This is a genomic window from Pseudomonas sp. v388, from assembly GCF_003935425.1.
Taxonomy (GTDB): domain Bacteria; phylum Pseudomonadota; class Gammaproteobacteria; order Pseudomonadales; family Pseudomonadaceae; genus Aquipseudomonas.
The window spans coordinates 1-57,671 of the sequence record NZ_RHQN01000013.1; the positions used below are offsets into that span (position 1 = coordinate 1).

The 57,671-nt window shown below is 61.3% G+C and carries 44 protein-coding genes and 8 pseudogenes (1 of these 52 running past the window's edge); 31 read left to right on the top strand and 21 right to left on the bottom strand.

Annotation, left to right across the window (positions count from 1 at the left end; genetic code table 11):
• From EGJ27_RS24090 to EGJ27_RS25420, 3 genes and pseudogenes are all read right to left on the bottom strand, one after another.
• Positions 1–323, bottom strand: a 323-nt coding sequence (locus EGJ27_RS24090) for a hypothetical protein (RefSeq protein WP_125833249.1), incomplete at its 3' end; no start/stop codon positions are given.
• A gap of 169 nt (positions 324–492) precedes the next feature.
• Positions 493–1,356, bottom strand: a complete 864-nt coding sequence (locus tag EGJ27_RS25415) for a methyl-accepting chemotaxis protein (protein WP_371920884.1) — start codon at positions 1,354–1,356, stop codon at positions 493–495.
• A 39-nt stretch (positions 1,357–1,395) separates the two neighbouring features.
• Positions 1,396–2,277: pseudogene (locus tag EGJ27_RS25420) on the bottom strand (methyl-accepting chemotaxis protein); the annotation flags it as partial.
• A gap of 509 nt (positions 2,278–2,786) precedes the next feature.
• Here EGJ27_RS25420 and EGJ27_RS25425 point away from each other — a divergent pair.
• From EGJ27_RS25425 to EGJ27_RS24110, 4 genes and pseudogenes are all read left to right on the top strand, one after another.
• Positions 2,787–3,761: pseudogene (locus EGJ27_RS25425) on the top strand (cache domain-containing protein); the annotation flags it as partial.
• 90 nt (positions 3,762–3,851) lie between these two features.
• Positions 3,852–4,667: a methyl-accepting chemotaxis protein gene (locus EGJ27_RS25430; protein WP_371920885.1), complete on the top strand. Its 816-nt coding sequence runs from the start codon at positions 3,852–3,854 to the stop codon at positions 4,665–4,667.
• 112 nt (positions 4,668–4,779) lie between these two features.
• Positions 4,780–5,841: an SDR family oxidoreductase gene (locus EGJ27_RS24105; protein WP_125833252.1), complete on the top strand. Its 1,062-nt coding sequence runs from the start codon at positions 4,780–4,782 to the stop codon at positions 5,839–5,841.
• A gap of 127 nt (positions 5,842–5,968) precedes the next feature.
• A complete protein-coding gene (locus tag EGJ27_RS24110) occupies positions 5,969–6,427 on the top strand; it encodes a metallophosphoesterase family protein (RefSeq protein WP_125833253.1) in 459 nt (152 codons plus the stop codon).
• Positions 6,428–6,463: 36 nt separating this feature from the next.
• On the opposite strand, the gene idi is transcribed toward EGJ27_RS24110, so the two are convergent.
• Genes idi through EGJ27_RS24125 form a run of 3 tightly spaced genes read right to left on the bottom strand, consistent with a single transcriptional unit; the run spans position 6,464 to position 10,073 of the window.
• Positions 6,464–6,994 (bottom strand): isopentenyl-diphosphate Delta-isomerase, encoded by a 531-nt coding sequence (idi, locus tag EGJ27_RS24115; RefSeq protein WP_125833254.1) that lies wholly within the window; start codon positions 6,992–6,994, stop codon positions 6,464–6,466.
• A complete protein-coding gene (locus EGJ27_RS24120; protein ID WP_125833255.1) occupies positions 6,991–7,851 on the bottom strand; it encodes a trans-aconitate 2-methyltransferase in 861 nt (286 codons plus the stop codon). The genes idi and EGJ27_RS24120 overlap by 4 nt, the downstream gene beginning before the upstream one ends.
• Positions 7,848–10,073: a cytochrome P450 gene (locus EGJ27_RS24125; protein ID WP_125833256.1), complete on the bottom strand. Its 2,226-nt coding sequence runs from the start codon at positions 10,071–10,073 to the stop codon at positions 7,848–7,850. Before EGJ27_RS24125 ends, EGJ27_RS24120 begins: the two co-directional genes overlap by 4 nt.
• A gap of 516 nt (positions 10,074–10,589) precedes the next feature.
• On the opposite strand from EGJ27_RS24125, the gene EGJ27_RS24130 reads away from it, so the two are divergent.
• The 7 genes and pseudogenes from EGJ27_RS24130 (at position 10,590) to EGJ27_RS24160 (ending at position 18,427) form a co-directional block, all read left to right on the top strand.
• A complete protein-coding gene (locus EGJ27_RS24130) occupies positions 10,590–11,327 on the top strand; it encodes a FadR/GntR family transcriptional regulator (protein ID WP_125833257.1) in 738 nt (245 codons plus the stop codon).
• Entirely contained in the window at positions 11,324–12,328 is a 1,005-nt protein-coding gene (locus EGJ27_RS24135) for an ABC transporter ATP-binding protein (RefSeq protein ID WP_125833258.1), read from the top strand. The genes EGJ27_RS24130 and EGJ27_RS24135 overlap by 4 nt, the downstream gene beginning before the upstream one ends.
• Before the next feature lie 128 nt (positions 12,329–12,456).
• A pseudogene (locus tag EGJ27_RS24140) lies at positions 12,457–13,449 on the top strand (ABC transporter ATP-binding protein); the annotation flags it as partial.
• A complete protein-coding gene (locus EGJ27_RS24145) occupies positions 13,446–14,945 on the top strand; it encodes an ABC transporter substrate-binding protein (protein WP_125833260.1) in 1,500 nt (499 codons plus the stop codon). The pseudogene EGJ27_RS24140 and the gene EGJ27_RS24145, both read left to right, overlap by 4 nt.
• Positions 14,946–14,979: 34 nt before the next feature.
• Positions 14,980–15,924 (top strand): ABC transporter permease, encoded by a 945-nt coding sequence (locus EGJ27_RS24150; protein ID WP_125833261.1) that lies wholly within the window; start codon positions 14,980–14,982, stop codon positions 15,922–15,924.
• Positions 15,924–16,808, top strand: coding sequence for an ABC transporter permease (locus tag EGJ27_RS24155; protein WP_125833262.1), 885 nt, complete (start codon positions 15,924–15,926; stop codon positions 16,806–16,808). Before EGJ27_RS24150 ends, EGJ27_RS24155 begins: the two co-directional genes overlap by 1 nt.
• Before the next feature lie 23 nt (positions 16,809–16,831).
• The gene (locus EGJ27_RS24160; RefSeq protein ID WP_125833263.1) at positions 16,832–18,427 is read left to right on the top strand and encodes a gamma-glutamyltransferase family protein; all 1,596 of its coding nucleotides are present in this window, start codon (positions 16,832–16,834) and stop codon (positions 18,425–18,427) included.
• 49 nt (positions 18,428–18,476) lie between these two features.
• Here the strand turns inward: EGJ27_RS24160 and EGJ27_RS24165 are convergent, their stop codons facing one another.
• On the bottom strand, positions 18,477–18,992 hold the full coding sequence (locus EGJ27_RS24165; RefSeq protein ID WP_256672911.1) for a hypothetical protein: 516 nt from the start codon (positions 18,990–18,992) through the stop codon (positions 18,477–18,479).
• 209 nt (positions 18,993–19,201) lie between these two features.
• On the opposite strand from EGJ27_RS24165, the gene uvsE reads away from it, so the two are divergent.
• Both uvsE and EGJ27_RS24175 read left to right on the top strand, forming a co-directional pair.
• Positions 19,202–20,242 (top strand): UV DNA damage repair endonuclease UvsE, encoded by a 1,041-nt coding sequence (gene uvsE, locus EGJ27_RS24170; protein WP_125833264.1) that lies wholly within the window; start codon positions 19,202–19,204, stop codon positions 20,240–20,242.
• Between the two features lie 269 nt (positions 20,243–20,511).
• Positions 20,512–21,717, top strand: a complete 1,206-nt coding sequence (locus EGJ27_RS24175; RefSeq protein WP_125833265.1) for a site-specific integrase — start codon at positions 20,512–20,514, stop codon at positions 21,715–21,717.
• Here EGJ27_RS24175 and EGJ27_RS24180 read toward each other — a convergent pair.
• The 3 genes from EGJ27_RS24180 to EGJ27_RS24190 all read right to left on the bottom strand — a co-directional run bounded on the left by EGJ27_RS24180 (position 21,683) and on the right by EGJ27_RS24190 (position 23,919).
• Positions 21,683–22,747, bottom strand: a complete 1,065-nt coding sequence (locus tag EGJ27_RS24180; protein WP_256672912.1) for a DNA replication terminus site-binding protein — start codon at positions 22,745–22,747, stop codon at positions 21,683–21,685. The genes EGJ27_RS24175 and EGJ27_RS24180 overlap by 35 nt on opposite strands.
• A 225-nt stretch (positions 22,748–22,972) precedes the next feature.
• A complete protein-coding gene (locus EGJ27_RS24185) occupies positions 22,973–23,284 on the bottom strand; it encodes a hypothetical protein (RefSeq protein ID WP_218568065.1) in 312 nt (103 codons plus the stop codon).
• Positions 23,281–23,919 carry an AAA family ATPase gene (locus EGJ27_RS24190; protein ID WP_125833266.1) on the bottom strand — a complete coding sequence of 213 codons (639 nt, stop codon included), beginning with the start codon at positions 23,917–23,919 and terminating at the stop codon, positions 23,281–23,283. Before EGJ27_RS24190 ends, EGJ27_RS24185 begins: the two co-directional genes overlap by 4 nt.
• A 1,192-nt stretch (positions 23,920–25,111) precedes the next feature.
• On the opposite strand from EGJ27_RS24190, the gene EGJ27_RS24195 reads away from it, so the two are divergent.
• Both EGJ27_RS24195 and EGJ27_RS25435 read left to right on the top strand, forming a co-directional pair.
• Positions 25,112–25,858, top strand: a complete 747-nt coding sequence (locus EGJ27_RS24195; protein WP_125833267.1) for a replication initiation protein — start codon at positions 25,112–25,114, stop codon at positions 25,856–25,858.
• A gap of 367 nt (positions 25,859–26,225) precedes the next feature.
• Positions 26,226–26,357 (top strand): annotated as a pseudogene (locus EGJ27_RS25435) (2Fe-2S iron-sulfur cluster-binding protein); the annotation flags it as partial.
• Here the strand turns inward: EGJ27_RS25435 and EGJ27_RS24200 are convergent.
• Together EGJ27_RS24200 and gmd are read right to left on the bottom strand one after the other, a co-directional pair.
• A pseudogene (locus EGJ27_RS24200) lies at positions 26,348–27,169 on the bottom strand (GDP-mannose 4,6-dehydratase); the annotation flags it as partial. The pseudogenes EGJ27_RS25435 and EGJ27_RS24200 sit on opposite strands and share 10 nt — an antisense overlap.
• Positions 27,169–28,200 (bottom strand): GDP-mannose 4,6-dehydratase, encoded by a 1,032-nt coding sequence (gene gmd / locus EGJ27_RS24205; RefSeq protein WP_125833269.1) that lies wholly within the window; start codon positions 28,198–28,200, stop codon positions 27,169–27,171. The gene gmd and the pseudogene EGJ27_RS24200, both read right to left, overlap by 1 nt.
• 522 nt (positions 28,201–28,722) lie before the next feature.
• Between gmd and EGJ27_RS25440 the strand changes: the two are divergent.
• From EGJ27_RS25440 to EGJ27_RS24245, 9 genes and pseudogenes are all read left to right on the top strand, one after another.
• A pseudogene (locus EGJ27_RS25440) lies at positions 28,723–29,298 on the top strand (PAS domain-containing protein); the annotation flags it as partial.
• A gap of 150 nt (positions 29,299–29,448) precedes the next feature.
• Positions 29,449–29,883: pseudogene (locus EGJ27_RS25445) on the top strand (methyl-accepting chemotaxis protein); the annotation flags it as partial.
• Positions 29,884–30,174: 291 nt separating this feature from the next.
• Positions 30,175–31,422: a hypothetical protein gene (locus EGJ27_RS24215; RefSeq protein ID WP_256672913.1), complete on the top strand. Its 1,248-nt coding sequence runs from the start codon at positions 30,175–30,177 to the stop codon at positions 31,420–31,422.
• Between the two features lie 26 nt (positions 31,423–31,448).
• Positions 31,449–32,306, top strand: a complete 858-nt coding sequence (locus EGJ27_RS24220; RefSeq protein WP_125833272.1) for an SH3 domain-containing protein — start codon at positions 31,449–31,451, stop codon at positions 32,304–32,306.
• Between the two features lie 8 nt (positions 32,307–32,314).
• Positions 32,315–34,159 carry a hypothetical protein gene (locus EGJ27_RS24225; protein WP_125833273.1) on the top strand — a complete coding sequence of 615 codons (1,845 nt, stop codon included), beginning with the start codon at positions 32,315–32,317 and terminating at the stop codon, positions 34,157–34,159.
• 9 nt (positions 34,160–34,168) lie between these two features.
• Positions 34,169–35,383 carry a hypothetical protein gene (locus EGJ27_RS24230; RefSeq protein ID WP_125833274.1) on the top strand — a complete coding sequence of 405 codons (1,215 nt, stop codon included), beginning with the start codon at positions 34,169–34,171 and terminating at the stop codon, positions 35,381–35,383.
• 168 nt (positions 35,384–35,551) lie between these two features.
• On the top strand, positions 35,552–36,325 hold the full coding sequence (locus tag EGJ27_RS24235) for an ABC transporter substrate-binding protein (protein ID WP_125833275.1): 774 nt from the start codon (positions 35,552–35,554) through the stop codon (positions 36,323–36,325).
• A 1-nt stretch (position 36,326) separates the two neighbouring features.
• Positions 36,327–37,658: a GGDEF domain-containing protein gene (locus EGJ27_RS24240; RefSeq protein WP_256672915.1), complete on the top strand. Its 1,332-nt coding sequence runs from the start codon at positions 36,327–36,329 to the stop codon at positions 37,656–37,658.
• 24 nt (positions 37,659–37,682) lie between these two features.
• Entirely contained in the window at positions 37,683–38,417 is a 735-nt protein-coding gene (locus tag EGJ27_RS24245; RefSeq protein WP_125833277.1) for an ABC transporter substrate-binding protein, read from the top strand.
• Between the two features lie 9 nt (positions 38,418–38,426).
• Here EGJ27_RS24245 and EGJ27_RS24250 read toward each other — a convergent pair whose 3' ends face one another.
• Entirely contained in the window at positions 38,427–38,798 is a 372-nt protein-coding gene (locus EGJ27_RS24250; RefSeq protein WP_125833278.1) for a low affinity iron permease family protein, read from the bottom strand.
• Between the two features lie 226 nt (positions 38,799–39,024).
• Here EGJ27_RS24250 and EGJ27_RS24255 point away from each other — a divergent pair, with 226 nt between their 5' ends.
• The 3 genes and pseudogenes from EGJ27_RS24255 (at position 39,025) to EGJ27_RS24260 (ending at position 40,295) form a co-directional block, all read left to right on the top strand.
• Positions 39,025–39,303, top strand: a complete 279-nt coding sequence (locus tag EGJ27_RS24255; RefSeq protein WP_125833279.1) for a DUF1652 domain-containing protein — start codon at positions 39,025–39,027, stop codon at positions 39,301–39,303.
• Between the two features lie 349 nt (positions 39,304–39,652).
• A pseudogene (locus tag EGJ27_RS25145) lies at positions 39,653–39,763 on the top strand (epoxide hydrolase N-terminal domain-containing protein); the annotation flags it as partial.
• 49 nt (positions 39,764–39,812) lie between these two features.
• Positions 39,813–40,295 (top strand): alpha/beta fold hydrolase, encoded by a 483-nt coding sequence (locus EGJ27_RS24260; RefSeq protein ID WP_256672921.1) that lies wholly within the window; start codon positions 39,813–39,815, stop codon positions 40,293–40,295.
• A gap of 65 nt (positions 40,296–40,360) precedes the next feature.
• On the opposite strand, the gene ycaC is transcribed toward EGJ27_RS24260, so the two are convergent.
• From ycaC to wecB, 8 genes are all read right to left on the bottom strand, one after another.
• Positions 40,361–40,987, bottom strand: a complete 627-nt coding sequence (gene ycaC, locus EGJ27_RS24265; RefSeq protein ID WP_125833280.1) for an isochorismate family cysteine hydrolase YcaC — start codon at positions 40,985–40,987, stop codon at positions 40,361–40,363.
• Between the two features lie 144 nt (positions 40,988–41,131).
• Entirely contained in the window at positions 41,132–41,914 is a 783-nt protein-coding gene (locus EGJ27_RS24270) for a hypothetical protein (protein WP_371920886.1), read from the bottom strand.
• A gap of 80 nt (positions 41,915–41,994) precedes the next feature.
• Positions 41,995–42,960, bottom strand: a complete 966-nt coding sequence (locus EGJ27_RS24275) for a twin-arginine translocation pathway signal (RefSeq protein ID WP_125833282.1) — start codon at positions 42,958–42,960, stop codon at positions 41,995–41,997.
• The gene (locus tag EGJ27_RS24280) at positions 42,957–43,610 is read right to left on the bottom strand and encodes an alginate O-acetyltransferase AlgF (protein ID WP_125833283.1); all 654 of its coding nucleotides are present in this window, start codon (positions 43,608–43,610) and stop codon (positions 42,957–42,959) included. Before EGJ27_RS24280 ends, EGJ27_RS24275 begins: the two co-directional genes overlap by 4 nt.
• Positions 43,611–43,619: 9 nt before the next feature.
• A complete protein-coding gene (locus EGJ27_RS24285; RefSeq protein ID WP_125833284.1) occupies positions 43,620–46,190 on the bottom strand; it encodes a bacteriophage N4 adsorption protein A in 2,571 nt (856 codons plus the stop codon).
• A complete protein-coding gene (locus tag EGJ27_RS24290) occupies positions 46,187–48,307 on the bottom strand; it encodes a glycosyl transferase family protein (RefSeq protein WP_125833285.1) in 2,121 nt (706 codons plus the stop codon). The genes EGJ27_RS24285 and EGJ27_RS24290 overlap by 4 nt, the downstream gene beginning before the upstream one ends.
• A 12-nt stretch (positions 48,308–48,319) precedes the next feature.
• Entirely contained in the window at positions 48,320–50,533 is a 2,214-nt protein-coding gene (locus EGJ27_RS24295; RefSeq protein WP_125833286.1) for a cellulose biosynthesis cyclic di-GMP-binding regulatory protein BcsB, read from the bottom strand.
• A gap of 77 nt (positions 50,534–50,610) precedes the next feature.
• Positions 50,611–51,819, bottom strand: a complete 1,209-nt coding sequence (gene wecB / locus EGJ27_RS24300; protein ID WP_125833287.1) for a non-hydrolyzing UDP-N-acetylglucosamine 2-epimerase — start codon at positions 51,817–51,819, stop codon at positions 50,611–50,613.
• A gap of 782 nt (positions 51,820–52,601) precedes the next feature.
• On the opposite strand from wecB, the gene EGJ27_RS24305 reads away from it, so the two are divergent.
• The 4 genes from EGJ27_RS24305 to bcsB all read left to right on the top strand — a co-directional run.
• Positions 52,602–53,789 carry a murein transglycosylase A gene (locus EGJ27_RS24305; RefSeq protein WP_125833288.1) on the top strand — a complete coding sequence of 396 codons (1,188 nt, stop codon included), beginning with the start codon at positions 52,602–52,604 and terminating at the stop codon, positions 53,787–53,789.
• Positions 53,790–54,060: 271 nt separating this feature from the next.
• On the top strand, positions 54,061–55,164 hold the full coding sequence (gene bcsQ, locus EGJ27_RS24310) for a cellulose biosynthesis protein BcsQ (RefSeq protein WP_125833289.1): 1,104 nt from the start codon (positions 54,061–54,063) through the stop codon (positions 55,162–55,164).
• On the top strand, positions 55,161–57,380 hold the full coding sequence (gene bcsA, locus EGJ27_RS24315; RefSeq protein WP_125833290.1) for a UDP-forming cellulose synthase catalytic subunit: 2,220 nt from the start codon (positions 55,161–55,163) through the stop codon (positions 57,378–57,380). The genes bcsQ and bcsA overlap by 4 nt, the downstream gene beginning before the upstream one ends.
• 13 nt (positions 57,381–57,393) lie before the next feature.
• Positions 57,394–57,671, top strand: partial view of a cellulose biosynthesis cyclic di-GMP-binding regulatory protein BcsB gene (gene bcsB / locus EGJ27_RS24320; protein WP_125833291.1) — the 5' portion only. It continues 1,978 nt past the right edge of the window; only the first 278 of its 2,256 coding nucleotides appear in the window; the start codon lies at positions 57,394–57,396; its stop codon lies beyond the right edge, outside the window.

The following is a 57,671-nucleotide window of genomic DNA, read 5'->3' on the forward strand; positions in this document are numbered from 1 at the left end:
CGATCAGCACCGTCGGCCGCTACACGGTTGGCACCGACGCGATCAGCACCGTCGGCCGCTACACGGTTGGCACCGACACGGTCAGCACCGTCGGCCGCTACACGGTTGGCACCGACACGATCAGCACCGTCGGCCGCTACACGGTTGGCACCGACACGGTCAGCGCCGTCGGCCGCTACACGGTTGGCACCGACGCGATCAGCACCGTCGGCCGCGATAACGGGATGGCTCAGGGTTTGGGAGTCACTCACGACCGGCAGGGCGAACGCGCTGGAAGTCAATACAGAGAAGGCCAGGCCGAAGATCAGGTTCGAAGTTTTCATGGTCATTGCTCCAGATCGGGCGAGTCGTGGGTGACTCGGTATGGAGGCAATGCTACGCCGCTGGCGATTTTTCAGAAGTCAATGCGGTTGGTACCGATCATTGCTCAAATTGATAGTTGTTACCGGTGGGAAAGACCCTGAAGCCGGGCGGCCTCAGGGTCGGTCAGGGTCAGACGCGGAAGTGGCTGACCATGGTTTGCAGCTGGCCACCCAGGCGCGCCAGCTCGACACTGGACGCAGCGGTTTCTTCGCTGGCCGAAGCCGTCTGCTCGGAAACGTCGCGCACATTGACGATGCTGCGGCTGATTTCTTCGGCCACGGCGCTCTGCTCTTCGGCTGCGGCCGCGATCTGCTGATTCATGGCCTGGATGTTGGACACGGTCTGCGTGATGCTGCTCAGCGAAGTGCCGGCCTTGCGGCTCAGTTGCACGCTGTTGGCGGTCAGCTCGCGGCTGCTGAGCATGATGCTCGACACCTGGCGGGTGCCGTTCTGCAGCCCGGCGACCAGGCTTTCGATCTCTTCGGTCGACTGCTGGGTGCGTTGGGCCAGGCCGCGCACTTCGTCCGCCACCACCGCGAAACCACGCCCGGCTTCGCCCGCACGCGCAGCCTCGATGGCGGCGTTGAGGGCCAGCAGATTGGTCTGCTCGGCCACGGCCTTGATCACGTCCATGACCTTGCCGATCTTGTCGCTTTCCTGCTCCAGCTGGGTCATGGCATCGGCCGAACGACCTACTTCAGTGGCCAGACGCTCGATCTGGGCGATGGCTTCACCCACCACCCGATCACCGTCGCGGGCTTCTTTATCGGCATCGGAGGCCGCTCGCGAAGCCTGCTCGGCGTTGCGCGCCACTTCCTGAACGGTGGCCGACATTTCGTGCATGGCTGTGGCCACCTGGTCGGTTTCCACTTTCTGGCTGTTGACCCCGGCGCTGGTCTGCTCGGTCACGGCCGACAGTTCTTCGGCAGCGCTGGCGATCTGGGTCACGCCATCGCGGATGCCGGTGATCAGGTCGCGCAAGGTGGTGCCCATGCGCTGGATGCCTTGTTGCAGAACACCCAGTTCGTCGCGACGCGTCACGGCTGGGGTGTAGGTCAGGTCGCCCGAAGCAATGCGGTCGACCACTGCCAGGGTTTCCTGCAACGGGCGAGTGATCTGGCGAGTGATCAGCACCGCAGCCAGGATGCCCAGGATCAGGGCCAGCAGGGTGCAAGTGATCTGCAGGGTACGCGCCTGGGCGCTTTCCTGGTCGCGGCGATCCAGCTGGAACTGATAGAGGTCATCGCTGAGTTTGACGATCTCCTGACCCTGAACGGTCATTTCCTTGCGCGCCTTGGCAATCGATGCGTTCGCGCTCTTCATGGCTTCCAGGGTGGAGCGGTAGCTGATCAACGCGCTTTCCAGCTGGGTGATGCGGCTTGCCTGGGTATCGCTGAAAGCGGTCTTGAGCGTGTCCATGCCCTGGATGGCATCGGTCAGCTGTGCGGTGGCTTTCTGTTCGCTTTCCGGGGTGCCGTCGGCCAGGTAGCCACGCACTTCGTAGCGCACTTTCATCAGGTCTTCACGAGCGTCGACGATGGTTTCGTACTGCTCGAAACGCCCCAGGTCCATGGCATTGGTCTTGACGTCCGCCAGGATCTGCTCGATCAGCGCTTCGCCTTTGGCGGCGTGGGTGGTCATCTCTTGACGTGCGGCATTGCTGGTCTTGTAGCCGTTGCGCATGTCGTTGAGGGATTTCTGGTAGTCGGCGATGACCACGCCCAACTGCTCCAGCATCCTTTTGTTGTCAGGTGCTGTGAAGCTGGCCAGCAGCTTCTGCTGATAGCCTTTGAAGCCGTCGAGGGAGGTCTGCACGGTTTCGGCAATCTTGTCGTCACCGTTGGCGACCATGTACTGCAGGCGGGTCACGCGCAGTTTGGTCAGCTGTGAATTGAGCGAGGTGATATCGCTCATCCAGTTGCTGCGGTCGATAAGGCTACCCAGGCTGTTCCAGCCGGTCAGCGCGAGAATGGCAGTAAAAACAAGTACCAGGCCAAAACCCAGGCCAAGTTTCTTATTAACGCTGATGTTTGCGAACCAGCTGTTCATTGACGTTCTCCAGGAATGTCTAGTTTAAGTAATGGCCTCTGGAGCGTTTATTGTTATGGCCACCGGCAAGGCTTCGAGTACAGACACTATCGGCCGCGGATCGCCGATCTGTAACAAAAAAGCAGTGAAAAAATGAAAATCTTTCGCCGGTGCGCCTGGTGCTTTCATTCCCTGCAACCCCCGGTTATAAAGGCCTCCCGTCAAGCCCAAACGGCTGGATACCGCTGCCGTCGAACAGCCGCTGGAAGGCCTTTGGCGCTCAGGTATCGTGCAAACCTGCCGTTAAGTGTGGGTCACTGCCTGTAAAGAGAACGGAACACTCTTCAAGCAAGTTACCCAGACCAGACCCTTATCCTTTGTCGAGATGTGCCGTAATGAATTTGAAGTTCCGCCATAAAATCCTGCTGGCCGCATCGGGTGTCGTTGTATTGGCATTCGCGTTATTCACGTTGTACAACGATTACCTGCAGCGCACGACCATTCGCCAGAACCTGGAAGCTTCGGTCAAACAAGCAGGTGAGCTGACCGCCAGCAGCGTTCAGAACTGGCTGGGCGGGCGCATTCTGGTTCTGGAAAACCTTGCCCAGGACGTCTCCTTCCAGGGCGTGACCAATGACCTGACCGGCCTGGTGTCGCAACCGTCGCTGGTGTCCACCTTTCAATTCACCTACGTCGGCGACAGCAACGGCACCTTCACCCAGCGGCCCAACGCCGAAATGCCGGCCGGCTACGACCCGCGCCAGCGCCCCTGGTACAAATCCACGGTCGACGCCGGCCAGACCATCCTCAGCGCGCCTTACCAGGCTTCGGTGGGTGGCCTGGTGGTAACGGTCGCCAGCCCGATCAAGACCAACGGCAAGATCTCCGGCGTGGCCGGTGGCGACCTGAGCCTCGATACGCTGGTCAAGATCATCAACTCGGTGGACTTCGGCGGCATCGGTTACGCATTCCTGGTCAGCGGCGATGGGCAGGTTATCGTCAGCCCGCAGAAAGACCGGGTCATGAAAAACCTCAAGGACATCTACCCTGGGCAAACCCTGACCCTGGACAAGCAGTTGCGCGAAGTCACCCTCGACGGTGAAGAGCGCATCCTGTCTTTCACGCCGATCACCGGCCTGCCATCGGCGAACTGGTACATCGGTTTGTCGATCGACAAGAACAAAGCCTACGCGCCGCTGAGCCAGTTCCGCAGTTCGGCGATGGTCGCAGTGTTGATCGCCGTGGGCATGATCGCCTTGCTGCTGAGCCTGCTCATCAGCGCCTTGATGAAGCCGCTGACCACCATGGGTCGCGCCATGCAGGACATCGCTCAGGGTGAAGGCGACCTGACGCGCCGCCTGAGCATTCAGGGCAAGGACGAGTTCGCCGAACTGGGCAGCTCGTTCAACCAGTTCGTCGAACGCGTGCATGCTTCGATCGTCGAAGTGTCGTCGGCGACCATGCAGGTGCATGACCTGTCGCAACGGGTGGTGGAGTCTTCCAACTCCTCGATCATCGGTTTCGATGAACAGAGCGCCCGCACCAACAGCGTGGCAGCGGCCATCAACGAACTGGGCGCCGCCACCCAGGAAATCGCCCGCAATGCCTCGGATGCTTCCACCCAGGCCAGTGAAGCCCGGGCGCAGGCTCAGGACGGCCAGGTGGTGGTCGAGAAGACGATCCAGTCCATGAGCGAGCTGTCGACCAAGATCAGCGCTTCCTGCACCCAGATCGAGCAACTCAATGCCAGCACCGACAACATCGGGCAGATTCTGGACGTCATCAAAGGCATCTCGCAGCAGACCAACCTGCTGGCGCTCAACGCCGCCATCGAAGCGGCGCGCGCTGGCGAAGCGGGCCGCGGGTTTGCCGTGGTGGCCGATGAAGTGCGCAACTTGGCGCATCGTACCCAGCAGTCGGCCGACGAGATCCACAACATGATTGGCGAGTTGCAGACCGGCTCCCAGGATGCCGTGCTGAACATGAACCAGAGCCAGGTGTCCAGCCAGGACAGCGTCGAGGTGGCCAACCAGGCCGGCAGTCGCTTGCGTGACGTCACGCGCCGGATCAGCGACATCGACGGCATGAACCAGTCGGTGGCCGCTGCGACCGAAGAGCAGACCGCCGTGGTGGAAACCCTGAACGTGGACATCAGCCAGATCAACACCCTCAACCAGCAAGGCGTCGCCAACCTGAACGAGACCCTCAAGGACTGCGCGGCGCTGTCGCAACAGGCCGGGCGCCTCAAGCAACTGGTGGCCAGCTTCAAGATCTGATCGAAACCCGACCGGGCCTGCAAAGGGCTCGGTCAGGCAATCGGGTTGAACGGTGTGGGTCTATGCGGTTCTGACAGTACATGTCGATTCATTTACTGCTCAGGAAAATCCCATGACCCAGACCGCCTTGGTCGTCGGTGCCAGCGGCATCGTCGGCAGCGCCATCACCCAACTCTTGCTCGACAACGGCTGGCAGGTCGCAGCTCTGTCCCGTCACCCTTCGACCTTGCCCGGCGTGATTGCGGTGGCCGCGGATCTTCAAGACCCGGTGTCATTGCGTAACGCCCTGGCAGACCTCAAACCCAGCCATGTCTTCCTGACCACCTGGTCGCGCCAGGCCACCGAGGCAGAGAACATTCGCGTCAATGCCGCCATGGTGCGCAACGTGCTGGACGCGGTTCGTCCGGCCGCCAGTGTCCAACATGTGGCGCTGGTCACCGGCCTCAAGCATTACCTGGGCCCATTCGAGGCCTACGGCAAAGGCACGCTGCCCAAGACGCCGTTTCGCGAGAGCCAAGGGCGTCTGGACGTCGAGAATTTCTACTACGCCCAGGAAGATGAAGTGTTCGCGGCCGCCAAGAAAGACGGTTTCAGCTGGAGCGTGCATCGCCCGCACACGGTCACCGGCGTGGCGGTGGGGAATGCGATGAACATGGCGACCACCTTGGCCGTCTACGCCACCATCTGCAAAGCAACCGGGCGGCCGTTCGTGTTCCCCGGCTCGCGGGTACAGTGGGACAGCCTCACCGACATGACCGACTCCCACCAACTGGCTCGCCAGCTGTTGTGGGCGGCCACCACGCCTGAAGCGGCCAACCAGGCTTTCAATATCACCAATGGCGATGTTTTCCGCTGGAGCTGGATGTGGGGCCAGATCGCCGGGTACTTCGGCCTGGAACCGGCTGACTTCCCGCAAACCCCTGCGCCGCTGGAAAAGCAGATGGCCGACGACCAGCCAGCCTGGAGCGAGATCGCCCGCGAGCATCAGCTCAAGGAAAGTGACATCAACCGTTTGATCTCGCCATGGCACACCGACGCTGATCTGGGACGGCCGATAGAGGTGGTGACCGACATGTCCAAGAGCCGCAAACTGGGCTTCACGGCGTTCGAGGCCAGCGATGAGGCGTTCTTCAAGGTGTTTGATCGCTTGCGTAGTGAGCGGCTGATTCCTTGAGCACTGCTTGAGGTTGCTGACGTCTTCGCCAGCCCGGTAGCTCCTGCAGGATCGCAGCGCTCCCTGGATCTGCAGGAGCCGGCTTGCTGGCGAAAATCATCCTACAAAAATCAATCAGGACCTCCCTTTGAAAGTCGGCATCATTTCCGATACCCACGGGCTGCTTCGCCCGCAAGCCGTAACGGCCTTGCAGGGTTGTGAGCTGATCATCCATGCCGGCGATATCGGCAGCCCGGACATCCTCGACCAGCTGGCGGCCATCGCGCCGTTGCAGGTGGTAAGGGGCAATAACGACGTGGGCCTGCCTTGGGCGGAGCCCATTGCCGATCACGTGCGGTTCGACCTGGATGGCTGGCCGGTCCTGCTGGTCCACGACATGGCCGATGTTCCGGCGTTGCTCGATGACAGCATAAAGCTGGTGATTACCGGGCATTCCCATAAACCGCTGATCGAGTGGCGCGCCGAGCGGCTGTACCTCAACCCCGGCAGCGCCGGCCGGCGACGTTTCAAGTTGCCGGTGACGCTGGCGGTGCTGGAGACCGGTACGGCGTTGATCGAGCCGCAGCTGGTTACGCTTGTGACTTGAGACTTCGCCGGCAAGCTGTGCGCCCTATCACTCTCGCTATGCCGGTGTATCGAACGTCGGGTGTTGGGCCAGCAGGTGCTGCCACTCCAGGCAAAACCACGGAGTGAACTGCGCTTGCGATTCTGCCAGTCGGGCTGAAATTTCGGCGCGGGTCCACCACTGGATCTCGCTGACTTCGTCCCTGTTCGGGATGGCCACCGCGTCGGATCGAGCCACCAACACATGACACAGTTCGTGCTCCGCACCCACCGAACCGAAGCGGGCATGGTATTCGAAGCTGTAGAGAAAACGGCAGGCCGCCGAAATCCCCAATTCCTCGCACAGGCGACGCGAAGCGGCATCCACGATGGTCTCGCCGGGTGCCGGATGACTGCAGCAGGCATTGGACCAGAAACCTGGCCACAGCAGTTTGCCCTCGGCACGGCGTTGCAGCAGATGACGCCCGGCGCTGTCGATCAGATGCACCGAAAACGCCCGATGAAGCCTGCCTTCTCCCAGGTGTGCGGTGAGCTTGTCACACACACCGATCTCCACATCCTGGGCATCGACTAATACGACGTTGGTCATTGCGTAGGTCCGTCACTGCAGCTGTCCGGCTCAGACTCCGGCTCCGGCTCCGGCTCCGGCTCCGGAATCTGGCCCCAGGTGCTGACCAGCGTCAGGGCCGGGGCGTTGAAAGCCGGATCGGCACGCAGCTCGGCCATGGCCTCCAGGTCGTGCTGGGTCAGTAGCCCGTGTTTCAGCAGCGCCGGTCCGGCCTGTGCGGTGGTGGCGGCCCAGAAGGCATCGGCCGGGCTGTTGTCGCCGATCCGGCCTTCCAGGGTTCGACAGCCAATGTTGAGCAGGCCCCGTTCACGCAACCGGCTGGGCAGCGCATCGGCCCAGAGCATGTCGGAACCGATGGTTTGCTCCAGGAGCGTGATGCCGGCCTGGGCTACCTTGCGGAACAACGGGTTTTGCGTGTTCAAGCCCGGTTGCAGGCTCACGTCTTCGATCACCAGCCAGCCGCCGGGACGCACCCAGGTGGCGGCGCGGGTCAGTATGTCTTCGCGTTCGCTGAGGTGACACAGCAGCGCCCGGGTGTGCACCACGTCGAAGTAGCTGAGAGGAAAATTCTCGGTCCTTGCGTCGTGGATCATCACCTCAATGCCGGGTATCCCCTTGAGGAACCGGGTGTCGATGTCGCTGGCCAGGACCGTCGCGTCGGGATATCGCCTGGCCAGCCAGCCAGCCAGCGATCCGCCACCGGCGCCCAGATCCAGGATGGTGGCGTCGCCCGGAATATCCAGCTGCTCGAAGACCGCCTGGCTCAAAGGGTCAAAGGCATATTCCAGGGTACGCAGGCGTTCCAGCTGGCCGCTGTGCTGGTCGCCCAGATAGCTGTTGGTGTAGCCGGGTTCGTCGGCCAGGTCAGTGCGGTTCATAGTGCGACCTCCAGATGGTCAGGGCAGCGGTTGAGAAAACCGCGTTCGGTGGGCTGGAATCCTGGTGCCCAGCGCAGGTTGGGGAAGGCTTGCAGCAGCATGCGCGCGCCAATCGTGATTTCCATCCGCGCGAGCATGGAGCCCAGGCAGAAGTGGCGGCCCGCGCCGAAGGCGAAATGACTGGTCGCCTGATCGGCGCGGGACAGATTGAAGGTGTCCGGATCGCTGAACTGGTCCGGATCACGGTTGGCCGAACCGATCAGGCAGGCCAGGGTCGCGCCGGCAGGAATGGTTCCCGACGGCAGCTCCAGCGCGACGCGGGCCTCGCGCAAAACCAGTTGCAGCGGGGAGTTGCGGCGCAGGGTTTCGGCGAGGGCAGGGTCCATCAAGCCTGGATCAGCCAACACCGCCTCCTTGAGGCCCGGCTCGCTCAACAGGTTGACGATCAGGTTGGCCAGGGCGCCGTGGCTGGTTTCGCTGCCGGCAGTCATCAGGATTGCGCAGTAGGACCGCACGAACGACTCGGACAAGGGTTGATCGTCGATGCGTGCCGCCAGCAGCTGCGAGATCAGATCGTCTCTGGGTTCGGCCCGGCGGGCGTCGATGTGCGGCTGGATGAAGTCGTAGAAGCTGTCCCGGTTGGATAACCCGCCGGTCAGCAGGGCCGGGTCTTGTCGATAGTTGCCCATGTAGGCGAAGCCGATGGCGCACCAGTTCTTCAGCCGTTCCACCTCCTCGCGGGTTTCAGCCGGCAAGCCCAGTGCACGAGCCATCACCCGCACCGGCAGCGCTGCGGTGAAATCGGCGATCAGGTCCACCTGCGGTCGGCCGCGCATCTGCGCCAGCAGGTCGCCGGTGACCGAAATCACGGACGCTTCCAGCACCGTGAGCGCCTTGCTGCGAAACGCTGGCGTGAGCAACGCCCGGTGCTGGGCGTGCTCGCAGCCGTCCATGGACACGATGGTGTGCCCCAGCAACGGCCCGATCTGCCAGGTGTAGTTGCTGTTGCTCGCCCCGGGATGGGTCAAGGCGGCTTTGACATCCACATGCCGGCTGACCAGCCACACGTCCGTGGGCTCGTCGTAGACGATCGGCAAGGTCGTGCGCAAACGCTCATACAAGGGATAGGGATCGATTTCGAATTGCCGGGATTTCAAGGTCGGCGGGGTGAGGTTCAGGTCCACTTGCCGGTTGGCCTGCTCCGTGGAATCGGCGGTGTGCAAGTGGTAGCGAGAAACCGTCCGATGCCAGTCGCCTGCGGCCCGGACTACCTGACGCAGCCGATCCGGATCGGTGGCAGCGCACGACGGCTGATCAGCCTGCCCAGCGGCGACGGTGATGAACGCTGCCACTGCCGTATTGACCCTCCGGTGGGCCGCTTCGAGCGCGGCAGGCCAATCGCTGCCGGTGGTTTGCGCGAGTATCGACACCAGGTTGAAGCGCTCGCCGCACACCACGTCTTTGGCGATCGAATGGATATCGTTGGTCCAGGCGATGATATCGGCCCCGTGTTCACGCAGGGCGTCCCAGCCTTCGATAGCGGCGGGATGCTGATACGGGTCGAGGGATTCGGCACCGTCGATCAGATCAAAGAAAAACAGTGCGCCGAACGAGTCCCGGCGCAGCGGCAGATACTCGGCCAGTGTGAGCGTCGCGTCGGTTTCCCGCAGGCGTACCAGCGTCGCCTGGGCACGCAAATGGCGGATCAAATGCCGCACGACGCTGCGCCACCAACGCTCGCCACCCCAGTTCCGGGTGCGTGGCCACAGGTCATCGGCCAGGGCAACCAGCATGGGGTCATCGAATCGGCTGGTTTGAGCCGACGGATCGGCGCCGTCGTCTTCAGTGATCGCCTGCACTGCGGTGATGAAACGCTCCAGGGCACCGTTTTCCGCCCAAGGCCCGTCATCGATGCGGTCATCGAGCGTCAGTGCCCACACGTACCAGCACACCAGGATTTCGGCTCGCTGCGTGGGTGCCTGCCCGCACAGCGCCATCCCCAGATCGAGCAGCGGCGTGGTGCTCAATCGATGCGCGCCGCGGCGGCCGATCAAGCCGTACCGCTGCGCCCAGGCCAGGGCCTGCGTGCGCAACCGGTCGCTGTCGGAACGCGGCGGCGGCCCGGCGAAAGGAAGTCGAATCTCGGGAATGATCAATGGTGTCGGCGGCAGATGACAGCCGTGGCCGACGCTGAAATCGCCCTCGCGGTGTGTCCCTGGCATGGTGCTCTCCTTTCAACTTTTTTAAGAAACGCTGACGGCGATACACCCGACGGGTTCCGTTGAAGGAGGCCCAAAGCAATGTAGTCACATTCCAGCGGGCCGGACTTTACGCAAAAACAAATCGGCGGGATGTAGGAATTGCCTGACGTCGAGACAGGAAAAGTATTCGCGTGAAACCAAAGCCCATGCATCGCCTTTTCCAGGCATGTGCGGCATCAGCACTTGTCCACGCCTCTAAACCGGGCAGCCGAACCACAAACAGGCATCGGCGAGCCGTTTAGCAAAAATTGGTTCGCCTTTCCCTGAACCAATCCCCCTGTGTGCGCGTTACCTGTTTCGGACCATTGGTGTATTGGCCCGCTGTTTTCCCGTGCTCGTGTGGGTACGCGCATTCATGTGCGGATCTGTCCGCTGAACCAATTTCCATTGGCATCGCTATTGCACTCGCCCTTGCATCGCCGTGCAGGGGCCTGATGCGCCCGTGCCATTTTTTTAGACTTGTCACGAGAAACCAAGATGGAAAGGTTCGAGCCTGACGAGCCCCAGGACAACGCTTCAAAAATGGCCCTCGACGCCTTGCGCCAGATGGTGGCCCAGCACGCGGCGTTTCCGCAGCGGGCGTTGCCCACCGAGCGGGAGCTGGCGGTGAATTTCGATGTCAGCCGCCGGGCCATTCGCCGGGCGCTGGCGGTGCTGGAGGCCGAGGGCCTGATCTGGCGTCGCCAGGGCAAAGGTACGTTTGTAGGGCCTACGCCGCCCAGCGCGTCCATGAGTTTTGCCCGGCTGTCGAGCCGAACCAATTTCAGCGAGGTGATGGAAGCGCGCCTGCATCTGGAGCCGGTGCTGGCTTCGCTGGCGGCGGTACGGGCCAGCGGCGAGCAGATGGCGATCCTGCGCCGCCTGACCGAGCGCACCACGCGCCAGCAAGGCGCTGAAGAAGTCGACGCCGAAGGTCTGGAATTGTGGGACAGCGCGCTGCACCGAGGCATTGCCGAAGCCGCCGGTAACCGACTGATGCTCGATATCTACGAAATGCTCGACGCCATCCGGCTTGATCCGGCCTGGCGCGACCTGCGCCAGCGGGCGCGCAACACCGACCGGCTGAGCACCTACAGCCACGACCACGACTACATCGTCAACGCCATCGAAAGCCGCGACCCGGTCAAGGCCGCCAGCGCCATGCGCGGCCATTTGCGCGGGTTGCAGCAAGCGCTGGACACCGTCATTCACCAGGATCTCGAAGCGAGCCTATGAGCCAGAACACCCTCGAACATCGCCCGGTTTTGAGCATCGACAACCTCACCGTGCGTTTCAAAGGCGCGCCGGCCAACGTGGTCGACGGCGTGTCGTTTTCGGTTGCGCCGGGCAAGACGCTGGCCATTGTCGGTGAGTCCGGCTGCGGCAAGAGCGTGACGTCCATGGCGCTGATGGGCCTGCTGCCCGACACCGCGCAGATTCAGGCCAACGGGTCGAGCCTGCTGGATGAGCCGCTGTTGGGCATGAGCGACGAACGCCTGCTGGATGTGCGCGGCCATCGCATGGCGATGATCTTTCAGGAACCGATGACCTCGCTCAACCCGGTGTTCACCATCGGTGAGCAGATCGCTGAAAGCGTTATCCGTCATCAGGGCTTGTCGAAAAGCGCGGCCCGCCAGCGTGCGCTGGAGATGCTGGAAAAGGTCCGTGTGCCCGACGCCGCCCAGCGCCTGGATGCTTACCCCCACGAACTGTCGGGCGGCATGCGCCAGCGGGCGATGATCGCCATGGCGCTGGCCAATGATCCTGCGCTGATCATCGCCGACGAACCGACCACCGCACTGGACGTGACCATTCAGGCGCAGATCCTTGCGCTGGTGGGCAACCTGCAGGCCGAAACAGGCACGTCGATGATCCTCATCACCCACGATTTGGGCGTGGTGGCCGAAGTGGCCGACGAGGTCATGGTCATGTACGCCGGGCAAGTGGTGGAAAGCGGCTCGGTGAAGACCTTGTTCGACGACCCGCAGCACCCTTACACCATCGGCCTGATGGGCTCGATGCCTTCGATAGGCCCGCGTGAAGGCCGGCTGGCGACCATCAACGGCCGGGTGCCGACGCCTGCGGAAATGCCCGCCGGTTGCCGTTTCGCCGGGCGCTGCCCGTTTGTCATTGCCGCCTGCCGGGAAGCGCGACCACCGTTGCTGGAAGTGTCCGTCGGCCATTTCGCCGCCTGTATTCGCGCACCACTGGAACAGCATCTGGGAGTCAGCGCATGAGCCTGAACGCACCTCACGACGCGGCGGACAGCAGCGCCAACAAGCAGCCGATTCTGGAAAGCATCAAGGTCAGCAAACACTTCAGCAGCGACACCGGGCTGTTCCAGCGCAAGAAGCCGCCGGTGCAAGCGGTCAACGAGGTGTCGCTGGCAGTGCGCCGTGGCGAGACCCTGGCGCTGGTCGGTGAGTCCGGTTCGGGCAAGTCGACCCTCGGCCGCCTGCTGTTGAACCTGCTCAAGCCCACGGCCGGCGATGTCATCTACGAAGGGCGCAATCTGGCCAACCTGGCGCCGGACAAACTGCGTCAGGTACGCCGCGACCTGCAGATCATCTTTCAAGACCCGTTCGCCTCGCTCAACCCGCGCATGAGCGTGGAATCGATCATCGGCGAGCCGATCTGGCTGCACCGCGACGACAGCCGCAACGCGCGCCAGGACAAGGTTGCCGAACTGCTGCGCACGGTCGGTCTGGCGCCGGAACACGGCAGTCGCTATCCCCATGAATTCTCCGGTGGCCAGCGGCAGCGCATCGGCATCGCACGGGCTCTGGCCTCCGAACCGCGACTGATTCTGGGTGACGAACCGGTCTCGGCGCTGGACGTGTCGGTGCAGGCACAGGTGGTCAACCTGCTCGAAGACCTCAAGCATCAGTTCGGTTTGACCTTGGTGATCGTCGCCCACGGCCTGGCAGTGATTCGCCACATGAGCGACCGGGTCGCGGTGATGTACCTGGGCGAAATCGTCGAGCTGGCGCCGGTCAACGCGCTGTTCGAGACGCCTTTTCACCCTTACACCCAGGCGCTGATGGCGGCGGTTCCGGTCAGTCACCCGGACCTGCGCCACCCGCGCCCGGTGCTCGGCGGTGACATGCCGAGCCCCAGCAAACCGCCGTCCGGTTGCCGCTTTCACACCCGTTGCCCACACGCCAGGCCGCTGTGCCGCGAGGTGAAACCGGTGTTCGAAACCGTCGAAGCCGAGCGCCAGGTGGCTTGCCATTACTGGCGCGAAATCGCCAATGCCGGCGCCGGCTCGCTGCTGGTTCCGACACCCACTGCGGCCTACACCCAACGCCTGAACCTGTTCAAAAGCCATCAAGCCTTATCTCTGGAGAGTCAGCCATGAAGTTCGCCCATCTGATGACAGGAACGCTGTTACTGCTCGCCGCGAATACCGCTTTTGCCGAGTCGACGCTGCGCATCGGCATCCAGGATGATCCGGACGTGCTCGACCCGCATCGCTCGCGGACCTATTCCGGCCGACTGGTCTATACCGCGCTGTGCGACAAACTGGTGGATATCAGCCCGCAGCTCAAGTACGTGCCGCAACTGGCCACCGCCTGGAACTGGAGCGAAGACGGCAAGACCCTGACCATGACCCTGCGTGAAGGCGTGACCTTCCACAACGGCGAGGTGTTCGACGCCGCAGCGGTGAAGTTCAACCTCGACCGCGCCCGGACCCTGCCCGATTCGCTGCGCAAAAGCGAACTGGCTTCGGTGGACAGCGTCGAGGTGATCGATGCGAAGACCGTGGCGATCAAGGTCAAGCAGCCGGATGCGACGCTGATTTCGCAGCTGTCGGACCGCGCCGGCATGATGCTGGCGCCCAAGGCGTCGGCGACTGATGTGGCGTCCAGGCCGATCTGCTCCGGACCTTACCAATTCGTCCAGCGCGTGCAGCAGGACCGCATCGTCCTGGAACGCTTCGACAACTATTGGAACAAGCAGGCTTACCACTTCGACAAACTGATCTACCTGCCGATTCCGGACACTTCGGTACGCCTGGCGAACCTGCGTTCCGGCGATCTGGACATCATCGAGCGCGTCGCGCCCACCGACGTGAAAACCGCCCAGGCCGACAGCAAGCTGCAGGTCTTCAACACCCCGGGGCTCGGTTACATGCAGCTGGTGTACAACACCAACAACGGCGAGCGCTCCAAGACGCCGATGGGTCAGGACAAGCGCGTGCGCAAGGCTTTCGAGCTGGCCATCGACCGCGATGCGATCAACCAGGTGGTGTTCGAGGGGCTGTACACGCCCAGCGCCCAGCCGTTTCCCAACAGCAGTCCGTACTACGACAAGAGCCTGCCGATTCCGGCCCGCGATGTAGAGCAGAGCAAGAAGCTGCTGGCCGAAGCCGGTGTAAAGCTGCCGCTGAACGTCGAGCTGAAAGTCGCCAACAACCCGATTGCCCAGCAGGTGGGCCAGATCATCCAGGCAATGGCTGAAGAAGCCGGGATCAAGGTCAATCTGGTGGCCACCGAATACGCCACGCTGCTCAGTGAACAGCAGGCGGGCAATTTCCAGATCAGCATGAGCGCCTGGTCGGGGCGTCCGGACCCGGACGGCGACATTCACCAGTTCGTGACCTGCAAGGGCGGCCAGAACGACGGCCGCTTCTGTGACCCGAAACTCGATGACCTGTTGAACAAGGCGCGCGCCGTCAACGACGAAGCCCAGCGCCAGGCGCTGTACTTCGAAGCACTGCGCCTGTTGGCCAGCGACGTGCCGACCAGCTACCTGTATTTCGATCCACGGATCATCGCCATGAACAAGAAACTCAGCGGTTTCGTGCCCAACCCGGACGGCCTGATTCGCCTGGCGGACGTGACGTCCAAATGATCAGCTCATTTCACGCTGAACGCGAGGGCCCGGCATGCTGATATTCATCCTCAGACGCTTGCTCAGTGCCATTCCGACGCTGATCCTGGTGTCGCTGTTCGTCTTCACCCTGCAGAAGCTGCTGCCCGGCGATCCGGTGCTGGCGATGGCCGGCGAGGAGCGGGACCCGGCGGTGATGGAGTACCTGCGCGACAAGTACCGGCTCAACGATCCGCTGCCGTTGCAGTACCTCCACTGGGTCGGCAACGTGCTGCAGGGCGATTTCGGCACTTCGCTGCGCACTGAACAGCCGGTCACCGCGTTGCTGGCGGCCAAGCTGCCGGTGACCATCGAGCTGGCGGTGCTGGCCTTGCTGATTGCGATGCTGATCGGCATTCCCACCGGCGTGATTTCAGCGGTGCGCAAAGGCACGGCGGTGGATTACGCCGCCAATGTGGTGGCGTTGTCCGGGATCTCGATTCCGCACTTCTGGCTGGGGATTCTGCTGATCATGATCTTCGCCGTGCAGCTGCAATGGCTGCCGGCCTCGGGTTTCGTGTCGCTGGATGAGGATGTCGTGCAGAACCTGAAAACCCTGATCCTGCCGGCGTTCGTGCTGGGCGCCGGGTTGTCCGGCGTGCTGATGCGCCACACCCGCAGCGCGATGCTCGAAGTGCTGCGCGCCGACTACGTGCGCACCGCACGGGCCAAGGGCCTGTTTCCGCGCACGGTGATTCTCAAGCATGCGCTGCGCAATGCGCTGATGCCCATCGTCACGCTCACGACCCTGCTGTTCGGCGAGCTGCTGGGCGGTGCGGTGCTGACCGAGCAAGTGTTCAGCATCCCAGGCTTCGGCAAGATGATCGTCGACGCGGTGTTCAACCGCGATTACGCCGTGGTGCAGGGCGTGGTGCTGTGTGTTGCCATTGCCTTCCTGCTGCTCAACCTGCTGGCCGACGTGCTGTATCGCATGATCAACCCGCGCCTGAGGACAGCCTGATGACCTCGATAGCTTCCCCCGTTTCAAGAGCCGTGGACGTCACGCTCAAGCCGCGTACCCGCTCGCCGTTCGTGCGCAAGTTCATGGCCAACAAGGGCGCGGTGATCGGTGCCGTGGTGCTGCTGGTGTTCATTCTTGCCGCGCTGCTGGCGCCGTGGATCGCTCCCCATGACCCGCTCAAAGCCAACTTCCTTGCGGTGCGCAAGGCGCCGTCCCTGATTTACTGGCTGGGCACCGACGAACTGGGCCGCGACCTGTTCTCGCGCCTGCTGTTCGGCGCGCGCAGTTCGCTGCTGGCCGGTGGCGTGTCGGTGGCGATCGCCATGGCCATCGGCGTGCCGCTGGGCTTGTTGGCCGGTTACTTCGGCGGCAAGCTGGATGCGGTCATCTCGCGGATCATGGAAGCGCTGCTGTCGTGTCCGTTTCTGGTGCTGGCCATTGCCCTGGGCGCGTTTCTCGGCCCCAGCCTGACCAACGCGATGATCGCCATCGGCCTGTCGGCCATGCCGATCTTTGCCCGGCTGACTCGCGGTCAGGTGCTCGCCATCCGCCACGAAGACTACCTGGAAGGCGCCCGCGCCATCGGCCTGCCGGATCGCTGGATCATCCTGCGCTACGTGCTGCCCAACGTGCTGTCGCCCTTGGTCGTACAGGCCACGCTGACCATCGCGGCGGCGATCCTGGCCGAAGCCAGCCTGTCTTTTCTGGGCCTTGGCCAGCAGCCGCCCTCGCCGTCCTGGGGCTCGATGCTCAACACCGCGAAGAATTTCATGGAACAGGCGCCGTGGATGTCGATTGCGCCGGGTGTGGCGATCTACATCACGGTCCTGTGCTTCAACCTGCTGGGCGATGGCCTGCGTGACGCCCTCGACCCGAAAAGCTGATCAACTGCCAAAGAGACGACTGAATGTTCGATGATCTGGATTACCGCCAACCTTACGCCTCGGCTCGTTCGCCGGTGATGGGCAACAACATGGTCGCCTGCTCCCAGCCGCTGGCTGCGCAGGCCGGTCTGGAGATGCTGCGCAAGGGCGGCAACGCGGTCGACGCGGCCATCGCGGCGGCCATGGTGCTGACCGTGGTCGAGCCGACCGGTTGCGGCATCGGCAGCGACGCGTTCGCCATCGTCTGGGACGGCGAGAAGCTGCAAGGCCTCAACGCTTCCGGACGTTCGCCGAAGGCCTGGACGCCGGAGTTTTTCGCCGGCCAGAAAGACATGCCACAGCGCGGCTGGGGCTCGGTGACCGTGCCGGGCGCGGTGTCGGCCTGGGTGGCGTTGTCCGAGCGCTACGGCAAGCTGCCGTTCGCCACTCTCGCCGAGCCTGCCATCGGCTATGCCCGCGACGGCTACCAGGTGACGCCGATCATTGCCGAGCTGTGGCGCCGTGGCGCCGAGCTGCTCAAGGATCAACCGGGTTTTGCCGAATGCTTCCTGCAAGGTGGCAAGGCACCCAAGGCCGGTGAAAAAGTCCAGCTGGCCGGCCATGCCAGCACCCTGCAACAAATCGCCGAAACCAAGGGCGAGTCGTTCTACCGCGGCGAACTGGCCAAGACCATCATCGAACACGCCCAGGCCAACGGCAGTGTGATGAGCCTCGATGACCTGGCGAGCCACAGCGTCGACTGGATCGACACCTTGTCGGTGCCTTACGCCGGCGCCGTGGTACATGAGCTGCCACCCAACGGCCAAGGCATTGCCACCCTCGCCGGCCTGACCATGATCGAGGCGCTGGGCGTCGGCGAGTATGCGGTGGACAGCGTCGCGACCGTTCACCCGGTGCTGGAAGCGATGAAACTGGCCCTGGCGGATCTGGACGAGCACGTCGCGGACAGCGACCACATGCGCCTGCGCGCCGAGCACTTGCTGGACCCGGCCTATCTCAAGGAACGCGCAGCGCGGGTGACCGAGCAAGCTGCCGATCCGCAGCACGGCTCGCCGAAAGCCGGCGGCACGGTGTACCTGTCGGCCGCCGATGAAAGCGGCATGATGGTGTCGTTCATCCAGTCCAACTACATGGGCTTCGGCTCGGGCGTCGTGGTGCCGGGCACCGGCATCAGCCTGCAGAACCGCGGCGCCGGGTTCAGCCTCGATCCGAATCACGTCAACACCGTCGCGCCGGGCAAGCGCCCGTTCCACACCATCATTCCAGGCTTTGTGATGAATGCCGACGGCACGCCGTTGATGTCGTTCGGCCTGATGGGCGGCCCGATGCAGGCGCAGGGTCACCTGCAGATGATGATGCGCATCCTGCGCTACAAACAGAACCCGCAGGCCGCCGCCGACGCACCGCGCTGGCGTATCGAAAGCGGTCTGAAGGTCGCCGTGGAGCGTTCTTTCGACCGTCTGGTCGTGGAAGAACTGCGGGCCAAAGGGCACGACGTGGTGGTCGAGGAGCCCAGCGGCGTCTTCGCCTTCGGCGGCGCGCAGATCATCCAGCGCACGGCCCATGGCTATGTGGGCGGCACCGATCCGCGCAAGGATGGGTTGGTAGCGGCTTACTGAGTCACGGCCATCGGGGCCGGCGCGGTCTGGCGCTGACCCCGATCTTGAATCAGTTGCTCGGACGCTGCTTGGAGGAGTCCAGCTCGGCCTTCTTACCGGTGCTGATTTCGGTGATCTGCGCTGACTTGGCGATGGCCATGTCGAAGGTGTCCTGCATCTTGGCGATCGCCCCGGTCGCCGTGCCATCCAGTCCGCCACTGGCGGCCCAGTCGAAGTTCCACACGCCGGAAAGGTTGTCCTGTTTTGCCACGTCATGGGTTTCAATGGCGGTGAACACGTCAGGATGACGCTGCATATAACCTGCGGCGGCGGATACATCGGCCGGAACATTGCCTGATTTATTGTTGGCAAGTTCGGCAAGACCTTGCCCGGTAATCGAAGACTTGCCTGTCTGCTTTAGATAATCCGCGATGGTCTTGCTGGATTTGGCAATGCTCAGCTTGTCGTCGAACACGGAAGTCGAAGAATTCTGCGCTGTAGGGTTACCGCCGGTAGGTGTCACAGTCGTCATGGGCTCTCTTCCCTGGGTGTCGGTTTTAGGGCACTTCGAGGTGAGTTGGCCCATTAGCGCGACGTTAGCATGACCAAATGGCCACTGTGTGACGGCTTCACAGCAATTCGCAAATGCCGTGAAAATTCACGAATTTTCACAAGATAGGTTCTGACAGGCCCGGAAATACAGCCCAAGGTACTTGTGCGTTCTCACATAAAATAAGTTTGCGAAACTCAGGGTGTTGGCTTGTCATACCTTCAACAGCCTTTGAAGGATTGATCATGACTCACCGCCGTATCGGCTTCGCCTGTCAGTACCGCCATTCGCAGCGCGATTTGTCCGCCGTTGAATTGAAAGTCATCGAATCCGCCTTCAATCCCAAGACCACGACGTTGCGCTGGATGGACAGCGTGACGCCTCAGGTGGCGCGGGATAAGTTGCTGTACGTCATCGAGCACAACCTTGCAGCGCAACTGCGCCTGCTGGAGTACGTGACCGGGCTGCCGCCAGGTTTACGCATGCTGCGCTTGAGCAGCGATTTGCTGCCCTTCTACAGCCACCCCAAAGTCAGTGCGTTCTATCAGGACGCCGCCATTCAACAATGGCTGGGCGAGCGCTTTGCCGTTATCGGCAGCACGGCTCGGGAAAACGATATTCGTTTGTCGTTACATCCTGGGCAATATTGTGTGTTGGGCTCGGATAAACCGATGGTGGTTGAAAACAGTATCGCGGAGTTTGAATACCACGCCGATATGATTCGCATGATGGGTTACGGCCGTAACTTTCAGGATTTCAAATGCAATATTCATATTGCCGGTCGGCTTGGGGCTGAAGGTATTCGATCCCTCTGGTCTCGGTTATCGACCGAAGCCAGAAACTGCATCACTTTCGAAAATGAAGAGAAGACTTACGGGGTGGATGATTGTCTGGCTCTGGCGGACCTGGCGCCGGTGGTACTGGACATTCATCATTGCTGGATCAACGAAAACGACTACATATCGCCTCATGATCCTCGTGTCGAGCGCATTATCGACAGCTGGCACGGCGTGCGTCCGGCCATGCATTACTCACAGCCGCCCGAGCGTCTTCAGGCGTTGGGATTCAATGCCGAGCGCAAGTTGGTGATGGATGAACTCTTGCAAGTAGTGTCCAAGCGCGATTTATACGGGCACAGCGACCGCATGTGGAATCGCTGGACCAATGAATATGCACTGCAGTTTCTGGACCGCTTCGACATGATGTTCGAGGCGAAGGACAAGAACATGGCCGCCCTGGATTTTTATCGGGAGTTTATCGAGCCGTCTGATAATAACGCTGTTTGATTTCGGTCATTATTAACCCTTTGCCTGGCCGGCGTTGGTCATGCGCCGTTCTGCATGCTGAGCATCATGCCGTCGCTGCGCCCTGCCCTTGCCGCTTCCGACTTGCCCGCGCACGCGAGTGTGGGTCGCAGTGTGGGACTGATAAATAGCAGAACCGATTTCAACCCGAAAATACGGCGGTAGAAAGCAGAATGTACGCGGAGCCTTCCTCCGCGTACATTCTGTTGTAGAATTTCGCCTTCGCATCATCAGACGGCTGATAACAGCAAATGGGCAAACTGACGCAGGCTTTCGTCCGAACGATCGAAGCACCCGGGCGCTATCACGATGAGCGTGGTCTGTTCCTGCGCGTCACTGCCAGCGGCAGCAAGAACTGGGTGCTGCGCTACCAGTTCAATCAACGCCGGCATGACATGGGCATCGGTTCGTTCCCGGCGGTGTCGCTCAAGGCCGCGCGCCTGGCGGTCGATACGTACCGTCTCGAGTTGTCCCAGGGCGTCGATCCCATGGCGCACCGTGTGGCGTCAACGGCTGTGCAGACGGCCGTGGTCACTTTCCGGATCGAGGCTGAGCGGTATATCGCGACCCACCGGCAAAGCTGGAAGAATGCCCGCCATACCCAGCAATGGTCGCATTCCCTGCGTGATCATGTGTATCCGCTGATCGGCGATCTGCCGGTGGCCATGATTGCAACCGACCATGTTCTGGATGTGTTGTTGCCGCTCTGGAACAGCATTCCGGAAACCGCCTTTCGCTTGCGCAACCGGATCGAACTGGTGCTGGACGCCGCCAAGGCGCGCAACCTGAGGGAGGGCGAAAACCCGGCGCGCTGGCGTGGCCACCTCGATAAACTGCTGCCGCGTCAGAACCGCCTCCAGGTGCCCTTTTCCTCGATGCCGGCAGAGCGAATCGGCGCCTTCGTTCACCAGCTCGACAGCCTGGACAGCACAGCGGCCCGGGCCTGTGAGTTGATCGTCCACAGTGCCTGCCGCAGCGCGGAAGTCTGTGATGCGCGTTGGGAAGAGTTCGACCTGGCGGCCGGTTTATGGACGATTGCGGCGCAGCGCATGAAAGCCGGCAAACCGCATCGGGTACCCCTGGCGGCCGGCGCGCTGCAGGTGCTGGAGCAGCAACGCGGCAAGCACCCGGTCTACGTGTTCCCTAACGCTCGCAGGACCGGCAGCCTGCCCGGTAACGCGATCCGGCGAGTGATGGAGCAGCTGCACGCCGGCGAATATGTGCCTCATGGGTTTCGGTCGACCTTTCGGACCTGGGCCGCCGAGCACACTGTGTTTCCCCGTGAGGTGTGCGAAATGGCGCTGGCCCACACCCTGGATGACAAGGTCGAGGCGGCTTATAACCGCGGCGATCTGCTGGATAAACGTCGCCAGCTCATGAGCGCCTGGGACGCTTTTATCCAGCAGAGTCTGCCTGCCCGATTCAGTCCTCCGGAAACTCAAGACTTGCCTGGCTAGCAGGTTTTTTCGACAGGGCTGTTTCTGAGGGAGCGGCGGGTTTCGAATAGGTCGATTCGACCGTTCGAGACTTGCTTTCAGGGATCACGGCTTTCTTCCTGCCCACCAGATCGTCCGGGTTCAAATACAGATTCATCCGCGGAATGACTTCAATGCGCGATTTCTTGTCCGGCCGCTCGGCCTGGCGTGAATGGCGGTCGAAAGTGCGCAGCTCATGAACTTCGATGGGTTTCTCGCCGGCCAGCACGAACATCGGCAGGTTGCTGTGGATCATCGCGTCATAACGCGTGCTGGCTGAAAAATAGGCCATGGCGCGAGGATGGGGCGCAACTTTCTTGTATTTGATCAGCGTGGCCTGATCGGACAAATTGACGATGCGACGCAGCTCTGCGCCCGCCAGCGTCTCACCTTGGTCCAGGCTGTCTTTCTGAGCCTGTTGTTCTGCCGCTCGGCTCAACAGTTCACGCACCTTTCCCACTTCAATGCGCTCACCGCCGGTGGTATGTCCGGCCCAGGTGAAGACGATCAATCGAGGGCAGGCGTCGAACGCCTGGGTATGACGGCCCAGCTGTTTCATGCTGAACTGGTGGCCCAGCGCCTGGCGCAGAATTTTGGAGCGTGCCGTAGTGGCCAGGTTAAGTTCCACCCGTGTCTGCTCGATCGCCGCCATGAGATCATCCTTCAGTTGGTTGATCTCTCTGACCCACGGCAGGACGCTTTCCCGCATAGCAAAATAGCCCGGCAAGCGCATGACCGTTCCAGGTGCCTGCTCTGGCGCGCGCTCGAACGCGGTCATGGCATAGCGAGCGGCGTCGATGGCAGCCGCGCCTTCCAAGGCTTCGGCCTCGATGTAATCCAGAGCCTTTTGCTCGGTCAGCAGTGGTAACCGCCAGACTTTCCCGGCCACGACCAGATCAGGCCAGACCTGGTTGAAGGCGTCCAACTGGCGGCGCATCTGCTGGTATGCAGTGACGATATCGCTGTACATGAGCGCTCCTAAATTAATACCACCCCTATATAGATTTGCCAATTCTGTCCAATCCCCTTCGGCCTTTCCAGCGCAAATCGCCGAAAGGAGGCGCCGTAGTAAACAGTATAGGGTTGGTGGGGTGGTATTAGCTTAATGATTCTACGATAGCTATCTAGCTAGCTGTATATCTATCTAACACTTACGGGTCTTCTCGCGGAGACGATCGGCACCCATTGTATATGGCAGATACCATCTAGCTAGCTATATAGATATATATCAATCCAGTTATTTGATGCTGTAGTGCTTTTTCAGGAGCTGCTGGACGATGTCTGTTTCCGTCACCCGCTTCCCCGTCCTCGCGGATTCCTGAGCCGCACCCAGTTTGAGTGCGTTGGCAATATCCCATCGCAGTCTGAATAGTTTCTGCACGGTGGGCTCAGGCTTGAAGGCTTCCACCATCAATGTTGCAGCTTCTTCAGGTGTCGATCGCTCGTTGGCCGGAGCGGTTTTTCTCAACGGCTTGTCGGCCTCTCCGCCTTCCAGAAATTCATTGGGATCCTTGTTGAAGCTTTTGATATCCGGTTTGGATTTGATCATCCCAACACCTCGGCGATAAACGCATTCATTTCCTGGATAGCTGCATGGTCACGTTTAAGTTCGTGAACAATGGCGCCTTCACTGATGCAACGTCGAAAGGCTACGCGTTCGCAGATCTTGGTCTTGAACACGCTGAATGACTGTTCTTCGAGAAAACTCAGCATTTCTCCGGTGTCCTTGGTCCGCGCATCCACCCTGGACAGCAGCATTTTCACGTTCAGCGCAGGATTGTAATCACGGGCCAGGTCGACAACGGTCAACAGGTCTGTCATCGCGGCTGCATCGAAAGAACTGGCACCTACTGGAACGATGACCACTTCAGCCAGCAATAGCGCAGAGCGCAGGCCTACCGAATCACGTCCACCGGCATCTACCACCACATGTTCGTAGGAGCTTGCCAGTTGTCGGCCTTCGGAATTGATGGCTTTACCCTGGAGGCACACTGTCGTTGGGCTGGGGCTGTATTCAGGGTTATCACGGCGCCAGGCGGCCCAGCTTGCCGCGCTGGCCTGCGGGTCGCCGTCGATCAGCAATGTTTTGCCACGAGTTGCCAACATGGTTGCCAGGTGCACCGCCGTCGTGGTTTTACCGACACCGCCCTTGGTGTTCACACATGCAAATATGGTCACTGTCATCCCCTTATCCGTGCGCTAGCTATATAGCTAGCTACCATTCGTCTGTGAGTATAGCTATCTATCTATATAGCTATCTATACTTTTCTGATCCATTTTTGGCTGTAGCCTGGATATTCATCTTGTAGGACATGGCTGATTGAAGCGAAGGATCGTATTACCTGGGCTGCAGGCCTTATAACGGTCGTTGAAAGGATTTTTCATTTTCAGCTGTACGTATCTATGAAGCATGCCAAAATCGGGCAGGGGTCAGGTACCGGTTCCACCACACCCGGCGAATGCGCGCAGTGCCTGCACCAGTGATCAAATTGAAAAACAGGCTCGGATCAGCCACCTAAATCCCTTTAATCCAGCCCCTGATCTCTTTAGGGGCTTTTAATCTCACATACTGCAAGCCCCCTAGGGGTCAGGTTTTATCGAGCCTCTTGTGCGCTTATGAGAGGTCTTAGCGAAATCAGCTGTGCTCTGCTTGGTTTTTCGCTTTTGATTTTCCCCAAACAGAAAAAATTTTTTCGCTCGCGTTTTTAAAATCTTTTTTTCTTGTTTTTAAAGCTTGTTTTTAAAGCTTGTTTTTAGCACCTCTGCAGCCCTTGTATTCCGTGGCCTCCAGAGGTGCATCGACTACAAATTCCGGCTATACGACTACAAATTCCGGCTATGACGACTACAAATTTCAGCTGTATCGACTACAAATTTCAGCTATGACGACTACAAATTCCGGCTGTTATCCACAGGCTACGGGAGTCAATTTTCAGGGTTTCAAGGGATTTTCAGGTACCACAGCGGTCATTTTTGACAGTCCCGTGGATCCGGCCACTTTACAGATGAACGATACCCGCTACGGGCTGAATCCCCATCGACTACAAAATCCGGCTATGGCTTAAAGCCTTGTCACACAAGGCACAGAGCCACTGTCGGATTCTGACATCCATGTCCTACAAACCTCCAAAAGGGGATTGCATCGACTACAAATTCCGGCTATGCCAAAAAAACGGGCTTGCCATGACTGATTCAACGAGCGATACGCGCCTGGGGAACGACTACGAATTCCGGCTACCCAGGCCCATGCATCGACTACAAATTCCGGCTATGCCAAGAAGTCTTTCTAAACGAGACATTTCAAGCGCGCGTAAACAGGCAGAACTTGGCGAACAAGGTTGTTACTATCGACTCATTGCCGCGCCAGGAGTAGTCGATGACTGCCAAAGAACCTTCATCGTTGCTAGTGACCAAAGCCAACGATCTGATCAGTGCTTCATACCGGCTGACGCTTCAGGAACAACGCTTGTTGCTGGCCGCCATTGCCCAGGTCGACCCCCGCAAGCCCATGCCCTCCAAGATCACGGTGACGGCCGCAAGCTTCGCCGATATCTACGGCGTTCCTATTCGCTTTGCCTACACCAACCTCAAGGAAGCCGCGGATTCTCTGTATGAGCGCGACATCCAGACATTTGACGGCAAGAACCGCACGCGTATTCGCTGGGTCTACAAAGCGGCATACGCGGAAGGCGAAGGGCGTGTCACCCTGAACTTCACGGTTGACGTGATTCCTTATCTTTCGATGCTCAACAGCAAGCTGACTTCTTACGATTTACGCCGCGTCGCCAATCTGAATTCCATGCACAGCTTTCGGCTCTTTGAACTCATGATGCAGTTCAAAAGTACGGGCGTACTGGTTATCGAAGTCGAACGACTTCGCACACTTCTGGACCTGGGAGACAGCTACAAGCGGTTCAACAATCTACGTCAGAGAGTCATCACCCCTTCGATCAACGAGATCATGGCCAAGTCGGGAATATCCATTACCTACGAAACCATTACCGAAGGCAAAACGGTCAAAAGCCTGATTTTCCGCTTTCATGAAGCCGCCCAGATGCGGCTTTCCCTGGGCGATAGCCTGGCCAAACTGCCGGATAATCCTTTGGAAATCCTTAAAGATTAGCTTTTAAATCATATAGATACGTAATGGCTGGCTTTATAGCTAGCTATCTATTCCGATAGATAGCTAGCTATAAAGCCTGAAGGGCCAACATAAGGCATAGCCGGAATTTGTAGTCGATAGAATCATTTCACCATGGACTGGTGCTTGTCGATCCAATGCAGTTATCGCTGTACAGCCCACCGCTAATGGCTCATGGAAAACGCCTTGAGGCCCTTGTTTGCAGGGGCTTGCGCTTTGGCCTTTTGGACAGTTCATGCTAGATATATAGCTATCAATATATCTAGCTATCACGAAATGTCCGACATTGCATCCCGATTTATCACAATTGATACATAGCCGGAATTTGTAGTCGTTACGTCGTTTTCCCGTGAGAACGGCTGTTGATCCTTCTGCTCGGCAAACCTCGCAGGCTTGTTATGAAGCAGACAACATCCATGTCAAGGTCTCGTGCAATGGGGGTGTTTGCCAGTCATGCACCAGAGATCTAAGGCGAGTGTTATCGCCACACAGCGTCTTTACTTCATTGGCACGAACAAAAGCCGGATTGACCTGCACCTCGATATCTCTGCCAGTAATTTGCCGGCACATCTCGACTACCTCGCGCAGGGAATGAGTGACACCCGAACATACATTGATCGTTTGTCCCAGTGGCTTGACTTGCAGGAGGCCCCGATAAGCGCTGACGATAGAACGCACGTCGCTGAAATCGCGCCAGACATCCAGATTGCCCAACTCGATGGTTTCAGCCTTGCTCAGAAAATGCGAAACGATCTTGGGCAATAGAAAATTATCGGCCTGGCCAACGCCGGTGTAATTGAAGGGACGAGTAATGACAAGCGGCAGGCGTTCTTGCCAAAGCCTGGCCATGTATTCCATCGCCAGTTTGCTGACTGCGTAATCATTGGCTGGGGCCGGCAGGGTTGTTTCATCCAGCATGCCGGACGAAGCATTACCGTAAACATTGGCGCTGCTGGCCAACAGAATGCACTCTGGCGTTTTACCACACGCGTCAATGGCCTCGAGCAGGTTGCGGGTGCCGATCAGGTTGACCTGATAAAAGGCCTTGGCAGATCCGTGCCCGACAAAAGCCAATGCGGCAAGGTGGACCACAATGTCCGGCTGAATTTCAGCGAGCAGCGCATGCAGGCTTGCCACATCCGCAAGATCCATCTGGTGGTAATCGGCATCCTCAGATGGCTGGCTTCCCAGCCCATGAACCTCGCAGCCCTGTGCCGCGAGGTCGGCGGCCATGAAGCGCCCCGTAAAGCCATGGATACCTGTAATCAGCGCGCGTTTACCGACGATACTCATCAGAAAGAAAAACCTTTTTCATTACGACGCAGATCTGCCTCAACCATGATGCGGCACAGTTCTTCGAGATGGGTCCTGGCTTCCCACCCTAATACTTCCCGGGCTTTGGCAGGGTTGCCGATCAGTAGTTCCACTTCCGTAGGGCGATAAAACCTGGGGTTGACGCTGACCAGTACCTTGCCGGTCGCCGCATCCAGGCCACGTTCGGCTTCTGCTTCACCTTCCCATTGGATAGCGATATCAACAGCCTTGAACGCCATGCTGACGAAGTTGCGCACAGTCTCGGTACGATTGGTCGCCAATACGAACGTGTCGGGTTCTGCGGCCTGCAGCATGCGCCACATACCCTCGACATACTCCTTGGCAAACCCCCAATCGCGCTTAGCGTCGATATTGCCCAACTCAAACGACTCCATCAGACCCAGTTTGATCTTGGCCACTGAATCGGTGATTTTGCGCGTCACGAACTCACGGCCGCGCAGGGGCGATTCGTGGTTGAACAGAATGCCGCTGGCAGCAAATATCCCGTAGGACTCTCGATAATTGATGGTCATCCAGTGCGCATAAAGCTTGGCGACGCCATAAGGGCTACGAGGGTAGAAAGGGGTGCTTTCCACTTGGGGAATGGCCTGCACCTTGCCGAACATCTCCGACGTTGATGCCTGGTAAAAACGAATCTTCGGATTAACGATGCGAATGGCTTCCAGCAGGTTCACTGCACCAAGACCGGTTATCTCAGCAGTGGTCAGCGGTTGCTCAAATGAAACACCTACAAAACTCTGGGCCGCGAGGTTATAGATCTCGGTGGCCTCGGTTTTCTGTAGAAGACGAATACTGGCCGACAGGTCGGTCAGGTCATATTCAACCAGATGCAGGTTGGGGTGGTTCTGGATTCCGAGCTCTTCTATACGCCAGAAATTGACAGAGCTGGTCCGGCGGAAGGTCCCATAGACTGTGTAGCCTTTTTCGAGCAGCAGTTGGGCCAGATAAGGGCCGTCCTGACCTGTGATGCCGGTAATAATGGCTTTCATACGATGCATTGATCTCCGTTGGGCAGCCCGATTACGGCCTGATACAGGGGATAGCGTTATCGCAGCGACGACTCATCGCAACGAACGACTCCAGCATAGACATCAGGTTGCGCCAAGGCGAGTCGCGATCTTTCAGGCCATGCGTGGCCGTGCGTTGAAAAAGTAAAATAAAGACTGCAGGTCAGGAAAAGTAGCGGAACACAGCATCACGAATCGATATTACTTTCCACGCCGGGCGTTCTTATGCCGTTGGAAAAGTCCCTTGTCAGTCTTTTGAGGGAGTTTGCGAGCATCCGACAAACACCCCTCAGGTCATCTACGCTTGTGCCGATAACATGAAAAATCTCTCCCCTCACGTTCGGTGCAGTCATGTTCAATACCCGCTTGAAAAAGGAATTACTGGCGCAAGAAGCAGAGTTATCTGTTTTTCGTCAGATGCAGAAGGGTATGGACGCGCAGATGGTGTCGCTGGTTCTGGATGCCAATTACTGCATTGCGCATGCCAACGATAACTTCCAGCGCATGCTCGGCTACACCGCGCAGCAGCTGCAAGGCCGCAGCATGGACCAGATGGTCCCGGCCTATGTCAAACAGCTGGACTGCTATCGCAATCTGCGGCTGGCGGTGCAGAAGGGTGAGTCGGTCATCGATAAATACCGTTTTCTGCGCGCAGACGGCAGCCTGGCGTGGATCTACGCGATGTGGCAGCCGATTCTCGACGAGCATGGCAAGCTGCAGTGCCTGAAATGCTATGGCACCGACATCACCGAAGCGATCGAAACGGCGGCTGAAAACGCTGCCTTCATCCAGGCATTGCTGCGCTCCACGGCAGTGATCGAGTTCGATCTGCATGGGCACGTGCTGACCGCCAACGACCAGTTCCTGCGCGGAATGGGGTACAGCCTTGCACAGATCAAGGGCAAGCATCACAGCCTGTTCTGTGATCCTGTCGAAGCAAGTTCCAACCAGTACAAGGAATTCTGGGCAACCCTCAATCGCGGCGAGTTCGTGGCCAACCGGTTCAAGCGCATCGACGCGCACGGGCGGACGGTGTGGCTGGAAGCAACCTACAACCCGGTCCATGACGCTCAGGGCAAGTTGTATAAGGTCGTGAAATTCGCCACCGTCATCACCGACCAGGTCGCCCGCGAAGAAGAGGTCAGCCAGGCCGCAAGCGTGGCATTCGAGATTTCCCAGCAGACCGACGTCAGCGCCCAGCGCGGCGCCGATGTGGTGCAGAACACCGTGGACACGATGCGCAAGATCTCCGACGAGATGGAGTCGGCATCGTCAGGCATCGAGGCGCTGGGCAAGCAGTCGTTGCTGATCAGCTCCATCGTGCAAACCATCGGCGGGATCGCGCAACAGACCAACCTGTTGGCGCTCAACGCCGCCATCGAGGCCGCCAGGGCCGGGGAGCAGGGCCGCGGTTTTGCGGTGGTCGCCGACGAAGTCCGGCAGCTGGCCGGGCGCACCAGCGCCGCGACCGAGGAGATCGTCAACGTGGTGCAGCAGAACCAGGCGCTGGCCGACGCGGCGGTACGTGGCATGGCCAACAGCCGGACTCAGGCCGAACAGGGGCTGGCCTTGGCCAACGAAGCCGGTGCGGTGATCGTCGAGATTCAGGACGGTGCCAAGCAGGTGGTCGGTGCGGTCGGGCGCTTCGCCAATCAGTTGAAGTGATCGTCTTCAGCCCTCTTCAGAAGCCGGCTTGCTGGTGAAGGCTGCCTGGCAGGTGATCGACCTGTCGTGGATGGACTGGCCTCTTCGCTGGCAAGCGGGTTCCCACGGTAAACCGCTTGAGGCTTCAAATAGCTAGCATGCTAGCTATTTGGCTGGCAAAATGCTGGCCGGATTGTACAACGGTCGCCATAGCACGGGATGCTCTAGATCGCTGATTCCTCACTGACAAGGACGTGCAGGATGCTTCAGGTCGCGCTCGCTGTTCTCACCCTCCTCTGCTTGATTGGCGGTTTGCTGTTCAACGCAGAGTTGTTGAACAAGGCGGGCGCCGACATCCCCCTCAAACAACTCCAGACCCTCGAAATCTACGGCCAGCTGCTTGCCTCGGCCAGCGTTTGCCTGTTCGTCTGGCGGCTGTGTGTGGCGGCGCACAAGCGTCGGCAACGTCGGGCCGGTCCGCAGGGCTGCGACCCGCGTATTCTGTGGTACTCGATTGCACTCAGTACGCTGATCACGGCGCCTGCCACCTGGTGGGTCCAGGGCGAGGTACCGGACATCATCGCTGAAGAATTCCCGGCAAGCCTGCGGGTTTACAGCTTGTACGCCTACGTGACGAAAAAAGGCCTGCTTTACGATGCGTTGCAGATTCCGGGGGTTCCGTACCAGGAATACCGGGACGCCGGGGAAGGCAAGGCGTTCATCGCCAATCTGGGCGTACTGATGAGTGTTCAAGGCTCGTACGTTGAAAAGATTGACCGCAACTTCCAGGGTTTCGCCACCGCCGTGTTCAAAGGCTACACACGGCGTAATGCAGATGCGCTCTACGAGCGCCTGCAGGTGGAAGTCATTCCCACTCTCGAAGACATCATCCGCGCCTACGCCAGGCTTGAGGCGCTGCGTGTTTCGGGAGTGCCGGGTAACGAGCGCACACCCATCGAGTGGCCCGCCCAAGGCCAGGAGCTGAGTAACGCGCCGAGCGTTTCGGATTATGCCCTTTCGATAAAACCTGGCCTACGCACCCGGCAAGCGATTGCCGACAGCCCTGAAGTTCGCTACATGGCCCGGCAAACCCTCGGTCCGCTGTATGTCGAAGGCATGGACCTGTTTGCCACCCGCGAGCAATTCAACAGATACCTCAACGGCATCGCCGGCAACATGGCGGTCGATGTCGCCCACACCGACATCCGGGGCGAGCAGGGCCTCAGCGTGCTGAAAAACATGTGGTTCGTGCCCTGGTCGTTGCTCAGCGGGCTGTTCACAGGTGCGCTCAACATCGTGGGGCTGGTGCTTTCGCTCATCGAACGGCGCCGTCGTGTTCAGAACCCCCGGCGTGCAATCAAGGCTCGGCTCGCGGCGATTGCCACGGTCATCATCATTCCCATTTTTGCCGGCAACGCCATCCTCCAATCCTCGGGCTATCGCTCGGCGTTCAGAAGCATTGAGAAAGGGCCGACCCTCATGGTCGGGGTCTTCCATTGGGCCATGTCTGCCGAAGCCATGTTGTACAACCTGACCAAGCCTGTGCTCAAAGCGCAGTGACCATTTTCACAAGGGAGAAGTACCCAGTGCGTAAGAAATTCGTCGCATCGATTCTGGCCGTATCCATCGCCACTTCGTTTTCCGGATGCGCCCAGATGGGGATCAGCAAGGAGCAGGCCGGCACCGTGATCGGTGGTCTGGCCGGTCTGGCCATCGGCGCCACCATGGGCAAGGGCAGCGGTCAGGTCGCGGCGGCATTGATCGCCGCCAGTGTGGGCGGTTACATCGGCAACCGTATCGGCCACATGCTCGATGAGCAGGATCAGCAAGCGCTCGCCCTGCGTACCCAGGAAGTGCTCAACCAGCCCGCCACTGCCTCGACGCAACCGGCGGTCTGGCAGTCCACTCGCACCAAGGCGAGCGCGCAGATCATCCAGGGTCAGGAATACACGACCACCAAGACCGTCGAGGTCAAGCGTGCGCCCAAGATTCAGGCGGTGCCGTCGATGAAGCTGATCAACGAGCCTTACGTCACCAAATCCAGCCTCAACGTGCGTGCCGCGCCGAACCTGAAGGCTGACAAGGTGGGCGGCCTGCCGAACAACACCGAGTTCACCGCCGTGGGCTCCACCGGCGAGTGGATCCTGGTCGGGCGCAAGGGTGTGACGGTCGGTTACGTGCACAAGGACTACGTCCTGGCCAAGTCCGAAGCCGTCGCCCGCAAGGTGCCGTCAGCGGTCAATCTCGACGAAATGGACGTGGCCGCCAGCAAGGAGACCCAAGCCTTCGATCTGGACTCCATTCCAGCGTTGCCGTCCGAAAAAGTCGCGGCCGAGACCGCCTGCCGGCCGGTCACGGTGAGCCTGAAAGCGGCCAGTGGCGAAGCTGAAAAGCAGGACAGCACGTTCTGCAAGCAAGCCAACGGTACTTGGGAACTGATCTAAGGAAAAACATGAAAAAGTGCGTTCTCGCGCTGGCCGTGGTGTCTGCTTCCGGCCTGGTGCCGCAAGCGTTCGCCCATGAGCTGGCGTACTCGAAGAAAGACGACATCAAGGTCGAGGTTCCTGGCGAAGCGACCACCTGGTGCAAGCCCGATGTCGAGCTGACCCTGGTGCGTCCCGTGTGGGACAACCCGACGCTGCTCAATGGTTTGCTGTCCAAATTGCCTGTCATCCTGACCAAGGACTGCGCTGCAGCGCGGGTCACCTGGAAGGCGGTCGATGCAAACGGCTCGTTGTACGCAAACGGCGCAGGCAATGCGACCAATCTCGGCGTCGTCACTCTGGCCGCCGCGCCGGTCGCAGCGGCACCCCAGGCCGCAGCGCCGAAGCCGGTCGAGCCGCCTGCTGTTCCCGCGCCGACTCCAGCTCCAGCAGCGACACCTGCGCCCGTTGCGCAACCGGCTGTCGTGGTGGAACCGCAAGCCCCGGCGCCTGTCATTGGCCAGCCCGCCGCGCCTGCGCCGAAACCTGTCGTTGAAGGACCGGCAGCGCCCGCGCAACCTGCGGCGCCGGTCGCGCAGGCGGCTCCGGTGAGTGCGGACTACGGGCGCTCGCTGGTCATCAACCACCCCAGCCTGATCCAGATCAGCGACGCCAGCGGTTGCAAATGGGTGATCGGCAAGGCCGCCCTGGATAACGGCGACTCCAGCCTGGCCTTTACGTCGACGCCGGCCATGCCATGCCCGGCGTCGGGTTTTGCCGAAGGTTCATTCGACCGGCTGCGCTGGTCGATCCCCAATACCTATCGCGGCGATAACTGGAATCGGGTGTATGCGCACGGCAGCGGCCTGCTCTTCAACCAGCGTTCCGCCGACGCAGTCAAGGACAAGGCGCTGTCGTATCTCAGCCCCAAAGCCGATCAGGCCTTGTTTCTGCTGGGCGAGCTGCCGGCGCGTCAGATGAAGGTCTATCTGGCTTTCCAGCGCGGCACTTACGGTGTGCTCGGCCCGTTCAACAACGATCCTTACTACGTCGTGATCACCGGGGATGAACGTTTTGCCCTGGACGTGACGGAGTACAAGCGCGCTGCGCTGGAAATCTTCCAGCTGATCAAGGCCACGTCGCCATCGACCACCAGCCAGGAAAACCTGTTCATCGCCAAGTCCTTCGAGGCGCTGTACCCGGTCAACGGTTGGGGTGACGACAAGGACAAGATCGTGCGCAGCCGCATCGGCGAGAACCGCGGTCAGTTCTTCTTCGACGTTCAGGACGGTACGAACTACGCCGCCCGCCGCGAAGAACAGCGCAAGCGCGAAGAGCGTCGCGTGCAAGAGCAGCAAGCGCAGGTCCATACCCAGGTGCTGGCCCGCTACGAGCAGCTCAAGGCCGGCATGAAGGAATTCGAGGGTCGTGAAACCCAGGCGCTGGCCGGCATGGCCGGTATTCAGGTGCGCTTCGATTCGCCTCTGGCCCTGCAGAATCCCGATTCTTCGCGTAAAACCGCCTCGATGATGGTGCATGTCACCGGGAAAATCGGCGATTACGTCGAGATCGACTTCCCTGCCCACGGCCGACTGGTTTCCGACGTGGATCTGAAAGAGGCGTGGTATGTGTTCCCGGTCGCCAATATGACGCCTTACCTGCCGTTGGAAGACGGCCGGGCGATCCCGACGTTCCGCGTCTACAGCGTGGGTGAACCGCAAGCCTGCCAGCAGGATCTGTGCGCCGACCAGGTGTCTTTCGGAGCGGTCCTGGCTAAGGAATTCCCTGGCGCCGGTATCGACTTCAACTGGACCCCTGACGTTTCCCAACAGTACGTGAACGCTTGGAAGAGCGCTTCCGCTCAAATCTGGTAAGGCACCTCCATGATCAAATCAATGAGCAAAAAGCAGCTGCTGATTGCAGCTGTCGCCGCTGCGGTCATCGTGGTGGCCAGCGTCATAGCCCTGTTGGCCAGCTCCGGTAAGAAAGCCGCGCTCAACTATTACGATGACTTCAAAGAACGGTTCATGCTTCAGGATGTGCTGTCCGAGGGCGATGTGTCCTATTCGGTGTTTTCCGGCAACCTGACCGTCAAGGACCCCGAAATCCGTCTGGTCGCCGCGCGCACCAACGGTGCCGAGCAGTTTCTGCGTGGCCTGAGTGGACTTTTCCAGTCGGCCGGTCGCGGCTCGGACAACGAGCAGGGTCTGGTCGGCTGGAGCAATTATCAGTGGTCGTCCACCAGTGGCCGTAATCCGGGTGGCGTCTACCTGAAGGCCGATGCGTTGAAGATCAGTCATTCGGGCGACAGCAAGGATGGCGAGATCCACCTGCAGCTGCTGGGCCTGGACATGAGCAATCCGTACATTTCCCACAAAGGCGTCGACGTGGTGCTGGTGTCGGACGTCAGCGACGAGATTCAGCCGCGTGCGGACATGAGTGGGTCCGGCGTGGTCAAGTCGTCCTACACCTGGGGCAGCAACATGATTGCCCGCACGCCGGTGACCGGTGCGTTTCTGATCGGCGCCACGGGCGATTTCGGCACCCGTGTCGATCTGGACCTGACGCTCAAGCGCTCGGACGATGGCGAAGGCGCCATGAGCTTCGTCGTCACCCACCGCAACGACGGCAGCGAAACGGGCCGCATTGTCAGGGAAGCGGAGTTCGCGTCGTTGCCGGAACTCGATGACGTGCAGGACATGCTCAAGAGTGCGCTCAGCGGTTTCATCATCGGCGCGTACAGCGGTTTTTCCGGGCAGGCGGTGATTGCCGAATCGGTCAGCAACTTTGCCCGCAAGAGCAAGGTAGCCCGTTATGAGCTGAACTACGAAGGCTTCAGCCCGCTCAAGAAAAGCTATCAGGCGTACCAGGCCTCGGCGGGGCAGTCTCCGTTCGCCACCTTCTGCAAGGAAACCGGCCTTTCCACCTGGCAGAGCGATTTCGGCGCCAAGGGCAAGGGTCACAGCGATTCGGAATGCGCCATTGCGCAGAAACTCGTGGCTGAAGGCGCGTTCAACGAAACCTACACCTTCCGTGACGACAAGACCCTGTTTGCCGCGCTGTTCGTGAGCAAAGGGTTCGAGCTGGAAGCGAACTGAATTCGACTCGCTCTACACGCCGTTCGCGGGGTGTGGAGCGGCCTGCCTGCGCTGCAGTCCGGTCAACCCCCCTCAAGGCTCTGTTTGCCTGGCCGATAACACGGAGTCGGCGGCCATCGGGCGATGCCGGGCTCTTCTCGCGGCGTCGCGGCTTAAAGGTATGCATCGATGGTTCGGCAACTGAACCGTTTTCTGGTATTCGGCGTCCTGCTGGCCCTGTTCGTGGGCGGCTGTTCGACGAGCATGGCGCACGACACGGTGCCGCTGCGCATCGTCACCGAAGAGTTGCCGCCCTACAACTTCTCCCGCAATGGTCGGGTGACCGGCATGAGCACCGAAGTGGTCGAGGCCGTGCTCAAGGAAGTCGGCATCCAGGCGACCATTCAGTCCATGCCCTGGGCACGGGCCTACGAACTGGCGCTCAACGACAGCAATGTCCTGATCTATTCGATCATGCGTACACCTGCTCGCGAACCGCTGTTCCGTTGGATCGGCGCTATCGCACCCACCCAATGGTTTATCTACTCGCTGGCAGAGCGGCCGGTGCAGCTGAGTTCGCTTGATCAGGCCCGTGGCCGACAGATTGCGACGGTCAATCAGGACGTCGGCGAGCAGTATCTGGTCTCGAAAGGCTTTCGCATTGGCGAAGAGCTGCAGTCGAGTAATAAATACGAACACAACTACCGCAAGCTCAAGGTCGATCACGTGGAAATGTGGATTTCCAACGAGCTCAATGCGCTTTACCTGACCCGCCAGAACGGCGAGGACCCGGCCAAAGTCCTGATCCGCTCGCTGCCCTTGCCGGAGCTGAGCAACGGGCCGGGCCTGAGCATGGCGTTCAGTCTGAAAACCCCGCCCGAGACGGTCGAACGGTTCCGCGACGGTCTGGAAACGATTCGTCGCAATGGCGTCTACGATGCCATTCTGCGCAAATGGCTCTGACGTGACCGCGCCCGTCTCCCCATCGGCAAAGCCCTTGCCGACCGGCTCGCTCGGGCGGCGCCTGGTGCTTGCCACGCTGCTGTTCTGCTTGCTGTTTACCCTGGTCATGGTGGCCCTGCGCACCTGGTCCGCGTGGGGAAACAACCTCCAGGCGATGAACTCGGAACTGGCCTTGATCGACCAGGTGTTTCAGAACACCTTGTCAGAAGCCATCTGGGAAATGGATCGCGAGTCCCTGGGCAAACAGCTCGCCAGCGTCGCTCAGGCAGCGCCCGTGGGACGCGTGACCCTCAGTATCCTGCGGCCCGGTCAATCGCCGGAGGTCATCGACCTCAAGCGCCGCGCTGCCGAAGCACCAGGCGCCGCGCCGGTGCTGCGTCGCCAGTTGATCAGTGAACCCTACGCCGGTGCCCGGGAAACCGTCGGCGAGCTGGTCATCGAAGGCGACGCCGGTCTGCTCTGGGAACGCCTGTGGGGCGAGGCGCGGGGAATCTTCATCACTCAGGTGATCCAGTCATTGCTGCTGGCCGGGCTGATCATGACCATGTTCAACCGACTGGTGACCGTCCACGTGAAGCACATCGCCAGGCACCTGAGCACGCTGGCCCCGCAAACGCTCAACACGCCGCTCCGGTTGCTGCGCTCGATCAAGCGCCAGGATGAACTCAGCCTGCTCGAAGCCCAGGTCAACGAGCTGCAGAACAATCTCCACGCCCATCTGGAACGGCAGCGTTCCGATGAACTGGCCATGGCCGCCAGTCGCGATCATCTGGCCGAACTGGTCGAAGCGCGCACCGCCGAACTCAAGGCGGCCAACCAGTCCCTCGAAGCCTTGTCGCGTCACGACCCGTTGACCGGCCTTGCCAACCGGCGGCATTTCGATGAGCTCAAGGAAGTCGAATTCCGCCGCGCGATTCGGCACAAGACGCCACTGGCGGTGCTGATGTGCGATGTGGATTTCTTCAAGATCTACAACGACACCTATGGCCACATGCTGGGCGACGAATGCCTCAAGCAAGTGGCCGAGGCGCTGCGCGGTGTCTTCGGTCGTTCCGGCGAACTGGTGGCGCGGATCGGCGGTGAAGAGTTTGTGGTCATGTTGCCCAACGTCGACCTGGACCAGGCCAACGCCGCCGCGCAAAGGCTGCGCGAGGGCCTTGCCGAACGTGAGGTCCCCCACGGCGGCTCGCAGGTGTCGCCTTATCTGACCCTGAGCATCGGCGTGGCCGAACTGGACCCTGAGACCATGGATCACTTCGATCTGCTGCTGCAGCGGGCCGACCAGGCGCTGTACCGCGCCAAGCGCCAGGGCCGCGATCGGGTGGCCAATTGAACCGGCCGCAGCAAGGAGCCTTGAGTGAATAAACGTCTTGTGCCGGGCACCTGCCTGCTGCTGATCATGCTCGCTTTGCCGGGCCATGCCAGTGAGATCGAGGTGGTGACCGAGGATTCGTCATACGCTTACCTGAGCGGCGGCAAGCTTGCAGGTCCGGGCACGCATGTGGTCGAGCAGACCCTCAAACACGCCGCCGTCAACGACTATCGCATCCTGCTTTACCCTTGGGCGCGAGCCTATGAAAAGGCGCTGCGCGAACCCAATGTGCTGATCTTCCCGATCCTGCGCACCACGGCCCGCGAGTCGCAGTTCAAATGGGTGGGTGAGATTGCCCAGGCGCAGACCATGCTCTACAAGCTGCGAGAGCAAACCGACCTGACGCTTGAAAGCATCAGCGACGCCCGGCGCTACATCATCGGTGTGGTGCGGGACGACTCCAGGCAGGCGTATCTCGAAGGGCGGGGCTTCAAGCGTCTGGTGGTGTCGACCACCAACCGCGACAGTTTCCAGAAACTGCTCCACCATCAGGTCGAGCTGCTGCCGATGACCGAACGGGAAGTCCGTCTGCTGAGCGAGCAGGCCCAGGTCGATGTCGGGCGCCTGGAGGCGGTGGCCGCGCTGGGTGACGTGAAGGCCGGTATTTACATGGCCTTCAGTCTGGAAACCCCGGACGAGATGGTGAACCTGGTGCGCACGGCGTTCGAGCAGCTCAAGGCCTCGGGCGAAATCGAGCGACTCATGCACGAAGAGCCCTGAGGCCGTTTCTCAGCGCTCCAGCGGCGGCTGCACGTCATGGGTGCCAAGCGCCTTGTACTTCTTGCGCAGCTCACGCAGTTCGCGCTGGTCCAGATTGTCCAGGCTCAGCAGCGCATTCTGGGCATCCTTGGTCACGCGCAGCAGCTCATCCACTTTGAGGTGCAGCACGTCGTTGTCGCGGTTCTGGGTATTCTGAATCAGGAACACCATCAGAAACGTAATGATCGTGGTCGACGTGTTGATGATCAGCTGCCAGGTATCGTTGTAATGAAACCATGGCCCGGTCGAGGCCCACAGGGCGATCAGGATAATCGCCGCCATGAAAGTCCTGGGGCTTCCCGCCCATCTCGACAGTCCCTGAGCAAATTTTGCGAACTTCATATATTTCCAACCTGGGTGAGGGCAACACAGCTTCTGACCTCGGCGGGCGCGTGAAATTTCCTGTTACATCGTGACGCATCAATCCCCACGCCGAATCGGCAAGTACCGGTCCGCGCAGGACATTTTCTCGACCGTTCGATCATTCAGGTGGAACGCTTGGTGTCAGGAGTCATCCACCGTTAAGGATTTTTCTGATACAGGCGTATTACGCCAGGAGAGTGCTCCAATGTTGTCGCACTTAGAGCTCCGCCAGATCGTCGAATCCGGGTTCCTGCCTATGAAAAGTGTCTGTTCGATCACCTCGGAAGGCATGATGACCGTCGAATTGTTCCATCCCATGAAAGGCCACGCGGCCGTCATCGCTCGTGACATCCCCGTGGAAGGGCTGGAAACCAGCCGCGCCATCGCCACCCTCGTGGCCCAGCTCAAGAGCCAGCTGCAGGAAACCCAGGAGGCGGCCGGCAATCGGTGGATGAAACCCGAAGCCAGATTCTTCCAGCCCTGATTCGGCGATTATTCAGGTGCCGGGCAGGCCACGGTATTCCACGCCTGTCCGGCGCGGGTGCGGCCGCTAGGCAAGGGCTGCGACGTTATTGAAGATCATCAGCCAGCCGAGAACGAAAATGGCGGCACCGGGCACAAAGAGCGGGGTTCTCGTCAACTTCTTCATGCCGATCTGCTCCTGTTCGGTGGCGAGCCCTTTCAAGGTCCAAGCGCAGCGCTTGCACACCTATAGGAGCCCTGCGGCGCGAGCAAATTTCCCCTAGTGCTCAGGCAAGACGACGAATGGTTTGTCCTGAACGGCCGTGCTCTGCTGTTATGGATGTTTTGCGTTTTCCCAAGAAGGGGTTTCTGTGTCTATCCAGCCGTTCAAACTCCATATCAGCGACGCGGCCCTCGCGGACCTGCATCGGCGTTTGCGCAACACCCGACTTCCCGACGCGCCGCAGGGCACGGGCTGGAGCGAAGGCATGGACAGAGATGAACTCAAGCGTCTGCTCGACTACTGGACCAATGATTTTGGACTGGCCGGCGCAGCAGGCGCGGCTCAACGAACATGCCCACCTGCACCGCACCAAACCCCAGACCCTGGCGGTGGGGCTCAACGATTCGCCTGCCGGGCTGCTGGCCTGGATTGCCGAAAAATTCATGGCCTGGAGCGACACCGCTGATGACGGCGGCCCGGCTATCGACAAAGACACCCTGCTGACCAACGTCGCGCTGTACTGGTTTACCGGTTGTATCGGCTCGTCCTTTCGCCAATACGCCGAAGGCAGCAAACGCCCGTTGGTGTTCGAGCCGGGCCACAAAGTCCAGCCGCCGTCGGGCGTCAGCCTCAACCCCAAGGAGCTGCCCATGCCGCCGCGGAGTTGGGTGGAGCGTTGCTATAGCGTGCAGCGCTGGACGCCAATGCCTACAGGCGGCCATTTCGCCGCCCTTGAACAGCCGCAGCGGCTGGCCGAAGACATCCGGGCATTTTTCCGACCCCTGCGCTAATGCCGATCCCGCATTCAGACATCGCTGAACGCGGGATCGGCATTTCGGGTGCTGAGCTGGGGTGCTTAGCGCGAAGTCAGGGCCGAGTAGCCGTTCATGAGATTGCGGTAGTTGGGAATACGCTCGGAGAGCAGGTTGCCCAAGCCTTCGATATCGTTGCGCCAGTCGCGTTGCAGCTCGCAGGCCACCGAGAACCAGTTCATCAGTTGCGCACCGGCCTGGGTCATCCGCGCCCAGGAGGCTTGCTGCACGGTGGTGTTGAACGTGCCGGAAGCGTCGGTCACCACGAACACATCAAAACCTTCAGCCAGTGCCGAGAGGGTAGGGAAGGCGACGCACACATCGGTCACCACGCCGGCGATGATCAATTGCTTGCGGCCGGTGGCCTTGATCGCCTTGACGAAGTCTTCGTTGTCCCAGGCATTGATCTGGCCTGGGCGAGCGATGTAGGGCGCATCGGGGAACATGTTCTTGAGTTCCGGCACCAGCGGGCCATTGGGGCCTTGTTCGAAGCTGGTGGTCAGGATGGTCGGCAGTTCGAAGAACTTGGCCAGATCCGCCAAGGCCAGCACGTTGTTCTTGAATTCGTTGGGCGAGAAATCCTGCACCAGCGAGATCAGACCGGTCTGGTGGTCGACCAGCAGAACCACGGCGTCGTCTTTGTTCAGGCGGTTGTAGGTTGCAGTGCTCATGTTCAATTCCTTTTCGTTGGTTAGAGGTCAGGGCTGTGCGTTCAACATGGGCACAGATTAATAGTCAGCCTGAAAAGGAAAAAGCCGCTGTAATGGGTTTTACTGTCCACTCACAGTGGACAATGGATCGAGTAAGCCCTTGAATCAGGGCGCTAACGCCTTGACCAGCGCCGGCGTCACGTAGTGTGGGCCGTCGAACAGGTACAGCGGGTAGCCGTCGTAGGCGGCCAGTTGGGGTTTGAGTTCGGCGGCGGTGGCAGAGCGAAAGCCGCCGCCGTATTGCGGGCGAAAGGCTTCGGCGATGATCCTTACACGCGCCTTGCCCAGCCGATCGCGCAGCGCATCGGCGTAGGTGCGGGCTACCGGCGCTGAACGGGCATAGACCCCGACGCCGTCCTGGAAGAACACGCCGATATCCTTAGGCAACCACGTATCGAGCCAGTCGGCAGTGGCTGCGGGGCCGATATTGGCGCCGTCGTAGACGCTGATCCATAACGGCCTGGGCAGCCTGGCCAGCAGCGCGGGCAGTTCCTTGGCGCGGCTCCAGCTGGGGTCCACTTCGGCCGGGAAATACCAGCCGGTCACGTTCAGCGGCGTCTTGACCTTGGCGATACGCTCGGACAGCTTCGCCAGTTCTTCGATGTTGTCCCGGGAACGGTTCTCACTGAAAAAACCCGCAAGCCCCAGGATCACATCCCTGGCCCAAGGTTCTTTCGCGATGCGCGCCCAGTCCGGCAGCACCGGCACTTCAGGCAGCCCGGAGCCGGGCACGAAGGATTGGCCATCGACCACCGTCCATTGCACCAGCAACTCACGTGCGCCCAGTTTTTCCCAGTCGCCCTTGATGCCGACCGTCAGGTTGTCCGGTTGCCAGACCATGCCGACGATACCCGGCTCCAGCGGTTTCAACGCAGTGACATACAACATGGCAGTGCCCGTCCCGAGGGTCGCTGCAAGCAGCAGCAGAGCACTGACCGTAGCACGGCCCAGCTGTTTCCCCAGGATGTTCACGGCAAGGCCTTTTTCACGCGTTGCTGCCATTGGCCGAGCGAAACGACGCCCTTGGCGCTCCAGTTGGCCGCCGCATCGGGGCCTTGGTGGAACTGGCCTTCATTGAACTGCCAGACGATCACCTGCGGCTTTTGCCGGGCGAAGTCCGGCGATTCCAGGTATTGCAGCAGCGTGGCCCAAGGCCCGACATCGCCGGGGTTCCAGGTCAGGGTAACCGGCCGGTCCAGCGCGTTGGACAGTTTCTGGGTAAAGCCCAGATACGGCTGCACGAAGCTGTTGCCGATCACCTGAACCGGCGCCGGCGCATCATCGATCAGCAGGTCGTCTTCCTCGACCTGATGGCGCACGGTGTAGATGTCACGGCCGATGGCCTTGCGCTTGACGGCAGGCAGGAAGTTGGCGGCCAGGTCACCGAAGGCCCGCCTGTCGAACCATTCACCCAGCGGCGCGCCGCCGCCCGGTTCGCCCTGCAACGGATACCGGCTGCTGATCAGCCTGGCGGTGGCATCGGCGGTGTTTTCCGCGCTCCAGGCGGTCCAGTGGTAATCGGCGCGGTAGAACGCGGTCTGCTTGCCTTGCTCGGTCTGGCGCAGGATGGGTTTGATATCCAGCGTGGTCAGGCCGGCTTTGTGCAGGTCGCCTTGCAGGCGGTCGTAGCGCTGCGTCACGGCCGGGCTCAATGGCTGATCGGCCGGCAGGCGTTGGGCATAGAACGGCGCCTTCATGGGCACCACCAACACCACCAGCGCGATGTGGTGGCGCTTGAGCTGCTGCTCGGCGTCCTTGATCAAGGCGATGTTGCGCGTAATGCCGGCGTTATCGATCTTGCTCAGGCTTTCCCAGGCGGGAAACAGCCAGCCGTCCTGGCCGGTAATGACCGCCGAAGCCGCGTGAACGGTGGTAGCCGACAAACCCAGAAACAGGCCGGCGAAGAGGGCGCGGTAAGGGAATCGACTCATCATGGCGCCGTCTGGTCGACCAGGCCGATCAGGCGCGGCGTTTGTGCCGAACCGACCAGGAACAGGCTGTAGCGATCGCCGGCCTTGAAAGGCACCAGCTTGAGCGGCAGGCTCGCGCTTTGCCCGCAGCTGGCGATCAGCGTTGCCTGCACCGGATTGATGGTGCGTTGCGCCTGGCCGCCCTGCGGCACCTGGCTGAATACCTTGGAGCCGTTGGCCAGCTTGAGGTCGGCGTTGGCGCACCCGGGATTGAGGTTGTAGACGTTGAGTTCGGCCCGCAGATCCTTGCCCCGCGGCGGCGGGTCGATCACCAAACGCGGCGCGGCGGCCGGATCACTGCCCAGAATCAGTGTCACCCAGGCATCTTTCGGCGCCTTCAGGCCTTTGACTTCACGACCGTTGACGGTCAGATGCAACGGCTGGCGCGCGTCCACCGCCTGAAACGGGCTGGCGGCGGTCGAGGCGGCCGACAAGGCGATGTCCTGCCCCTGATTCAGGCGCACCTGCAAGGCACTGTCGGACGGATTGACCACTCGCACCCAGGCCGAACCTTCCGGCAGTTTCGGTGCATAGAGTTGCGCGATTTCAGGCGCGGCCTGGGCTGCGGACGAAGCCAGACCCAGGCCCAGCAAAAAACACAGACGAAGGTGCATAAAAAGTCCTCAGTAGGAGTAGGTCAGGCGAGCGAACACGCCTTTGGCGCGGTCGTCACCGGACAGCTTCACCCGGTATTGCAGAGAAAAATCCACATAGGAACGCGGCGCGTTGTAGGCGTCTTCGCGAAACCAGTAGCGCACGTTGTTACCCAGCCCGATGCCTGCGGCGGTGCCGGAGGAATAGTCAGTGCTGCCGTCGCTGCCGGTGTCGCTGTCCATCTTGGAGTCGTAGTCGAACGCGGCCACCACATGGGGAAAGGTCACCCAGCGCGAGCCTGCGCCGCCGATGGCGTAACTGCGCCCGCCTTGCCATTCGCTGTTGAAGTAATTGCGCGAGTCTTCGACGTAGTGCCCGGCTTCGGCGAACAGTTGCGAGGTCCACCAGCTATCGGTGTCGACCCGCAGGTCGGTGCCGATGCTGGAGCCATAACCCAGGCGCAACAGCCAGTCGCCATCGACATCGGACGAGCCCAGAGGAAAAGTGCGTTCCACGGCGGCCATCACGTTCAAGGATGAGAACGGCTTGGCGCGCACCCCGAGCGCGCCTTGCAGGGCGTCGAAACCGGTGTCCGAATCGCTGTTCTTGCTCCACAGCGTATCGGTGATACGTCCGTACAGTTCGACGAACCGGGCGTTGCGGTAGCCCAGCGGCCGCCACGAGATCTCGGTGCTGTTTTGCAGGCTGTCATTGCTGCTGTCGCCACCGCGGCCGCCATTGTCGTTGCTGCCGCCGGAACTGGGCGCTGCGCTCAGACCGCTGGTGGAGGTGTTGCCGCGGTAACTGGTGGTACTGGTCAGGCCCCAGGTGCGCGACACATCGGCCACGGCGCGCCGGGTGTCGAACAGCTGGCGGGCAGGCATCTGCAGTTCACCGGCTTTTTCGGCGTCGATGACCCGCTTGAAGTAGGCCACCGCGCCTTTGTCGTCATTGACCCGCATTGCGTTGTAGGCCGCGTCCTGCGTGGCGGTCGGGGCCAGACGGGTCTGGGCGTCGGCCTTGGCGAACGACTCATGGGCGGCGTCATCGTCACCGGCCTGGACCGACAGATACGCGACTTGAAGATCCTTCATGTCCTTCAGTTCGCCCGCGTCCCTGGCCTGCTGCAAACGCTCGCGGGCGGTACGGCGCTGCCCGATGGCCGCGCACAGGCTGGCCTCTTCATAGCTGGGCAGACCGCCCAGCGCCAGGGCCTGGGTAAAGTCCTGTCGGGCGCCGGAATCATTGCAGGTCTGTTGGCGCAGGCGACCGCGCTGGGCCAGCAGGCGGGCATCGTCGCCATTGGCCTGAAGGCCTTCGGTGGCAGCGTCGATGGCGTCGTCGAGACGCTTCTGATCGGTCAGGGCGCTGACCAGCAGGCTGCGATAAGCCGGGTTGTGCGGTGCGCGGCGAATGGCTTCACGGGCCAGCGCCTGCGCGGACGCCGCATCCTTGTCGGCCAGTGCGGCGTAGGCCTGCATGGCCGTGTCGGTGCCACCGTCACGCTGGTTGCCCGGCCAGATGTCACAAATCAGTCCGAATGCGCTTTCCTGGCAACTGAGCGCCGGCACCGGGAAGCGCGCGGCGGTTTTCACGCCGTTGCGCTGCTGGCGTGCAGTGACCTGCGCGGCGCTGCGGCGGCGGGCCACCTCGCCGTTGGCGTCTTCGGGCACCTGCTCCAATTGCTCCAGTGCCTGGGCCAGTTCGCCGTTGGCCAGCGCCAGGTCGGCGGCGAAGAAACGAATGTCGCGCACTTCCGAATCCAGCAGGCCGTCGATGGCCAGGGCCTGCTGAAGGTCGGCCTGAGCCGCATCTTGCTTGCCCTGGCGATCCAGGGCGTAGCTGCGCAGGATCCACGGCGCGATTTCGCCGTCGTCCTGGGCCAGCGCGCCATCGGCGGCCTGTTCGGCGGCGCGATAGTCACCGCTCGCCAGCAGCGCGCTGATCAGCAGTTGCTGGTTGGCGCCGATTTCCGGTGCCCAGGCCACGGCCTTGCGCGCCTGAGCTACCGCCAGCGGCAATTGATTCTGTTGCAGCGCCCGATAACCCTCGATGGCCAGCGGTGCGGCCAGTTGTCGGCGAATGGCTTCGCGGCGCATCAGCAGCGTGTCGTCGTCGGGAAATACCTGCAAGGCCTGGACGGTCGCCTGATCGGCCTGCACCAACTGGCCCTGGCGCTGTAATGACTCGATCAGCAGCATCCGGTAGTCCATGCGCCTGGGTGCCTGGGCGATGGCCTTGCGGATCGAGCTGGCGGCGAGGGCGAAGTCGTCGCGATCGTAAGCCTTGAACGCCTGGGCCGCCGCGCCGAAACCGGGGCTTGGGCGTGATTCGGGGTACTGCCGGGGATGATCGCGGCGCTCTTTGTCGCGCTGCGCCAGGACGATCAGCCGGTTCAGCCGGGTGATGTCCGAGCGTTGACGCAAGGCTTCGCGGGCCTTGGCAATCGCCAGGTCGTAATCCTTGCGGTCGTAGGCGGCGTAGGCCTCGTTGGCGATGGTGTAGGCCGGGCCGCTCAATGGCAGCGGCAGCACTTCGGCCTGGCCCAGCGCAGGCGCCATGGCCAGGCCGGCCAGCGTCAGGAGAAAGGTGCGTTTCATTGCGGTTGCCCCAAAGGTGAGTGCGCTGCGGGGCGGCTGTGCTGGCGAGCCACGGCCTGTTCGATGGTTTCGCGCGACAGCACGCCGATATCGACCAGGTAGTCGCCGATGCGGCCGTGCAGTTGCGGACGATACTGGGACATGGCGCGGGCGAAGGTCTGGCGATCCAGCAAGCCTTCTTCGATCAGCATGTCGCCCAGCAATGGCGTGGCCGATGGCAGCGGCTGGCCGCTGACGATTTCCAGTTGCCGCAGCTGGGCGACGATTTCGCTTTCCCGGGCGATCAACTGCACCGGTTCGCTGCCCATCTGCTCGGTGAGCTGTTGCAGGCCTTCGGCCGACAACGGGCTGGCCACCGCAATTTCCGGACGGCCTTGCGCATCGATACCCAGCGGTACGGCTCGCCAGCGCAGCGCGAATTCGTCCGCCAGTGACGACGACAACCGAGCCCGGCCGGCCACGTCGAATACCCGCGGCAGGTTGCTCTGGAAGGCAATGGCTTCGGCCAGGGTTTCATCGTCGAGCCAGCCGTGGCTGAGCAGAATCCGCCCCAGTGGCAGCTGACGGGTCTGCTGTTCGTCCAGCGCCCTTTGCAGTTCGTGATCCTTGATCGCCTGCCATGACACCAGCACGCTGCCCAGCTTGCGCGGCGCCTGGGCGACCAGGTCGGTGGACGGGAAGTCATGCATGGTCTTGTCCCAGACCAGCTTGCGGTTGAGCAGCTTGCCCACCAGAAACATGCGCCAGGCCCGGGCGGCGGCCATGAAGTTGACGAAGTTGCCGACCACCATGCGCGGTATCGACAGCAGGCCATGCTGCCAGCCGTACAGCACGGTGGTGAAGTAGCAGCGGTGGATGATCCGCCACAGCAGCGCGAAACCGTTGGCCACCAACAGGTACTGGATCAGCCCGGTGGTTTCGAAAGGCGTCGGGAAGCTGGTGTTCCACAAGCCGCTGGCGCGCAGCACGATCAGTGCGACCAGCTGGATCAGGATCAGATAAGCGATGATGCTGACGAACGAGGTGAGCACGCTCTTGCGGTCGCGAAACAGCAGGTACCGGTTGGCCAGCGAGCCGCTCCAGCCCATCTGTTCCCAGCCTTGCAGGCCGATGCCCAGGGTCCAGCGGGCTTTCTGGCGAAACGCGGTGCGGAAAGTGTCGGGGAAGAACTCACGCACGCACAGCGGCATTTCCAGGGTCGACTCGTAGGGCCGGCGAAACCAGGATTTGCGCAACACCCGGTACTGCACCGGAAAGCGCACGAAAATCGAGCTCATGCCATAGCTGTAGAGGCGTGCGCCGACATCGTAGTCTTCGGTCAAGCTTTCGGTGTTGAACGGCTGATTCTGGTTCTCTTCGGCCAGCACCTGCAAGGCGCGGCGCGAGAAACAGGTGCCCACGCCCGCCGAAGGCACGCTGTCGGTCATGCTTTCGCGTACCACCAGGTCCTTGCCGTGCCATTCGGCGAATTCGTCCATGTAGGTGCCGGCTACCCATTCGTACCAGTTGCGCTCCAGCGACACCACCGGCAGCTGGATCATGTCCTTGCGCGGCAGCAGGTAGTTGAACAGGCGCAGCTCCAGTGGGTGCAGCACGTCTTCACTGTCGTGCAGCACCACACCGGCGAAGCTCACTGAATGGGTCTGTTCGTAGAGGAAGATCGCCTGGATCACCCAGTTCAGGCAGTCGGCCTTGCAGGTCGGCCCGGCATGCGGCACTTCCACGCGATGCAACTGCTTGTAGCGCCGGCGCATGCGCTCGACTTCATCGATGGTGCGCTGGTCGTTGACGTAGGTGCCGACGAACACTACGTAGTTCTGGTAATCGAGGGTCGAGACCATGTTCTCGATCATCGGTGCGATGACGTCGTATTCCAGCCAGGCCGGGACCATGATCGCCAGCGGCTGTTCGTCGCGCTCCACCAGCTGCTGCTCGGTCAACGGCCGGTAGCGGCGTTCGGCGGTGAACTTGCGATACAGGCGCCGTGCCCAGTACCACAGGTCGATGATCAGGTCGTCCAGACTGGAAATCAGAATGATCGAGCCGATCACGATGGTCGCCACTTCCAGCACGCTGTAGTAGTGGGCCAGCCAGTAAGGCCAATAAAGCGAAGTCATCGCTGCGTCCCGTTACTGGCGGTTGCGGCGGGCACTGCGGCCGGCCAGCAAGAGCACGAGGAAGACAATGACGCCGGCCGGAATCAGCCACAGCCACGACGGTGTACGCCAGGCGTCCAGGCCTTTGGGCTCTTGGCTTTCGATCATCAGGCTGCCGGTCGGGTCATTGGCGTCGAAGGTGGAAACGGCGCCTTCATTGCCCAGGAGGCTGACGTTGCCCCGTTCCAGCAGCAGTGGCTGAGCGAAGACCGGCGACTGGCCGCCCAGGGTGCGGTAGACCATGCCGTGCTGGCCGCCGGACTCGACCACCTGCAGGGACGCCATATGATTAAGGCTCTTGAGGTCCAGCAGCGACTGTTCCTTGTGGTGAATGGTCAGGTGACCGTCGTTGTTGACCTGCACCGCCTCGCGGCTGTCCTTGACCGGCAGTTCGAAGGCCAGGAACGCGTGTTCGGGGGCGACGGCGACCTTGGCGTCGGCGCTGACCGACAGCGTGGCACGCAATGGCGACACACCGCTGGCGCTGGCGACTCGAATCAGCTGCGGCAGGCTGGTGGCCGGATGCTCCAGATAGGTTTGCGGGACCAGCACCTGGGTGTTGCTCGCAAAGCGGGCGGCCATGCCGGAGAAATCGTCGCCTACCGCGGCCTTGTCCAGAGTGATGTGGCTGGTGGGCAGGACCGAGATCGGGAAGGGTTGCGGGGTTTCCCGGCACTCGTTGCTCACCGGTTGACGCTGGAACGACACACGCAGGGTGTTCTGCGCCGCCAGTGCATAGCGAGGAATGCGCGCTTCGATGCGTTCTTTCTTGCCGTCCGCCTTAAGCTGCGTGGCGCCGATCAGGTAATCGTTGAAAAACAGGGTGGCCACCGGCGCGGTGCTGGTGGCGCCCGGCGCGGCCGCCACGTCGATCACGGCATTGACCGGCACGCGGCCGTCGTAGGCGATGCTGCCCAGCGGGAACGAAGTGCTCCAGTCGCTTCTGGCCAGCACCTCGATATTGCCGGGCTTGCCGCCCAGGCGCGACAACGCGACCCGGCCGTCTTCGCTCAACGGCATGTTGGCTTCTTCACCCAGGGTCAGCTGACGCTCGCGAGCCAGGGTATTCCAGGCCGAACCGAACAGGCCGATGGCCTTGCCGACCGCGTCGTGATTGACCACCAGCATCGGCCGCGCGCCGAGCAGGGTCAGGCGCACATTTTCGCTGCCTTTGCTGTCCAGCGCCGCGTTGATGCGGCTTTCACGCCATTGGCCCAAGGCTTTGGCCGCTTCCGGATCGAGGCTCTGGACCTGGCTTTGCAAGGCGTCCAGCGATTCATTGATCGCCTTGAGCAGTTCGGGGTCGCGCACGGCCAGGTCAGCGTTGAACGCCGGGGTCTGGCCCAGCACCAGCAGCGCGCCGATCTGCGCCGCATCGCTCACGGTGTGCGGGCCTTGATGGTCCAGGCTGGCGAAAGCCGGAATCTGCTTGAGTTCGGCCGGAATGCGCACGCCGCTCAGGTCGATGCTGGTCTGCAACGAGGGGAACGGCAGGATGCGCGCCTGTTTGCCGATACGCTCCAGCGCCACGCCCAGCCGCCAGGCGGCGTCGTAGCTGGCGCTGGACAGCGTGCCGGGGGCCACCAGAATGCCGGGCTTGCCCGGCAAGGCGTTCCACGCCGCGCCGACGTTCTGCAGAAGGCGAGCGTCGTAGCTGTAGCTCAGGCGCGTGTGCGGATCGATGCGCAGCACGTTGCCGATGCCGCGCTGCTCTTCACACAGCACCCGCTCGACCGCCGACGACCATGCCACGCCCAGGCGCAGCGAACCGCTGGCACGTGGCGCCTTGTCGACGCCGACTTCGATGTTGGCATTGCCTTGCGGCTCGTTGAGGCCCAGCGCGCGTACCGGATAACCATCCAGCGACAGCACCAGCGTGTTGCGCCCCGCTTCGGCGTTCAGGTAGCTGGCGTCGAAGTTGAGGGTCGCATCGCTGAGCGCGACATCCGCCGGCACCGGCAAGTACAGCTCGCGACGAGCGTCGCTGGCACCGAGAATGATCGGCCGATCAATGCCCAGGTCCTGAAGCTCGACCACCCGTTGTTGACGGGTGTCGGCATTCAGGCGGCTGATCGCCTGGCTCAAGGGACTTTCGGCGGCAAAGGCGCCGACAGGCAGCAGGCTCGACAGCAGGGCACAGGCAAGGGCACTCAGCGCGGCCGTGTTTACGGTAACGGAAGACGTCATCTGGGGTTCATTCTCGGTCAATACAGCGGTCTGGGAGCGCAGCACCGCCGCCGGGGTCCGGCGGCAGGTCGTGGCAATTACTGTCGGGTCATCACGGAAACCGGATGCAGGTAGGTCCGGCTGGTCGGCATCTGGGTGCCGAACTCTTCCACCTCACGGCCCATCAGGGCGTCGACGATCCTTTCGCAGGCACGGCCGTCGCCATACGGGTTGGCCGCTTTCGACGCGTTGCGCCACAGGAACTCGTCGTCGAACAGGGCACACACGCCCTGCACGATGCCGTTGGTGTCGGCCCCGACCAGGCGCACCGTTCCGGCGCTGACCGCTTCGGGGCGTTCGGTGACTTCGCGCATCACCAGCACCGGCTTGCCCAGCGAAGGCGCTTCTTCCTGGACACCGCCGGAGTCGGTGAGGATCACGTGGGACAACTGCATCAGGCGCACGAACGACAGGTAGTCCAGCGGCTCGATCAGGTGCACATTGGGCAGGTCGCCCAGCAGGCGGGTCACCGGCTCTTTCACGTTGGGGTTCAGATGCACCGGGTAGACGATCTGAATATCTTCGCGCTGGGCCAGCAGGCGCAGGGCCTTGCAGATGTTCAGGAAACCATCGCCAAAGTTTTCGCGACGGTGGCCGGTGACCAGCAACATCCTGCGCTGCGGCAGCAGAAAGCTGAACTGGCGGTCCAGCGCGTGGCGCAGGCGCGAATTGTGCTCGATGCGTTGGGCGGTCATCTGCAACGCGTCGATCACCGTGTTGCCGGTGACGAACGAGGTGCCTTGCAGGCGTTCACCCAAGACGTTGCGGCGCGAGCCGTCGGTGGGAACGAACAGCTGGTCGGAGATCAGATCGATGCTGCGACGGTTCATTTCTTCCGGCCAGGGCTGGTAGATATCGCCCGTGCGCAGCCCTGCTTCCACGTGGCTGACCGGAATCCGCCGGTGAAAGGCCGACATCGCCGCCACCATGGCCGAAGTGGTATCGCCATGCACCAGTACCCGATCCGGCTGCATCTGCTCAAGCACCGGATCGATGGCGGCATACAGCGCGGCGGTCAGGGTATTGAGGGTCTGGCCGGGCGTCATCACGTTCAGGCTGTAGTCGGCCTTGAGTTCGAACAGGTCCAGGACTTGCTGCAACATGCTCTGGTGCTGGCCAGTCACACAGATCCGCGAATCGATGCCCGGCTCGGCCGCCAGTGCCTTGACCAGCGGAGCCATCTTGATGCCTTCCGGACGCGTTCCGAAGATCGAAAGGACTTTGAGTCGAGGCCGAACTTGAGCCATTGATTTCTCCGCGCGCAGCATCCTCCAAGCAACATGAGCTCAAGGCACTGGTAAGTTATTTATGATCAGGCAATAGCCCGGTACAACCGGATGTGGTTCGGCACTATGAAGACGCGGATAAACGGTACTTGCTGCCGAAGCGAGGGGGATTATTAGCAAGGAAAATGGAGAGTGCAAAGTTATTTTCGATTATTTTTTATCGACAATAAAATATGAAACTTCCCAATAACAGCGGGGTCATTTGCTGGTTATACCGAATTATTTCGGCAAAACCGTAGCTGGATAAGGTTCAACTATAAAGCTTGGTAAATCATCAGCTTACGTGTTTAGTGAAATGACTGCGGAACTTTACAGACGGCGGGCTTTCTGTTGTCGTTGGCCTTGTCGTTCTGCGCTCAAACATCGCCGAACGTGTCTGGTTTTCTGGCGTCATTATTTTTTCCCACAATAACGCATTGCACTCCCTTACGCTCGTTTTCTTCAGTCCGACAGCAACCTGTGCGCCGTCGTGAACTGTCAGCCGATATGCGTGAGCCGCTGTTCCGACAATACCGGACGGCCGAACGCATAATCCTGAAAGTGCAAACAGCCTCGGCTTCGAGTTGTGCCTGCTGTTGTCGGGTTCACGCGGTTCTGCACGGCCGGTCCCTCGGCCTGGAGCGGTCCAGCGGGTACTGGCGCCGCTCGGCGCCGTCGCAGGCGTTTATCCGTCAGTCCGCTTCAGCCACAATGCTGCCTTTTTTACCCGCCAGCCTGTTGTGGCTGAAAAAGGATTTGTACCGATGATGTTCCTTTCCAAACCCTGGCTCACCAGCCTTGCGCTGACGTTGCCGCTGGCTGTGCTGCTCAGCGCTTGCGATCAGTCCGATCAATCCGCAAAGCCGACCGTCCCGGCGGCACCGCCGCACACCACCTACACCCAGGCCACATGGGACGCCTTGCCCGCGGTGTCCGAAAGCGACCTGCAAGCCGGTTTCGCCTCGTGGCGCAGCGCGTGCGTGCGCTTGAAAGCCGATGCGGTATGGGGCGCGACCTGTGCCGCCGCGGCCGGCCTGCCGGCTGCGCCTGGGGCCACCGATATTCAGGCGTTTCTCAACGACCGGTTGCAGGTCTATAGCCTGCGCGCCGAGGGCGGCAGTGCCGACGGCCTGATCACCGGTTACTACGAGCCGGTCTACCCCGGCAGCCGGACCCGTACCGCAACCGCCAACGTGCCGGTGTACGGCGTTCCCGACGACATGATCGTGGTCAACCTGGACAGCATCTATCCCGAGCTCAAGGGCAAGCGCCTGCGTGGCCGGCTCGACGGTCGCGTGCTCAAGCCTTATGACGATGCCGCGACCATCCGCACTCAGGGACTCGACGCGCCCGTCATCGCCTGGCTGACCGATCCGATGGATTTGCAGTTCCTGCAGATCCAGGGTTCGGGCCGGGTAAGCCTGGCGGACGGTTCGCAGATCCGCCTGGGCTATGCCGATCAGAACGGGCGCCCGTATCGGGCCATCGGTCGCTGGCTGGTGGAGCAGGGTCAGTTGAAGAAAGAAGAAGTGACCATGGGCACCATCGCCGCCTGGGCCAAGGCCAATCCGCAGCGGGTATCCGAATTGCTGGCCAGTAACCCCAGCTACGTGTTCTTCAGCCGCAACCCTGACAGCAACGAAGGTCCGCGCGGGTCGCTCAACGTGCCGCTGACGGCCGGCTACAGCGTAGCCATCGATCGCAAGGTCATTCCGCTGGGCAGCCTGCTGTGGCTGTCCACCACCCGGCCGGACGGCAGCCGCGTGGTGCGCCCGGTGGCGGCGCAGGACACCGGTGGCGCGATCGCCGGAGAAGTACGCGCCGATCTGTTCTGGGGCACGGGCGAGGAGGCCGGCAAACTGGCCGGTGACATGAAGCAGAAGGGCAATATCTGGCTGCTGTGGCCCAAGGGAATGCCGCTGCCGGAAACGCAAGCGGCCTCGCCTCAATAGCCCGGAACAGCTGGGCCGCTACTGCTTGGAGGATATCTAGCTAGATAGATAGCTAGATATCCCGGTGCGCGTTTGAATGGTCCCTTGCCATCAAATGGATATCGCATTTTCCAGCGCCAATAAAGTGCCGTAAAACCCCTTGACACCGTTCATCGGTAATGGATTCGTAGAAAATATCAAAATATTGACACCATCAAAATGATATTACAGGCTATGTGCTCATGTATGAGTGTCGGGCCTGTTTTCAGCAGCCCCTTTTGAGGTTGTCTGGATGAGTCGTGCCGATGATGTTGCCAGTCTGTTCCAGCGTTTTGGCGCGAGCTCCGATGGGTATCTTGAAGTAGAAAGCCGCTTCGATTATCGCGAGCCTGCCGTATTCCAGCCTGCGCCTGTCGTGGCACCGGAGCCGGCGGTGATGCCGAGCGTTGCACCTTCCCAGAACGCCGAACCGCGCCGCGAACCGGCCAGGATCGGCGCCGGGCCGCTGGGGCATTTGCTGGCCGAAGTGGCTCAGGCCCGCGAGGCCGAAGCTGCCGCACGAGCCGCCGAAGCCTTGAACCAGTCGATGAGCAAGCAACAGCCGGCGCCTGTCGAGGCGCAGGTGATTGCGGTGATCTCGGCCAAGGGCGGCGTGGGCAAGAGCACCTTGAGCGCGGCACTGGCTTCCACGGTCAGGTTGCCGGGCGGTCGCACCCTGGCCATCGATCTTGATCCGCAGAATGCGCTGCAACATCACTTGAGCGTCAGCCCCGACACCGCAGGCATGGCCAGCGCTAGCCTGACCGGCGAGGACTGGGGCACGCTGTTGTCGCCAGGTTCGGGCGACACCCGCCTGTTGCGCCACGGCGCGCAGACCCAGGAAGAGCGACGCGCCCTGGAACGGTTCATGGACAACGATCCGCACTGGCTGGTCCGCCAACTGGGGCGCCTGCAACTCAGTGCCCGGGACGTGGTGGTGCTCGATGTGCCATGCGGCGATGCGCTCATGCTGGAACAGGCACTGAACGCCGCCAGCCAGATTCTGGTGGTGGTGACGGCCGACGCGGCCTGCTACCTGACCCTCGATCAGATCGAAGCCCGCCTGGAAGCGACCCTGGGCCGTGAGCAACCTGCGGCCTGCGCCTTTGTGATCAACCGGTTCGATGCCTCGCGCAGCTTTGCCCGGGACATGGCTGAAGTCACCACACGGCGCCTCGGTGAGCGCCTGCTGGGTGTGGTGCAGGAAGACCCGGCGCTCGGTGAAGCTCTGGCCTACGGTCACAACCCGGTACTGGCCGCCGACGCCACCCAAGGCGCGCAGGATCTGCTGAAGCTGGGCAAGACGCTGATTTCCCGTCTGATCAACCCAGGCGCTCACGAGTCCCCACTGCCATGACCAACCTGTCTCTCGACGTGTCCGCGACCCGGACGCGCGCACCGCTGTGGCTGGGCACGTTGTCATCCTGGTTCGGCAGCCTGCCCTCGACGGCGCGCAAAGTGCTCAAGGGCACGGCTGCCCTTGTCGGCCTGCTGCTGATGGCGCTGGCCATCAGCGTGCCGCTGGACCTCTACGCCCAGTGCTTCTTTGCCCTGGGCTGTTTCGTCGCGATGCTGGTAATCCGCCGGATTCCGGGGCGCATTTCGGTGCTGGCGCTGGTGGCCCTGTCGTTGCTGGCCTCGCTGCGCTACATGTACTGGCGCCTGACCTCGACCCTGGACTTCGACAACTGGCTCGACAGCCTGTTGGGCTACGGCCTGGTGATTGCCGAGTTCTACACCCTGGTGGTCATCGTGCTGGGCTACGTGCAGACCGCCTGGCCGCTGCAGCGCAAGCCGGTGATGATGCCTCGCGACACCAGCCAGTGGCCGACGGTGGACGTGTTCATCCCCTCGTACAACGAAGCGCTGAACATCGTCAAACTGAGCATCTTCGCCGCCCAGGCCATCGACTGGCCGGCGGACAAGCTGCGGGTCTACGTGCTCGATGATGGCCGGCGCGATGACTTTCGCGAGTTCTGCGAGCAGATCGGCGTGGGCTATGTCACCCGTGACAACAACCGCCACGCCAAGGCCGGCAACCTGAACGAAGCACTGAAGGTCACCGACGGCGAGTACATCGCCATGTTCGATGCCGACCACGTGCCGACCCGTTCCTTCCTGCAGGTCGCCATGGGCTGGTTCCTCAAGGACCCGAAACTGGCGATGCTGCAGACCCCGCATTTCTTCTTTTCCCCGGACCCGTTCGAGAAGAACCTCGACACCTTTCGCGACGTGCCCAACGAAGGCGAATTGTTCTACGGCCTGCTGCAGGACGGCAACGACCTGTGGAACGCGACCTTTTTCTGCGGTTCCTGCGCGGTGCTGCGTCGTTCGTCATTGCTGGAAATCGGCGGCGTGGCCACCGAGACCGTGACCGAAGACGCGCACACGGCGCTCAAGCTCAATCGCCTGGGTTACAACACCGCTTACCTGGCCATTCCGCAAGCCGCGGGCCTGGCCACCGAAAGCCTGTCGCGGCACGTGGCGCAGCGTATTCGCTGGGCGCGGGGCATGGCGCAGATCTTCCGCACCGACAATCCGCTGCTGGGCAAGGGCCTGTCGCTCGGCCAGCGGCTGTGCTACGCCAACGCCATGCTGCACTTTTTCTACGGATTGCCGCGCCTGGTGTTCCTGACCGCGCCGCTGGCCTATCTGCTGTTCGGCGCCGAGATCATGCATGCCTCGGCATTGATGATTACCGCTTATGTGATCCCGCACATCCTGCATGCCAGCCTGACCAACTCCACGATTCAGGGGCGTTTCCGCCACTCGTTCTGGAACGAAGTGTACGAAGCGGTGCTGGCCTGGTACATCATGGGCCCGGTCCTGATGGCGATGATCAACCCCAGGTTCGGCGGCTTCAACGTCACCGACAAGGGCGGCGTGGTGGAAGAGAAATTCTTCGACTGGACCCTGGCGCGGCCCTATATCGTGCTGCTGACCCTCAATGCCGTGGTGTTCGGCATCGGCATCGTCAGCCTCTACGAGCTGGGCTGGAATAACGACGCGGTCACCCTGACGATCCTGATCAACCTGGCCTGGACCATCTACAACATCATCATCACCAGCGCCGCCATCGCGGTGGCCAGCGAAATTCGCCAGGTACGTGCCGAGCCTCGGGTCCAGGCCGAACTGCCGATCCGCGTGGCCCGCGCCGACGGCGTGCTGATCGACGGCGTGACCCAGGACTTTTCCCAGACCGGTCTGGGGCTGTTGCTGCCGCTGGGTTCGGGCATCGAGAGCGGCGACGGCATCGTGATTTCCATGTACCGCGGTTCGCAGGTTTATGACTTCCCCGCCCGGGTGATGTTCTGCCGCGACGGTTACCTGGGCACCCGTTTCGAAGGCCTGACCCTGCGCCAGCAGAGTGAACTGGTGCGCCTGACGTTCGCCCGTGCCGACAACTGGGCCGCCAGTTGGGGCCATCGCCGGCCGGATACGCCGCTGGTCGCCCTGCGCGAAGTCTGCCAGATCGGCCTGCGCGGGATTTTCGAGCTGCTCAAGGCCACCCGCCGGGACGTCAGCCGTTTACTGCCGCGCCGCACCCGACCCTCACCCCCTTCCGCAAACTGATGGATTAGTAGTCATGACTACACGGTATTTTTCTGGCGCCGAGCGGTTTGCCGCGCCGCGCTCATGGGCCTTGCTGGCCTGCGCGTTGTCGATGCTTTCCGGCACAGGGGCTGCAACAGCCTCCGAAGCGGCGGGAGTGGGTGACGATTACAGCGTGACCCTGCAACAGCTGGGTCGCAATTACCCGATGAACCTGCGCGGCGTCGAAGCCACCGACAGCGTCAATTTCAACGTGCGCGCCGACCAGGTCGTGACCGGTGCGAGCCTGACCCTCAGCTACAGCTATTCGCC

Coding starts and splice junctions, on each gene's coding strand:
- EGJ27_RS25415 (WP_371920884.1), bottom strand. CDS start 1,356: ATGGGCACCACCTTGCGCGACCTGATCACCGGCATCCGCGATGGCGTG.
- EGJ27_RS25430 (WP_371920885.1), top strand. CDS start 3,852: ATGCAGGTGCATGACCTGTCGCAACGGGTGGTGGAGTCTTCCAACTCC.
- EGJ27_RS24105 (WP_125833252.1), top strand. CDS start 4,780: ATGACCCAGACCGCCTTGGTCGTCGGTGCCAGCGGCATCGTCGGCAGC.
- idi (WP_125833254.1), bottom strand. CDS start 6,994: ATGACCAACGTCGTATTAGTCGATGCCCAGGATGTGGAGATCGGTGTG.
- EGJ27_RS24120 (WP_125833255.1), bottom strand. CDS start 7,851: ATGAACCGCACTGACCTGGCCGACGAACCCGGCTACACCAACAGCTAT.
- EGJ27_RS24125 (WP_125833256.1), bottom strand. CDS start 10,073: ATGCCAGGGACACACCGCGAGGGCGATTTCAGCGTCGGCCACGGCTGT.
- EGJ27_RS24130 (WP_125833257.1), top strand. CDS start 10,590: ATGGAAAGGTTCGAGCCTGACGAGCCCCAGGACAACGCTTCAAAAATG.
- EGJ27_RS24135 (WP_125833258.1), top strand. CDS start 11,324: ATGAGCCAGAACACCCTCGAACATCGCCCGGTTTTGAGCATCGACAAC.
- EGJ27_RS24145 (WP_125833260.1), top strand. CDS start 13,446: ATGAAGTTCGCCCATCTGATGACAGGAACGCTGTTACTGCTCGCCGCG.
- EGJ27_RS24150 (WP_125833261.1), top strand. CDS start 14,980: ATGCTGATATTCATCCTCAGACGCTTGCTCAGTGCCATTCCGACGCTG.
- EGJ27_RS24155 (WP_125833262.1), top strand. CDS start 15,924: ATGACCTCGATAGCTTCCCCCGTTTCAAGAGCCGTGGACGTCACGCTC.
- EGJ27_RS24160 (WP_125833263.1), top strand. CDS start 16,832: ATGTTCGATGATCTGGATTACCGCCAACCTTACGCCTCGGCTCGTTCG.
- EGJ27_RS24165 (WP_256672911.1), bottom strand. CDS start 18,992: ATGGGCCAACTCACCTCGAAGTGCCCTAAAACCGACACCCAGGGAAGA.
- uvsE (WP_125833264.1), top strand. CDS start 19,202: ATGACTCACCGCCGTATCGGCTTCGCCTGTCAGTACCGCCATTCGCAG.
- EGJ27_RS24175 (WP_125833265.1), top strand. CDS start 20,512: ATGGGCAAACTGACGCAGGCTTTCGTCCGAACGATCGAAGCACCCGGG.
- EGJ27_RS24185 (WP_218568065.1), bottom strand. CDS start 23,284: ATGATCAAATCCAAACCGGATATCAAAAGCTTCAACAAGGATCCCAAT.
- EGJ27_RS24190 (WP_125833266.1), bottom strand. CDS start 23,919: ATGACAGTGACCATATTTGCATGTGTGAACACCAAGGGCGGTGTCGGT.
- EGJ27_RS24195 (WP_125833267.1), top strand. CDS start 25,112: ATGACTGCCAAAGAACCTTCATCGTTGCTAGTGACCAAAGCCAACGAT.
- gmd (WP_125833269.1), bottom strand. CDS start 28,200: ATGAAAGCCATTATTACCGGCATCACAGGTCAGGACGGCCCTTATCTG.
- EGJ27_RS24225 (WP_125833273.1), top strand. CDS start 32,315: ATGAAAAAGTGCGTTCTCGCGCTGGCCGTGGTGTCTGCTTCCGGCCTG.
- EGJ27_RS24230 (WP_125833274.1), top strand. CDS start 34,169: ATGATCAAATCAATGAGCAAAAAGCAGCTGCTGATTGCAGCTGTCGCC.
- EGJ27_RS24235 (WP_125833275.1), top strand. CDS start 35,552: ATGGTTCGGCAACTGAACCGTTTTCTGGTATTCGGCGTCCTGCTGGCC.
- EGJ27_RS24250 (WP_125833278.1), bottom strand. CDS start 38,798: ATGAAGTTCGCAAAATTTGCTCAGGGACTGTCGAGATGGGCGGGAAGC.
- EGJ27_RS24255 (WP_125833279.1), top strand. CDS start 39,025: ATGTTGTCGCACTTAGAGCTCCGCCAGATCGTCGAATCCGGGTTCCTG.
- EGJ27_RS24260 (WP_256672921.1), top strand. CDS start 39,813: ATGATTTTGGACTGGCCGGCGCAGCAGGCGCGGCTCAACGAACATGCC.
- ycaC (WP_125833280.1), bottom strand. CDS start 40,987: ATGAGCACTGCAACCTACAACCGCCTGAACAAAGACGACGCCGTGGTT.
- EGJ27_RS24270 (WP_371920886.1), bottom strand. CDS start 41,914: ATGTTGTATGTCACTGCGTTGAAACCGCTGGAGCCGGGTATCGTCGGC.
- EGJ27_RS24275 (WP_125833282.1), bottom strand. CDS start 42,960: ATGATGAGTCGATTCCCTTACCGCGCCCTCTTCGCCGGCCTGTTTCTG.
- EGJ27_RS24280 (WP_125833283.1), bottom strand. CDS start 43,610: ATGCACCTTCGTCTGTGTTTTTTGCTGGGCCTGGGTCTGGCTTCGTCC.
- EGJ27_RS24285 (WP_125833284.1), bottom strand. CDS start 46,190: ATGAAACGCACCTTTCTCCTGACGCTGGCCGGCCTGGCCATGGCGCCT.
- EGJ27_RS24290 (WP_125833285.1), bottom strand. CDS start 48,307: ATGACTTCGCTTTATTGGCCTTACTGGCTGGCCCACTACTACAGCGTG.
- EGJ27_RS24295 (WP_125833286.1), bottom strand. CDS start 50,533: ATGACGTCTTCCGTTACCGTAAACACGGCCGCGCTGAGTGCCCTTGCC.
- wecB (WP_125833287.1), bottom strand. CDS start 51,819: ATGGCTCAAGTTCGGCCTCGACTCAAAGTCCTTTCGATCTTCGGAACG.
- EGJ27_RS24305 (WP_125833288.1), top strand. CDS start 52,602: ATGATGTTCCTTTCCAAACCCTGGCTCACCAGCCTTGCGCTGACGTTG.
- bcsQ (WP_125833289.1), top strand. CDS start 54,061: ATGAGTCGTGCCGATGATGTTGCCAGTCTGTTCCAGCGTTTTGGCGCG.
- bcsA (WP_125833290.1), top strand. CDS start 55,161: ATGACCAACCTGTCTCTCGACGTGTCCGCGACCCGGACGCGCGCACCG.